Below are 43,439 nucleotides of genomic sequence, written 5' to 3' on the forward strand. Positions count from 1 at the left end.
ATTCCTGTAACTAAAAAATGGGTAGGAGATGCAGCACAAAGTGCTACTATTAGATTATTTGCCGATGGAGTTGAAGTAGATTCAATTGAATTAACAAAGGATAACAACTGGAAACACACTTTTACTGGACTAGCTAAGTATAATCAAACAACTGGACTTGAAATAAATTATTTAATAAAAGAAGATGCTGTAAATGGATATGATACTGTTATTACAGGAAATGCCGAGTCTGGGTTCACAGTTATAAATACAATTACAGGAAAAACTTCTGTAGGAGTAACAAAAGAGTGGATTGGACCAGCAGCAAAAAATGTAACAGTCAACTTATTAGCAGATGGAAAAAAAGTTGATACTCAAGTATTAAATGAAAAAAATAATTGGCAATATACTTTCACTAATTTAGAAAAGTATAAAGACGGAAAAGAAATTTCATATACTGTTGAAGAAGTTTCACTTCAAGGTTACAGTTCAGTAATTAGTGGAGATAGTCAAAATGGTTTCGTTATAACAAATACAAACACTGAAACTATGGACATTCCTGTAACTAAAAAATGGGTAGGAGATGCAGCACAAAGTGCTACTATTAGATTATTTGCCGATGGAGTTGAAGTAGATTCAATTGATTTAACAAAAGATAATAATTGGAAACACACTTTTACTGGACTAGCTAAGTATAATCAAACAACTGGACTTGAAATAAATTACTCAATAAAAGAAGATGCTGTAAATGGATATGATACTGTTATTACAGGAAATGATAAATCAGGATTTACAGTTACTAATACAAGAATAACAGGAAAGTTAGAAATAATAAAAACAGATATAGCAGATGGAAAGCTATTGCCTAATGCCGGATTTAAAATTTATGATGAGGACAAGAACGTAATAGCAGAAGGAAGAACAGATGAAAAAGGGATTGCAACATTTGAGTTAGGATACGGAAAGTATTACTATCAAGAATTTGATGCACCAGAAGGATACGTAATAGACGAAACACTATTCCCATTTGAAATTAAAACAAATGAAGAAATAGTAAAAGTTGAAATGACAAATACAAAAATAGTAGGAAAGTTAGAAATAACAAAAACAGATATAGCAGATGGAAAGCTATTGCCTAATGCCGGATTTAAAATTTATGATGAGGACAAGAACGTAATAGCAGAAGGAAGAACAGATGAGAAAGGGATTGCAACATTTGAGTTAGGATACGGAAAGTATTACTATCAAGAATTTGATGCACCAGAAGGATATGTAATAGACGAAACACTATTCCCATTTGAAATTAAAACAAATGGAGAAATTGTTAAGTCAACTATGACAAACACTAAAAAACGAATAGAAATACCTAAAGAAGATCAAAAAACTCCAACAGATAATAATAATATCAATAATAATAATAATAACACTTTACCGAAAACTGGAGATATATCCAGTGTTGTATATTTATTATTATCACTATTTATTATTTTAGCTGGGAAAATACTAATTAGTAGAAAAGAAACTTATTAATAATAGTATATAGTTTATTGGTAAGAATTAAAAAAGGGGAGAGTAGATAGAGTTTGTACAATATAAGCATAGATGAAAATCACTTTAGTGATAGACATCTATGCTTATTTTTTTTATGATAGGTTTGATTGGTCAACGAAGATAGATTTGGGATAAAACGCCCGTTACACAAAGTGTTGACCAACACATCCTATTCAATATTCGATTAAGCAAGTTGGGAGAAACACCCGTGTAAATAACAAATATGAATCAATAGGATGATGTTGGAACCAATCGTAAATAACATATGGAGATGATTAATAATGATAGGAGTTGGAATTGATATTTCTAAAAATAAAAGTACAGTGTCTGCAATAAATGATACTGGAGAAATCATTATGAAACCACAAGAATTTAAACATAGTCAGAATGAACTTAATAAGCTTATTCAGTGGATTAAGGATCAAGAAGATACAGTGTTCGTAGTTATGGAATCTACAGGTCATTATCATTATCCAGTATTGAAGAAGTTATATGAAGAAGGGATATATGTTAGTGTAGTTAATGCTTATCTAATGAAAAAATATGGGGATATAGAGATTAGAAAAGCTAAAACAGATAAAAAAGATGCTATTAGAATAGCTAAATACGCTATTGAAAAAAGATTTAGTCTTAAGAAATATGAAGGTGAAGATGAAAAATATAATGATTTAAAGTTTTTATCGAGACAATATAATCAAATAGTTTCAATACGAGTAAAGGCAAAGATACAATTTAACAATCTTCTTGATGAAATTATGCCTGGAATCAATAAAATTTTAACTAGAACAACAGGAAATTCAAGCAAGATATTATATGATTTTGTTGAAAAGTATGAACACTTTGATAATATCAAACGTAAGGGTGAACAAAAGTTTATAAAAGAGTATTCAGCTTGGTCAAAAAAGAAAGGATACCGTAATGGAACAATTAAAGCACTAAAAATATATGAATTGGCCCAAAACAGTATCACAACTAGATCTGCTAATAATTCTACATATATTGCTCTTAAAAATTGTATTAAAATTTTAAGAGAAACTGAAGAATCTAGCAATTCTATTTTAACACAGATGCAAACAATTGCGTACACATTACCGGAATATAAAATTGTTAGGGAATTAAAAGGTGTTGGTGATAAGCTTGCACCAAGACTAATTGCTGAGATTGGAGATGTTAGAAAATTTACAAGTGCTAAAGCATTGAATGCTTATGCCGGAAATGATGCACCTCCACATCAATCAGGTCAATTTGAAGGAACTAAAAGACATATATCAAAACGTGGTTCTTCTAGCTTAAGAAAAGTCGGATACGAAATAATGATGGCTTTAAAAGTTACAAAACCAACTGAAGATAATGCTGTTTATGAATTTATGATAAAAAAAGAATCCGAGGGAAAAGCAAAAAACGTGGCTAAAATGGCTGCTCTTAATAAGTTCTTAAGAATTTATTATACACGCGTTATGAATTTATATAAAACATTGTAATAGCTAGTCCACTTAATAAAGCTACTATGAAGTAGCTTTATTAAGGTTACACTTTTTTAGGTATATTAAATTAAAAATAATAGTTGACAAATTATTAGCAAGTTTGTGTAAAATACAAATCTATCTACTTTTTATATTATTACTTATACTAATGACAGTTTGAAGTATTTTTATTTGGAGTAATATATTTAGTACAAAATTTTAACTGTTTACAACGAATAATTACTTTCTAGAATGAAATTGATATATAATCCATTTTATGATATTAGTTACAAATAGGAGGTTTATAAGTATGGAAGTTTTATTAGTTATGTTATTGATATTTGCTTTTGGAGCAATTATATTTTCAATAATAACATATGTTTTTATGGGGTTATCCTTATCAGGGGCAGCAGAGCTTGAGGGAATAGATAAAAAGTGGTTTGCTTGGATACCAATATTAAATATGTTTATATTATTAAAAGTAGGGAATAAAGATGTTAGATATACTTGGGTTTTTGTTGGAGTAATGCTAGCAAGTTTTTTAACGGAGTTCAATGATAATGGTTTTTTAATTCTTATAAATTTAGCATTAATTATATGGTCTATTGTTATACAAATACAGTCATACTTAGTTATATCTAATAAATATCAAGTAAAGCCAGCCTGGTTTATTGTTGGGATATTCATAACACCTATATTGCTAGTAGCGTATATACTTCTTTATAATAAAGTGAAAAGGTGTAAAGAAGTTAGAGCAAGTTTAAAATAAAAAGTTATAATATTAATAGTAAGTAAGGTTCTTTAAATATTAAGTACATAGTAAAAAAAGATGAGTCCTATATTGTGAATTATCCCTTATCAAGTAGATAGAGGGTATAAAACTATTTAGGAGTCATCTTTTTTTGTTACTAGATTATTTATTATATTTAATATACTTCGTACCTATTTCGGCCAGCCTTTTTGGCTCTATAAAGTGCCATATCAGCTTTATTTATTAAAGAATATATATTTTGACCTAAGAATTTAGTATTATATATACCCATACTTATTGTTAATAAATTACTTACTTTAGAGTATTTATGCTCTATATTCTTATTTTTAATATTATTTTGTATTTTTTGAGCAATGGCTTCAGTATCATTAGGAGATAAATCAGTGAAAATTAATACCATTTCTTCTCCACCATATCTAATTATAATATCATTTTTTCTGATACTATTTTTTAATGTAGTTGCAACTTCCTTTATTATTTTATCTCCTTCAATATGTCCATAATTATCGTTATACTTTTTAAAGTAATCAATATCAATAATAATAATAGAAATTGTTTTTGTTAGTAAGTTCTTTTTGTTTTTATTTATATAATAATCTAAATACTTTCTATTATTTAAACCTGTCATAGAATCAGTAAAGTTTGAGCTTTTTAAAATTTTTACAGATCTATGTTTACTTAATGCTATTATAGTTAATATAATTAAACTAAAAAGCATAATCAATAAATTTAACTTGTATCCTTGGGATTTTGATTTTAATAAATTACTTTCATATAGATTAGCTGAATAATCAATATGGTCTTTTTTAAAAATCTGAACACTATTATCTTTTTCTTTAATATATAAATCAGTATATTTAGCATAATTATTAAAATCTTCTTTAGCCTTATATATTTCACTAATTTGATAATAAATATTTTCTTCTAATCCTAATCCCTTATTAATAGATTCTTGTAATACGTTTTCGTATAATGGTAATGCTTGCTCGTATAATTTTTGTTCTTTATACCATTGAGCATAAGCTAAATTAATGAATACATCTTTATTTAGTGAAAATTCAACTTCATCATTAGCTAATAAATTTTGGGCTTCTATGAGCTGTGTTTCTGCGTCTTCAAAGTTATGTTGATATGTATTAGCTAAGGCAAGTATATTATTCATAAGTATTTGAATATCATCTTTAGCATAATCGTCAATATAAGGTAATAGGTCATTTAATTCACTAACACACTGACTAGCCATTTCATATTGTTTTAACTCGATATAAGCCTGACCCTTGTTAATTATAGTAAGGCTTTTACTTAATGCATCTTCATTTTTATCTGCTAAGTTAATATTTAAGGATTGATCATAATAATTTATTGCATTTTCATATTCACTTAAAATGAAGTTAATATCTCCAATACTTGTTAATAACTTAGCTTTATAATAATCTCCATTAGGGATAGAAGGATTTGAAGAAATAATATGGATAGCATCTAAGTAATTATACATGGCATCTGAATATTTATATACTAATGTATATAATTGACCTATATTAGCTGTTAATTTAACTATACTTTCATTGGTTAATCCTTTAGTATCATTTAAATAAGAGTTTAAAAGCAAAATGCCTTCTTGTATTTGGTCTGTATTATCTAGTAATACACTGATTGTACGCCATATTAAATTTGTATCATTTTTGTAATCATTTTTTTCAGAGATATATTTTAAAGCAATTTTACAATTTTCTATTAAAGAATCATATTGATTTTCTATTTGTAGTGATTCATTTAATAGGATATAAGTATAAATTTTTATAAAGGGTAAGTCTGAATATATAATATTTTCTGAAGCTAAATTAAAATTTTCAATAGCTTTAACATAATCATTATTTATGTAATTTAAATATCCTTTTATAAAATAATACTCACTATCAGGTTTTTTCTCTAATAAATATTGCTCAATTTTTTCAATATCATTTGTAATGGTAGTTTGATTTTGAATTGAATCTTCAATATATGTAATTATGCTTTCAGTATTAAGAGTATTATTTTCTTCAGATAATTTATTATTGAATTTTACTATAGGAAATAAAATAATCACAATAGAAGCAAGTATTATGCTACTTATTATAATTGGTTTTTTATATTCATTTTCCAAATTAATGCTCCCTTCAAATTACTAAGAATATAAAATTAAGAATATTTTGTAAAAACAAAATTAAATAAAATAGCATATAAGCTTATTTTTATACAAATTTATATACTATATAGAAATTTTTATTAGCTATACTTTTAATTGATTCTTGTATTTTAGTGATAATAAATATTACTTATTATATTTTGAAGTTCTTTCATTTAATAATATATAAGTTAAATTTAAGAAAATTTATTTTAATAGTATAATTATAAAAAGTATAAAAAAATATGTCAATTTTTTTTGTTTGTGTATTTATCTTAAAAATTTAATAAATATTTAATACAAAAATAATCTCTTTATAGCATTTATTTTCTATTATTAATGAATATATAATACAATGAATTTAAATAAAAGGGGAGTAATGATTTACATTAATAGTATAAAGGAACTTTAAGATTATGGGTAAAGTAAATTATTATAGTATTGATAATGGAATGCTTGAAAAATATTATGATATTAATTAGGTTATAGAAAGTTTTTATGATTATGATGAAGTTATAAATAAAAGGGTAACTTTAATTAAAATATTAACTTTATGGTTAGCAATATTCGATATATTATTATATGAAAGAATTTGTAATAAAGGGCTAATTGAAAGAGTAAAAGAAGATGATGATGGATTAATAAAAGGTCAAGCTTTTAAGCTTGACCTTTTATATAAGGGAATTTACAGTGAATGGTATTTATAGAAATTTCAAATAGAAATTATATGAAAATTCCTTTTCATTAAATCTATATTCTTGTGGTAATTCAGGGCCGCAGCTATTTGAGCCAATACCACTTTGTTTATAATCAATAATTAAATAAGTTAAATTTTCTTTATTTAACTCAAAATTATGGTCAGTATTAGTTAACTTATTAACAGAAAAATGTGAAACATTAAAGGCAAAATCATTTTCAGATACAACATAGATTGTCTTCTTACTATTACTAATAGAAACTTCTCTACAGAAATGATGGCTTCCATTTTCCTGAGGTTTTATATAATCTTCATGCATTTCAGAAACAGTAGAATTAAATCTGCCTAAATAACATGATGAATTCTTATCTATATAATTTTCATATGGACCAAAGCCAAAGTAACTTACGTGTTCATATGATTTATTTAATTTTAATTGTACTCCAAAACGTGGTAAGTAAGGTGTTTTCATATTTTTATTAGCCTTAACATCACATTTAATTAAACCATGTGGGTAAATGATCCAAGTTACTGTAAGATCAAGAACCTTTTCTCTATATGGAGGAATTAAGCATAAGGAACTAATTATTTCAACTTTATTTGAATATGTCTTAATTTCATTATTATATACATGTGTTGTAATTTGATCAAAACCAGCTTCAATCCAATCATTTTTTATTTTTCTATCATTATCTGTAGGCGCCCTCCAAATAATGAAATCCATAGGAGTATCTATAAATACTTCTCCTAATGATTCGATAAACTCAAAGGAAGCGGTATTTTTATTATATATAAAATTAAAATCTGAATTTGTAATTTTAATTTTGTTAATTGTTGCTTCTATATAAAACTTTTCAGAGGTATCATTAATTTTTGTTAGTTTAGTTATAGATGATATGTTTTCAGCACCATTTTTTATAATAAATTGATCATGGCCTAAAATTGTATTTTTTTCATAAAGTGAATTATTATATTTTACACTGTATTCAAATAGTATAGTAATTATTCCCTTTGGTAAATTTGATATATTTAAGTCATACCATTTTTCTTCTTTTGCTTTTAGGCTTTCTAATATTAATTTATTAGATGAAAGTAAGCAGCCGTCTAAATACACTTTATAAGTAATATCTAAGAAGTCATTAATATTTTTAAAATCAAGCATGTTTTTTAGTTTAACTTTTTTATTAGTTTGATCTAATTCTAATGCCCTTATAGGTCTGTTAACATTTTTAAATTCCAATAATCCAGTATGAGGAGTTCTGTCAGGATAAACTAAACCATCAACACAGAAGTTTCCATCATGATTTACTTCTTCAAAATCTCCACCATATCCATATGCTTTTTTACCATTGTTATATTCTTTTATAAGTAGAGCATGGTCACACCATTCCCAAACATAAGCACCTGCAAATTCATCATGATTTTGAATAAGCTCATCATACTCATTTAGTCCACCAGGACCATTCCCCATTGCATGTGCATATTCACATAATATTAATGGCTTGTCTATACCTTTTTTAAAGTAATCTTCAATTTCATCTATGCTTGGATACATTCTACTAATAACATCAAGGTTAGAAAAATCATTTTTTCTCTCTTTATTAGCGTAAAATGCACCTTCATAATGTAATGGACGTGAAGAATCTAATTTTCTAGCATGTTTAGCTCCACTTTCGAAGTTGATTCCAAAGCCTGATTCATTTCCAAGTGACCACATAAAAATGCAAGATCTATTTTTAAAAGGAACTATGGAAGAGTCAATTCTATCTATAATAACATTTTCATAAGTTATATCATCGGCTATCATATTATAATTATCTAAATAGCCTGTTCCATACAATTCAACAACCCCATGAGTTTCAATATCAGCTTCACTCATAACATAAAATCCATATTCATCGCATAATTCATAAAAGATTGGAGATTTAGGATAATGAGATGTTCTTATAGAATTAATGTTACATTCTTTCATTAATTTTAAATCACAAAGCAAGTCATCATAAGTAATAACATATCCTTTAACTGGATCAGAATCATGGTGATTAACACCTTTCAATTTTATAGGAGTATCATTAATTTTTAAAATTGAATTTTCTATTTTAATTTCTCTCATCCCTATTTTTTCTTTTATAACTTCATTTTCTGTTTCTATTAATAATGTGTATAAATTAGGGGATTCAGCATCCCAAAGTTCTACATCAATAATATCTATTTGTAAGTTATTATCATTTATGTCTCCAGAAGAAATTATAGTATTATTTGGATTTAATAAAGTATATTTAATATGTGGATTACCAATAGTTGAAAGAATTTTAAGATCTAATTTTCCATTTTTAGATGATACGTTTACAGTAGGAGTAATCTTATAATCAACAATTCTTGATTTTGATCTTGTTAGTATATACACATCTCTAAAAATACCCGACATTCTAAATTTGTCTTGGTCTTCAAAATAAGTACCATCACACCATTTTAAAACTAATACTGTAATAGTATTTTTACCATTAACTAAGAAGTTTGTAATATCAAATTCAGATATGCTATGAGATATTTGACTATAGCCAACAAACATATCATTTACCCAAAAATAAAAACATGAATCTACTCCTTCAAAGTTTATATGATAATCTTGTGATTCAGAATTTATTTTAAAATCAAATTCCTTTTTATAAATTGCACATGGATTATCCTTAGGCACAAAAGGTGGATTATAAGGAATAGGATATTTAACATTTGTATATTGATTATAATCATATCCATTCATTTGCCAAACAGATGGCACATCAATTGAATCTGAAAGATTAATTTCGCTAATATTATTAAAGTTTTTAATTAATTGTAGGCTATCGAAATAATTAAATTGCCATTTTCCATTAAGTGAAAAAAAGCTAGTTTGCTTATTTCTATCTTTAACATTAATAGCTTCATCATTATCAATAAATGGAACATAGTAACTTCTTCTTTGCATCATGTTAACATGCAGTTTATAAAGATTTTCGTGATATTCATTTAATAGTGGCATGGTTCCCTCCTAATATATTTAATTTAATTTAATTATGTATAATGAAACATAATTATATATAAGTATCTTTTTTAAGTATTTCTTTCTTGTAATTTAATATTAATATGCAGATTAATATTTTGAAATAGTTATAAGGTTCTAAAATATGGTATAATGTTTCCATTATAATTTTGTGGTTAATAATAGGGGCCTTATTAAACTTTTATAAATAAGATTGAGAGAAGACTTAATATAAAATCAATTGGTTTTATAGGTTTGGAGGTATATATGCAAATACTATGGAAAAAATATACTAAAGAAAATTTTGAAATGAATGTAGATGAGTGTGGAATAGAGCAAGGTATTCCAGGCTTTGGCTATAAATATGAAGTGTTAAAAAATGCAGTTATACATTATATAACTAAGGGGCATGGTACATTTAAAATAAATGACAAGTTATACAACTTAGGACAAGGTGATGTATTTATATTATTGAAGGGAATGAAAGTTGAATATATGGCATCAATAGATGATCCGTGGGAATATTACTGGATAGGTTTTAGTGGTTCAAATGCTAATGAGTATTTAAATAGGACATCTATAATTGATTCTTATGCTGCTAAGTGTAAAGAAGATTCAAAAATTCCAGATATAATATCAAATATGTGTGAAATATCAAAAGCTTATAATCCTTCAGGTTCTGATGATATATTATTATTAAAGGAACTTTATTCAGTATTATATGCATTTATAGAGGAGTTTCCAAAGGTTTTTGAGTATAAGGATAAAGAGTTACATACATATATTCAAGAAGCAATTGATTTTATTAATTCTAATTATATGAATAGTATAACTGTTAATGATATTGCTGAGCATGTAAATTTAAGTAGAAGTTATTTATATAAAATGTTTATAAAAAATCTTAAGGTTTCTCCACAGAAATATCTTATAAATCTTAGAATGTATAAAGCAACGTTATTATTAAAAAACACTAGGATTCCTATTGGGGAAGTTGCAAGTAAGGTTGGATATAGTGATTCGTTATTATTTTCAAAAACATTTTCAAAATGTTTTTCAATGTCTCCATTAAATTATAGAAATAATCAAATTAGTGCTAATAGATAGTTATAAATGATTTGATGATTACTTTAAATCTTTAGAGGTTTATCAGTAGTTTAGAAAATAAAAAATATAAATATAAGAAGGAGTATTTATATTGAATTGATTAATTCAACCTAAATACTCCTTTTAATAATAATGCTAGAAAAAGTAAAACAGTTGTATCTATTTATTTGGTAAATGGATTTCAAATAGTCAGTATAAAAATTTATTTTAATATATTCCTTTAATTTTATTTAGTCACTTATTCTTGTAACTCCATGTTTTAAATCATCAACTATTGCATCATATTCTGCTTGTGATAAATTATATTTTCTTAATAATAAGAAGCTTGTTAATATAATTATACATGGAACTAAGGTTTGAATTATGTGTATTCCATTTAATGTGAAGGTAGATTGAGTAGAATTTGCTTCATAGCCAATATAGGCTAAAATGTATCCACATAAAGATCCTCCAACTGCATTGGAAATTTTACTTTTAAATATATTTAGAGAAAATATCATACCTTCTGATCTTTTTCCTGTTTTCCACTCACCATATTCAACACAATCAGCAACCATTGAAGTTAAGCTTATATATCCAGCTCCGTCAAAAATTCCAGATATGAAATTTATAGCTATCATTGCATATAGTGAAGAATATGATAGTAAAAATAGTACAAATAATCCACCAGCAGAAACTAATAATCCTAAAAGTGCAGTATTTCTTTTTCCAAGTTTTTTTGCTAAATATGGAGATATTAATCCTCCTAATATACTTGCAACTAAAGAAATTGAAGTTACAACAGGAATCATCATTTCTGAATTAAAGTTATATTTAATATAATATATAGATATTGTATTTTTTATTGATCCGCTTAACTCTAGTACTAACATTGATAATAATACTATTCTTAAAGGTTTATTTGACTTTAATAAATTTACAAATTGTTTAAAGCCTTGCTTTTCTTTTTTAGTAGAAGTGCTACTAATTTCTCTAATTCCAAAAGCAGTAATCCAAGTAAGTACTGTTGCAAAACAAACATAAATTATTGCAACTGTTGTCCAGCTTTTAAGAGCTGAAACAAGTGGAATAGTAAGTGTAGAAATTATAAATCCACCAACGTATGCAACTGTTCTTGCTGATGTAACAATCTTAGTTTTTCCCTCAGAAGATCTTGTAATATTTGCAGATAGTGACCAATATGGTATGTCCATAGCAGTAAAAGATATTCCCCAGAATATATATGCTACATATATCCAGATAATTTTATTGCTATAAGTTAAGTTTGGTGATGAAAAGCACATTATTGTTGCAATTCCCATAAGGATAGGAACTATAAATAAATAAGGTCTACTTTTACCTATTTTAGTATTTGTATTATCAACTATAACACCCATTATAGGATCTGTTATTCCATCTATAATTCTTGCTACTAAAAATAATGTACCTACAGCAGCTGCACCTACTCCAAAATTATCAGTTAAAAAAATTAAAAGATATGAATTTATTAATGAAAAGATTAGATTATTTCCTAAGCTTCCTGAGCTATAAGTAAGTAAGGTCTTTATAGAAACATTATCATTTTTATCAATTTTTTTATCTATTTCTTTATCTATTTTTTTATTTATTGTTGTATTCACACTCTCACCCCTATATTTCTTAGTAATATCCTTATACCTGTTTAATTAAACATTTAATAGAAATCGATTTCTCAGTTTACATATATATTATTACAAAATTTTTAGTTTAATAATATAGCATTAAGTTTCTAAAATATTGATTTATATTTCCTAATTAGATTATTATTTTAGAAGGTTTGAGGGAGAATAGTATTGAATATATATAAAGAAGAGTTTCAATTTAGATTTAATGGTTGAAAATTATCATGAAGATAGATGTGATATATTAATATGTAACCATGGATATTTGGGAGAATTCTTCATTAATAGTATCTCTTACTCTTGAGGTTGATATGTTATATGATAAAAAGACTGAGGAGTTTATTGAAGTTAATAATATAAATTTATTAATTTATGATGAATTATAGGAAGAATGTTTAAATGGTAATAAATTACAAAGTGTAATAAATGCGTAGATATGATAATCTATGCATTTTTGTTTATAAATAGATATTTGGGTTATATAATATATGTAGAGAAATAAACATGGAGATGTGAATTATGAGTAATGATAAGAAGCAAAGAGAGCTTTATGATATGAGAGCTAATTCTTTAAGAGATAAAATAAGTGAATTAAATGCAGCAGAAAAGAAAGGAAGAGAAGAAGGAAGAGAAGAAGGAAGAGAAGAAGGTGCAAAAAATAAAGCTATAGAAATAGCTAGAAATATGAAATTAAATGGACTAGATACTGAAACTATTTCAAAAATTACAGGTTTATCATTACTTGAAATAGAAGAATTATAGAAAGTATGTTTAATGATCAATAAAGTAACAAATATAAATACTATTCAGATGTAGAATGTAAGCATTTTTATTTAAAAAGAAGTATATAAAATACCGATAACAGTTCCAATTTATCGACTATAACAGTCTGTAAATTGGAACTTATTTTTTTATTACCAATTATATATTGACATAACAATACAGGTGTATATACAATTGAAACTGAGAAATGTTACACAATTGGATATAAATTCAATAAAAATTACAGATACAGGAGTGATAATAGTGAGAAATAAAATTGCAGGAGCTATATATGGAATGGCACTAGGGGATGCCATGGGAATGCCTTCAGAATTATGGGGAAGAGAAAAAGTAAGAAAATATTTTGGAAAGATTGAAGGCTTGTTAGATGGGCCTAAAGAAAATAGTGTAGCTTGCAATTATAAAAGAGGACAATTTACAGATGATACTGGACAAGCGTTTGTTTTAGTAGAGTCATTAAATAGTACAAACTTTAAACCTAATTCTAAAGATATTGCAGAAAGGCTTTTAAAATGGGCAGAAAAAGAAAAAGCATTTGAAAATAATATTTTAGGTCCTACTTCAAAGGTTGCATTAGCTAACTTTAGAGATGGAATAGATTCAAAAGCAGTTACGGATAAGGCTTTATCAAATGGATCAGCTATGAGAATTGCACCGATAGGATGTCTTTTTAATGCTAATGATAAAGAAAGATTAGCTAACTTTGTTTATGGAGTTTCAGAAGTAACTCATACTAGTGATATATCAATTGCAGGGGCAGCTATGATAGCAGTAGCTGTTAGTTCAGCTATTGAAAATAGTGACTTTGAAGCTGTTATAAAAGATGTCTTTGAAATAGAGCCTATTGCTAGAAAGTTAGGTGCAGAAACATTTAGTCCATCATTAACTGAAAGAATAAAATTAGGTATTTATTTAGCTAATAAATATAAGGATGATGAAGATTTATTTTTAGAAAAACTATATGACATAGTTGGAGCTGGTGTAAATATTAGCGAGTCTGTTCCATCTGCAATTTCTATAGCTTATTATGCACAAGACCCTAATAAGTGTGCGGTGCTTTGTGCAAATTTAGCTGGAGATACTGATACTATTGGAGCAATGGCAACTGCAATTTGTGGAGCTTTTAAGGGAATAGATTCTATAAAGAAAGAGTATATTGAAGCCTTAAACGAAGCAAATGATGTTGATTTTAATAGATATATTTCTATCTTAATGGAAGGAAGGAGTTGCATTTAGTGAAGACTTTAGTACTTGGAGCTGCCATAGTAGATATTATTATGAAAATACCTAAGCTACCTAAAAGTGGTGAGGATGTTTTATGTACTGAAAGAAAAGTAACTGTAGGTGGATGTGCTTATAATGTTGCAAATATCTTGAGAGGATTTAATGTGGAACATGATTTATTTGTACCAATAGGATCTGGAATGTATGCAGATATAATAAGAAAAACATTAAGTGAAGATGGGTATGATGTTTTAATAAGTGATTTAGAAATGGACAATGGATATTGTTTATGTTTAGTAGAAGATGATGGTGAAAGAACATTTATTACTGTTAAGGGTATTGAAGGGCTTCATAAAAAGGAATGGTTTAATAGCTTAAATATGAGTGAATATGAAAATATATATGTAGCTGGCTATCAGCTTTGTGAAGATAAGGATGACATAATAGCAAATTGGTTAATAGGGCAAAAGAACAAGAATATATTTTTTGCACCAGGTCCAGTTATTAATGATATAGATAAAAATACAATGAAAAAGATATTTTCAACTAACCCAATATTACATCTTAATGAAAAGGAAGCTTTGGATTTTACTAAAAAGGATAATGTGAATAAGAGCATTTTATCTTTATATAAATTAACTAAAAATACTGTATTCATAACAGTTGGTGAAAGAGGAACAGTACTTTATGATGGGCAAGAAATTGTTCATATAAATGGTGAAACTGTGAATGTTGTAGATACAATAGGGGCTGGTGATAGTCATATTGGTGCAATTATTTCAGCATATTCTTTAGGGGTATCTAAGGAGGTTTCTTTAGTGGATTCAAATAAGCTTTATTCCAAGGATTCAAGGAAGCTTCATTCCAAGGATTCAATGGGTATTTCTTTAAATGACTCACAGGTAGATTGTTTAGAAAATAATGTTGGATATGATTTTGTGTCTGGATGCAAATTAGCAAATAAGGTAGCTGCAGAAGTAGTGCAAATAAAAGGGGCCAAGCTTAGTAAAGAATGCTTTGATAAATTTAATATTTGATATAGGTAAGTTAAATTTATTAGATATTATTATTAGTTTTAAATTATAAGTAAGAGTAATTTTTTTAGATGCTAAAAGTATAAAAAATAGCAGTGCAAATAAGATAAGTAAGATTTGAAATACAGATAGCAATGATTGTAATTAAGCGTAAAGGTATAAAGAGGGGGAATATTATTATGGATAAAATTAAAAATTATTTCGCAGATTGGACAATGTTTGAAAAATTATGGCTAATAACAGTATGTACAATTATGACGATTATTTGGTACTTAAATGGGGATGCACCATTTTTATTGGCACTAACTTTAACTGGTAGCCTTAATTTAGTTTTAGGTGCAAAAGGAAAGATAGCAGGATTATATTTTGCAATTATTAATTGTTTATTATATTCATATCAATGTATGGGAGTAAAGCTTTATGGAGAAGTAATGTATAATATGTTATTTAGTATTCCTGTTAGTGCTATAGCCATATATTTATGGAATAAAAATAAGGATGATGATGGGAAAATACGCTTTAAGGTTATGTCTGGTAAGTTAATAGTATTAACTTTTGCTGGTACATTAGTCTGTGTATTCTTATATGCTAGGGTATTAAATTTATTAGGTGGGAATTTAGCATTTATGGATTCTTTAACAACTGTAGTTTCTGTTGTGGCTAGTATTCTTTATTTAATGAGATTTTCTGAGCAATGGTTAATGTGGGTTGGGGTAAATGCTTTATCAATAGTAATGTGGATAATGGTATATGCATCTGGTGATAAGAGTGCACTTATTATAATAGTTATGAAGCTTACTAATTTATTGAATTCTTTATATGGTTATTATAATTGGAAGAAGATCGCAGGACAAACTAATTTAAAAGTAAAAAACTTCACAGAGGCAAGCTAATATAGTTATATCAGTAGTATTAGGAGCTTTAGCTTCTATTGCTGGAGGATTTATGTCTAAGAAGAAATAAGGTTACATTTAGGGTATAATGTTTTCAAAGTACAAGAAATGCGTAGATTTAATAATCTACGCATTTTTTATAGTTAATACAAATAACATTATTGATAGAATTTAATATAGAATAATATGATATAATTATTTTATATAAAGTATGTGCGAGTAAGCTTGAGGTGATTATAGATGAAAAAGCTTATGCTCAAAGACTGTCAAATAGATTATATTAACTTGAAAAATATTATAGCGATATGTGTTTTTTGAAGTTATCACGAGGAAGTATTCAATAAAGATAGAAGTGATATAGATATAATGATTCTTTCTAAGAATCAATTGGAATTTGATGATGAGATGGAGATTGAAGATTATCTCCAAAAAGTATTATCAGAATATTTTTCTCATGATAATATTCATTTTACCTTTATTAATGAGTTTAATTACCCTTTTAGTGAAATATTCTTAATAAATAATGATAAAATAATTTTTAAAGAAGAAGAATATTTAGATTATGTTTTAGGATATTCAGCATTTAAGAGAGATAGGGAAGCTTTAGAAGTTATCAGAGAGGAAAATCTAAAGGATTTGTGTTTATATAGGAATGGTTTATTATCAATATAAAAAAGAAAAGATAGAAGCAAAATTTTTGGAAAGTAAAATATTTTTAGTTAAAATAAGAGAATGTATAACTCGTAATGTAGATGGTGATGATGATATAATTAATGAAGCTATGATTTCATATTTTAATTCTTTTTGTGAATTTATAATAGATATGTGTGAAACTTATTTGGTATCAACAGATAATTATATACCTAACAAATCAGGTAGTGAAATAATAGAAACAGCAAGTAATTTTGGATTTATTTCTTCTAAAGATTCTAAAAAGCTACAATCTATAATAAGGCTAAGAAATAGATATACTCATGATTACTATCAACGTAAACTTTCAAGAGAAAAGATAATTAAAATGTGTAGAGGAGATTTATCTACATTAGATTTATTTTTAGAAGTATCACAAGAAAAAATTAGATTAGTAATAAATAGTTAGTGATGGCGCTGAATTAGTAATAGATTAAGAAGTGTAAACAATGCGTAGATGCTGTTATCTACGCATTGTTTATTTAAGGTTTTCTTTCATATGGTATATAAGTATTATGTAAAAATTACAAAAGAAATTCTGAAAATAACTTGAAGTAAGTAATATAGTAGTATAATTTTAAATGGTATACCAAAAAAAGTTTATCAAGGGTGATGAAAGTGGATATAAGGATTGAAGAGATAGAAAAAGATAAGCTAAGGGTAAAATCTATGGTTGAGGTTCATGGTGGTAGTATTTCTGTAAATAGTATATTAAATCAAGGTAGTGTTTTTGAAGTTAAATTACCCCATGTATTAGTAGATAATGCACCAATGAATGTATATAAATTTAATGAAAATAATACAGAACTAGAATTGTCAGATATATATAGTTAATGTTACTACCATGAAGGACTAATAATTTTTAAGGAGAATTGTTATTAGTAATTAGAGTCTTTATTAATTAGATATTTATCTATATTTAAGCAAGGATCTTCTGATTTAGTAGCAGCTTCAATTTTATATCTAAGAAATAAAAAGAGTATAGAAGGTAGTGCTGATAAAGCAAATATAAAATAAACTAAAATTGATATTTTTTCTTTGGGATTTAAATAAAGTGACATATATATTGTAAAGAATATCATAAACAGCATAAATAATGTCCAAAGCCAACTTATAAATTTTAAAGTTATTAAAATAAAATTCTTCATAAAATACATCTCCTTTACTTACCAAATAAATTCATCATAAAAAATTATATAACAAAAAAAGGGAATTTGCTATATTTAACAATTAATAAAATTAGATATATTACCTATAAATATTATAAAATTTTACTATATAGTATAATAATGATAATTATAGTATTATTATAATTATTTTATAAAAAATAGTTAAAATATATTGCAAATGTTGAAATAGGTCGCAAATATAGTTAACATAAGCAATTATTAAAATGATATAATAATATATGTTTTTAAAGAGAAAATAATATATTAAAAAAGGGAAAATAGTGATGGAAAAGAGAATAAGAAAAGCAATAATACCAGCAGCAGGTCTGGGAACTAGATTTTTACCTGCAACAAAGGCTCAACCGAAGGAAATGCTTCCAATAGTTGATAAGCCAACATTACAATACATTATAGAAGAATGTGTTGCATCAGGAATAGAAGAAATTCTTATAATAACAGGAAGAAACAAAAAATCTATAGAAGATCATTTTGATAGAAGTGTTGAATTAGAAATGGAGCTTGAAAAAGCAGGAAAACAAGAAATGCTTGAAATGGTTAGAGAAATATCAGATATGGTAAATATCCATTTCATAAGACAAAAGCAACCAAGAGGATTAGGACATGCTATACTTTGTGCAAAGACTTTCGTAGGAGATGAGCCATTTGCAGTACTTCTTGGAGATGACGTAGTTTATAATGATAATAAGCCATGCTTAAAGCAACTTGTTGATTGTTATGCAGAATACAAAACTTCAGTTTTAGGAGTTCAAACAGTAGCTCCTCAAGATGTAAACAAATATGGAATAGTTGGTGGAATACACATTGAAGACAGAGTATACAAAGTAAAAGACTTAGTAGAAAAGCCAGCTATAGAAGAAGCACCTTCTAATGTGGCTATCTTAGGTAGATATATAATTACACCAAAGATATTTGAAATATTAGAAAATACTAAACCAGGTAAGGGAAATGAAATTCAACTTACTGATGCATTGCTTGAACTTATTAAACATGAAGCAATGTATGCATATGATTTTGAAGGAAGAAGATATGATGTTGGGGACAAATTAGGATTCCTTCAAGCAACTGTAGAATATGCACTTAGAAAAGAAGAATTAAGAGATGGGTTTATAGAATATTTAAAAACTATAATATAACTTTTTTTACTTCCTCAGAGGAATTATTTTCCTCTGGGGAAATTTAATTATGGGGTGAAGATATGAAGGACACAAATATAGAAAAATTAATACTGAATTATGTAGAAAGTAATATAACAGAAGAAGTAAAAGAAGATTTTATTAATGCAGTAGTTCATTTCATTATTAATGAAGAAAACTTTAACAAATACGATAGTATGAGAATTAAATATAGATTTAAAAAGATAAAATCTAACGATGTTCTTGATTACATCAAATTATGCTCAATTTATGGATATATTATTTATAGATCAGTAGTGTTTGGATTAGTTGAAGATAGTGAAAAATCTAAATGTTGTGAAGTTATTATAGAACTAAGTAATGAAATAACTAAGTACTTAACTATGGAAAGTGATGAATCAGACTTACATAAGAATATGGAGCTAGCAATTTCAAAATTATATATAAGTGATGAATGTAATAACATTGTTTTAGATAAGTTTAAAGATTGTAAATTTGATTTCGTACAATAATATAAATAAGTATTAATATATTATTAGTTATGTGAGGAGTAATAGTAATGAAAAAGAATAAGGGTAAAAAGATTGCATTATGGATTTTAGCAATTGTTTTAGTTATAGTTTTAGGTGCAGTTGGTGGAGCGTTTATTTATGCAAATTCTTTATTTAATAAGATGGAAAAGGTTGAAATAGATAAAGATAATGTTGGAATTACAGAAGAGGTCCAAGAAAAATTATCTGAATATGATGACAAGGTAACAAACATAGCTTTATTTGGTATAGATGCTGGAGAAGATGGTATTGGAAGATCGGATTCTATAATGATAGCAACTATAGATACACATAATAAGAAGTTAAAGTTAACATCAATAATGAGAGATTCTTATGTAAGTATTGATGGTCATGGATTAGATAAGATAAATCATGCTTATGCCTTTGGTAAATCACAATTAGCTATTAAAACCTTAAATGAAAATTTTGATTTAAACATAGAGGATTTTGTTGCAGTTAACTTTTCATCATTACCTAAAATAATAGATAAAATAGGTGGAATAGAATTAGACATAGATTCAGAAGAATTAAAATATATTAATGGATATATAAGTGATATAAATTCAGTTAATGGAACAAATTCTCCAGCAATATCAACTACTGGACTTCAACATGTAGATGGTACGCAAGCTATGGGATACTGTAGAATAAGATATACTTCTGGTGGGGATTATAAGAGAACTGAAAGACATAGGGAAGTTTTAACTAAGATATTTGAAAAGATATTATCTATGTCACCAACATCTTACCCATCATTATTAAGTGATTTATTACCAATGGTTAGCACAAGTCTTGATGCAAGTGAAATAATGGATTTAGGTAATAAATTATTAAGTATAGGAAATTCAAGCTTAGAACAAGAAAGGTTCCCGAGAGATGGGTACTGTGAAGGGCAAATGATAAATGGAGTATATTATTTAACATTTGATAAAGAAACAACTGTAAATCAGTTACATGATTATATTTTTGAAGATAAGAAAACTTGGGAATAATAAATAGTGCCTCCGTTGCCAATTCAATATTTGGATTGACAACGGAGGCAAAAACATATATTTCTATCATAAGGGAATAAATAGATATATTAGTATGGGGATATTATTTAGTTTTATAATTAATATTATTTAGTTTTATAATTAATATTATTTAGTTTTATAATTAATATTATTTCACAAGCAGCAATTGATTTTGTAGTTTTATAATTAATATTATTTATATAATATGATTCTATCTAAATTGATATGTATAGCAATAAGTAAGAGAATTGCTTATTATTAGTCTAGATAGATGAAATATTTTAACTTTTATAGTTTATGAATAAATAAAATGGTAAGAATAGTGGTTATATAACTTAATAGGTTTATTTTAATTAAGGGGGGACAGGTATGAAGAAAAAATTAAGTATAGTATTGTGTATATTATGGATGGGATTTATATTTTATAATTCCAGTCAACCAGGAAATCAATCTAATGAAAAAAGTACTAAGGTACTTAATATGATAAAAGAATTTAAAGATGATACACTTGATATGATTAGAAAAATAATGAATGGTAATAATAGTTCAAGCTTAAATGGATATATAGTTTATAATGAAAGTACAAGGAAAATAGTTAATCCTAATAGTACTATTAATTGGGGAAAGTGTAATGAAGAAGAGATAAGTAATATATTTATTACATATGATAATAGTGAAAGTTATGATAGTATTGAGCTTTGTGGGATTAATTCAGAAAAGGTGGCTTATAATAAAATAGCTTCAAATGGGATAAAAATTAATAAAGTAAGCCTAGAATCAAATGATATTTTAAAAAATAGAAGAATTAGTATTAATAAAAGTGATATTAAGAATTTGCTTATTAAAGTAAGTGATAAGATAAAAGCATTTGTATATGAGCATTTTAATAATTTTAATGTTTTTGTTAGAAAATGTGCTCATGCCTTTGAGTTTTCAGTTCTTGCTATACTTTTATTATGGGCAATGTCATGTCATGGCATTAAGGGAATGAAATCTGTTATTTTTGCATTATTAATAGTTTTCTTTTATGCAATGACAGATGAATTTCATCAGTTATTTGTACCAGGAAGAGGAGCTAATATTAATGATGTTATGATTGATTTTATTGGTGGAATAATAGGAAGTGTTTTATATACTTGCATTAGCTGGCTTTGTAATTTTAAAGTAAGTGCTTTTGAAAGAGTGTAATTAAAAAGTTCATAGTTATAAATAGGACTGAATATTAGTGCTTTATACAGTTCAATTTAAGAACCAGGTAAGAATTAATGAGTTTGAGTAGAATTGAATATTAGTTCTTTATGCAGGAAGGTGAGTTTACTATGATGCTATCTTTAGAAGATAAGAAATTGAATATTAGTGCTTTATACAGGAAGGCTTTTTTATCTACATGAAAGTATAATTAAAAAGATGTAATAGTGATTGAGTTAAATAATAAAAGATACCTAATTGGAGGCTGCTGAAAATATGTGATTTTTCAGTATATATCCAAGTGGTATCTTTTATTTTAGTGTAAATATTAATTTTTATATTACACAAAGAATGTTAATTTTATTTAGATGATATTTCATTTTTTATATGTAAATCCATTTGTGGGTATGGAATACTAATATCTTCATTATCAAAGGCAACTTTTACAGATTCAAGTAAGTCAAAATGTACCTTCCAATAATCACTATTATTAACCCAAGCTCTTACTACAAAATTAATAGCACTATCGCCATGATTAGAAAGAGCAATAAATGGTTCTGGTGTTTTTAAAATTAAGTCATGAGCTTCTACTATATTAGATAAAACTCTTTTAACCTTCAATATGTCTTGTTCATATCCTACACCAAAAGTTAAGTCAACTCTTCTTAATTCTTTAGCAGAGTAGTTTACTATACTTCCATTAGCTAAAGTTCCGTTTGGGACAAGTATTAATTTATTATCAACACTTACTATATGTGTGTAAAACATACCTATTTTTTCAATAGTACCATTGTGCCCAGCCCCTTCAACATAATCACCAACATTGAAAGGTCTTATTAATAAAATTACTAAACCACCAGCAAAGTTAGATAAACTTCCTTGAAGAGCAAGTCCAATTGCAACCCCAGCTGAAGCAAATACTGCTGCTATTCCAGTAGTTTTAATTCCTACATATTCTAAGAATACATAAAGAACTATACCTTTTAATATTACTTCTATAAAGGTATCTAAAAAAGAACAAACAGTTAGATCTATATTTCTTCTCTCTAAAGCTTTATTTAATATGTTAACTATTTTCTTAGAAAGTTTCCAACCAATCCATAATATAAGCAATCCGATGATTAGCCTTATACCATCTGTAGCTGCCCAGTTAAACATTTTTTCTAAAAATTTTTCTAAATTCATAGTTATGAAGAATCCTCCTTTTTATATCATAATGTTTTATATTATATAGTATTTTTGGGCATTGTTCCAATACAAATATTGCCTCTTGCTAGAAAGGTTACTCAATTAAGGGTGAGTAGTTAGGTAAAAAAGGAATGATAAAGGACAAACTTTAATCTTAAGCTAATTACAATAACTAGTCATGAGTAGATAAATTAATTTATGCACTTTTGTGTTATAAAAAAGTTTTAAAAATTAAGTTTTTTGTAAAAATGTTTATATCCCGTATATGTATTAAGTGTAACCACAAAAAATCAAATAAAAGGGAGGAATTTATTATGGCAAATAAAGCTCTTGAAAGTACGGTATTATCAATTGAGGTTGAAACTGCAATTGATAAGGATGGAAATCCAACATTCTCAAAAAAGAAAATAGGAAATTTAGTTGCAAATGCAGAAGCAGGCAAAATTCAATCAGTAGCTGATTTAGTAGCAGGAATACTTGAAAAAAATACTGGTTATTACTATGTAACTGAAGTATCTCAAATTGAAAGTAATTAATAAGGGAAAGGATGTGTAAATTATGGAGTATACATTAACTATGACTTTTATAACTGAATCTGGAGAAAAGGCTAATTTTATAATTTCTGATGTAAAGGAAAATATAAGTGAAGCAGAAGTTAAAGCTCTTATGGATGAAATTATAGCAAATGCTATTTTTTCTAATAAGAAAGGTTCTTATGTAACTAAGTCAGCTGCTTCAGTAACACAAAAACAAGTAACTAAATTTACTATTTAGTAATAAAATTTATAAATACCAGTTATTAGATCTTTAAGAACTAATAGCTGGTATTTTTGTTGTGTGATAGTTATATCACTATAAGTAAAGCAATAAAGGTTAATAAAAGGAAGAAGTTGATTTATCATATTTTAAGATTCACCATCAATTAGAGTAATTTTTATGGATAATGGATAGATATTGGAGGCTAGTGCTCCAGATGAAGTATTTATTAATGCTAAAAGTGATAGATGTATTGAGTTTTTAGATAAAGTAATTGCTCATTAATTAATAATTAATGGACCCTGAGGGTGTAGTAGGAAGCTACATCTTCAGGGTTTATTTTTGTTAAAAAATTAATATAATTGAATAAAGTCGATAAATGTAATATCATATAGATGTAAATTGTATTTTAAAAATAGAAAAAAATAGAAAAAAATAGAAAAATAGAAAGTAGAATAGTGAAGTAGTAGGAGAAGAAGATGAAGAAAATTTATAAAAATAGTATTTTTTGCGTTACTATTATCTTAGAAATAATTTATTTAATATGGCGTGTATTTTTTACAATTCCTCTATCTAATGGATTATTCCCTGCTATATTTGGAATTATATTAGTATACTCTGAAATAGTAACTGCTCTAGGAACTTTTGATTTAATGTATAAATCATTTACCTATAAAGATGAATTAGAGTTAGTTCCTATTGAAAAAGATGAATTTCCACATATAGATGTATTAATAGCAACTCATAATGAAGATGCCGACTTATTATATAAAACAATTAATGCATGCACATTTATGGATTATCCAGATAAGAGTAAAGTACATATTTATATTTGTGATGACACTAATAGAAGTGAAATTAAAGATTTAGCAGACCATTTTGGAGTAGGATATATTGGACTTGAAGATAACAAACATGCAAAGTCAGGAAATTATAATAATGCTTTAATGAATACAACATCGCCACTTATTGCAACATTTGATGCTGACATGATTCCTCAAAGATCATTTTTACTTAAAACTGTTCCATATTTCTTTTTACCTTATTATAAAAAGGAAGATGATAAGTGGATTAAATTAAGTGAAGAAGAAGCAGAAAAAAACAAGAAGATCGGATTTATACAAACTCCACAAGGTTTTTATAATGCTGACTTATTTCAATATAACTTATATTCAGAAGAAAATATTCCAAATGAGCAAGACTTCTTTTCAAAGGAGATAAATATATTACGTAATGGTTCAAACTCAACTGTTTATACAGGGAGTAACACGGTTATTTCTAGAGAGGCATTAGAAAGTATTGGGTTGTTTCCAGTAAACACTATTACTGAAGATTATGAAACGGGATTACGTATACAAGCTAAGGGATATAAAACTTTTTCAACTAGTGAAGTATTAGCTTGTGGAATTACCCCTAATACAATTAAAGGGATGATTTCTCAAAGAAGAAGATGGGCACGAGGTGTTATTCAAAGTAGTAGAAATTGTTTAATTCCTTTTAATAAAGGTTTATCAATTGCAGGAAATTTAAGCTATCTTTTTGGATTTTCATATTGGTGGTCATTTTTTAGAAGAATCATATTTATATTAGCCCCAATTATGTTTGCTTTATTTGATGTACAAGTTGTCAATTGTAGTTTTAGGGATATTTTATTATTTTGGGCACCAGCATATTTTTTCAATACACTTTCAATGAGATTATTATCTAACAAAATAAGAAATGAAAGATGGAATCAAATTATAGATACCATTTTGGCACCATTTTTAGTTATTCCTGTATTTTTAGAAACAATTTGTATTAGTCAAAAGAAATTTAAAGTTACAGATAAGAGTAAGGTAATTAAGAAGGATTATAAGGCTGTAATTTATGCAATTCCTAATTTAATATTATTAGTTTTATCAATACTAGCTATAATTAAATATACTAAAGGGAAGTATTCTATGGCACTTGTATATAGTATGTTTATTATATTTTGGTTGAGTTACAATATCATTAACTTAATATATGCTATGTACTTTTCATTAGGTAGAAAAATATATAGAACTTCAGATCGTATTGTAGTTAAAGAAAATATTGTAAGCATGGATCCTCAAGTTGATTTAAGTGGAATAACTTGTGATTTATCTGATACTGGGCTTTCTTTTAAAGTACCTAATTATACTTATTTTCCAGTAGATAGAGATGTAAAGTTAGAAATTGTTACTGATTTATATAAAGCTGAGTTCAAAGCAGAGATTATTATTTGTACAAAATTAGAAGAGTCTGGAGAATATATTTATAGATGCAAAATTACAGATATTGATGATAAAAATAAGCGTCAATATTTACAAATAATACATGACCGTAATATAGAATCAACAAATGAATTAAATTTGTGGATGACTACTATTGATGGAATTATATTAAATGCTCATAAGAGAATTGAAATTAATGAAAAAGAAAAGAGAAAAATGCCAAGGGTTAAAATTAACGAAGATATTCTTTTGGATAATAATATAAGAGCAACATTAGTAGATTTTAATTATAATTATATACTTTTAAATAATATATCAGAGGAAATTAAAAGACATAAAATTTATTCTTTTATATTAAAGGACAAGCATGAATTAAAAGTCAAATTATATGAAAAATCAGGAACAAGTTCTAAAAATTTATTTAAAATTATAAACCATGAAGAATTAATATATGATAAACAATTTGTTAGTTTAATAAATGAATATGCAAGAAAGGAGAGTATATAATAATGATTGTTTTTACGTGTATTAGATTTATATTTATGATTTTATCCTTATTTGGATATTCATTATTTTTTGAAGAAAAACTAAAAATTAATAGGTTTATTTCACCATTATTTTCTTTAAGCATAATAACTTTAATATCTTACTTTAGTGGGTTATTAAAATTATTGCAATATAGTTCATATATTATTTTTATTGTTGGATTATTATTATTTATTAGAAAGATTTTAGGCTTAAGGAAAGAGGATTTTTATAATATTGAAGTTATTAATATATTAAATTTTATGCTTTTAAGTTGTTTTATAATAATTTCAATTATTCTTTTATCTTCTAAACTTATTCATTACGATAACTTTTCACATTGGGCAATTGTTGTAAAACAAATGCTAATTGAAAATGCATTTCCAAATGCAAATTCAGTTTTAATTGATTTTAAAAACTATCCATTAGGTACATCATCTTGGATTTATTATGTATGTAAAATAGTTGGTAGTAATGAAGGAGTTATGTTAGCAGCTCAAGGAACAATTATTTATGCTAGTATTTATGCCTTCTTTTCTATTATTAAAGATAGGAAAAGACTATTATTTAGTTCTTTAATTTTAATATCTATAGGTGTAATGAATATTTTTAATGTTGCTATTCGAATGGATAATTTATTAGTTGATTTTGTTTTACCGTTAGTGTCCTTAGCAATTATAGCAACAATTTATTTTTATAAAAATAATATAAAGAAATGTGTTTATACTATATTGCCAATGATGTCCATGCTTTTAATAGTAAAGAATAATGCAATTTTCTTTTGGGCTATTGCAACTATTTATTTATTATACATATTTTTGAAATCTAAAAATAAGAAGAAAAATTTTCTTAAAGTTTTAATATGCATTACTGTTAGCTTACTTGTATATGGAAGTTGGAGTTATCATGTAAAAAATGAATTTAAGGATGTTAATTTTAAATTTGATATATCATTAAAGGAAAGTGAAGAAGATACTCTAGGTAAAGGTGCTGAAGGTCTTGAAGAACATGAAGATACTGAAAGTCAAGAAGTTTTAAATAACGAAAAAATTGATAAAGATCAAGAGAATGTTGTTAGTAGTAATGGAGGGTCTAAGACTCCAGAAGAAATTGAAATTGTATTAAATGAATTTAAAAGTCAGGTATTTAGCACAAAAAACAATATATCAATGGGATTTGTTTATTGTAACATTGCTGCATTAATAGGTTGTATTATTTTAAAAAGGATTAATGATAAAAAGCATCATTCATTTAAAATATTACTTATTTCAGATATTACTTTCATTTTATATTACATAGGAATATTAGCCATGTATATCTTTATGATGCCTATGGATGAAGCAGAGTATTTAGCAGGCTTTGATAGATATTCATCAAGTATTATGATTTTTTTAGTGGGTATTATGACATTTTCATTTGTTATAGATATTGAAAATTCATTTTATATTACGCAGGGAAGATATCGTGATATTTATGCTTTTAAATCATTGCAAAGTAAAAAGATATATATGAATTCTACACTTGCAGTTAGCGCAGTTGGTATTATGCTATTTTTATCAGAGATTAACGGAATGACATATTTGAATAAACAATATTACGAAACATTGCCAGGTAAGGTTGAAGCCATTGTTGGAAATAATTTTTCAATGGATGATAATCATTATGCTTTATATGCAACTGATACTGACTCACAAGTTTCTAATTATTATCTTGGATATATTGCAAGATATATGTTAATGGATCCTAATGTATATGTGTTTAGTAGTTTTGATGATGAATATATAAGAGAAAATATTGAGAATTTTGATTACCTAGTTTTAGTTGAAAGTGATGATGAAGCTAAAGCATATATGCAAAAGCACGCTAATAGTGAGGGAGAAGTTGGGTTATATGAGATATCGGAATTATTTCATAAATAAGGAGAAGTATATATGGATAATTTAGTTTTAATAATACCTACATTGGAACCTAATACAACATTTATTAAAATTGTTTGTAATTATAAAAAGCATTTTAATAAAATAATTGTAGTTGATGATGGAAGTGGAGAGGAATATAGGGATATATTCAAAGAAATTAGAGATATGGGAATAGTAGTTTTAACTCATGCTTTAAATTATGGAAAAGGAAGAGCATTAAAAACGGCTTTTAATTATGTATTAAATAATTACAAAGATGTAATTGGAGTTATAACTGTTGATAGTGATGGACAACACTTAGTAAAGGATGCATTAAAATGTAGTCAGGAACTTATTAATTCAGAAAATAAGCTAGTATTAGGAAGCCGTAATTTTGATGAAGATAATGTACCTTTAAAAAGTAGGGTTGGAAATAAGTTAACAAGGAGCTTATTTAAAATATTATGTGGTATTTCAATTAGTGATACACAAACAGGATTACGTGCAATTGCTATTAATGATATTAAGAGATTTTTATATACAAAAGGTGAAAGATTTGAATATGAAACTAATATGCTATTAGATGCTAAAAAGTATAATATTAAATTTGAAGAGGTACCTATAGAAACAGTATATTTAAATGAAAATAAAGGCACACATTTTAATCCACTTCGTGATTCAGTTGAAATTTATAAGGTATTTATAAAGTATTTATTTGTTTCATTAAGTTCATTTTTAGTAGATATATTATTTTTTATGTTATTTTTAAATATTTTAAGCTTGTTTAGTGATTTTTCATTTATCATGTACAAGATTATAGTATCTACAGTGTGTGCAAGAATAATATCATCACTTTATAACTATTTATTAAATAGAAAATTTGTTTTTGAACAGCATGATTCTAAAAGTTTTATTATCAAATATTATATATTGGTAATTATTCAAATGGGAATTTCTAGCTTGAGTGTTGCTTCATTATCACAAATTTTCAGCAGTAAGATAATAGTTTTATTAAAGATAATAGTAGATATATTAATTTTTATTGCTAATTATTACATACAAAGAGAATGGGTATTTAATGATAAAAAATAATAAGTTAGATTAAAGTAATTGTTAGATTTAAAGTTAGTTAGTGAAATAAATGGAATAGTTATATATAACGTTAATGTTTAAATTAATAATGTATTATAATAGAAACTTATACAATTATACAGTTATAGGAGGCATTATTTTATTGATTCAAGTAATTTTATTAGAAGAATTATATTGCTTGAAAACAATAAGGAAGTATAACATGATGCTAAAATTAAATTAAGTACTTCAGATAAGTCTTTAAATGGTAAGTATACAACTATTTTTAAAATTATTATTAATTAATTATGTCTCGGAAACATACTCATGTATATGAGTTTGCTTCCGAGATAATTTATTTTAGGGATTAGGCAGATTTTAAGTATTAAATTACATATAAAAGCGAACAATCCTTATAAAATCTGTTTAGAAATATAGATATAAGTTAATAATCATAACTGGTGATGAATTATGATTAATTTCTATAAAACTTTAGTTAATAGTATATTAAAAGATGAGAAAAAGAATAACAATAAAATAAGTATTAATGGTAAGACGGATAAAAGTAATAAAACTAAATGTCCTAAATGTAACTGTGAAAAGGTTATTAAATTTGGATTTTTTAAAGGAGCTCAAAGATATAAATGTAATAACGAAGGTTGTGGAAAAACATTTATTGAAGATAAAGATAATCCTTTTAGATGTTCAAAGAAGTTTAAGGAAAATTATCAAGATTACTTTAAACTTTTTATACAAGGAAAGTCCATTAGAGAATGTGCTTCTAAAATGAATATTACCATAACAACATCATTTTTTTGGAGACATAGATTTTTAGCAGATTTTTGTAATGAAAACTATATTGAAAAAATAGATTCTTATGTTGAATTAAGTAAAATGATTATATTAGAAAATTTTAAAGGTGATAAAAAATATCATGGGGAAGAAAGAGATAAAATTGTAGTTGTTACTGCAATAAATGATCGTATAGATGTACTACCAATAATTGCTGGGAGAAGATTCCTAGATTTTTATGAAATAAGAAATAATCTTATTCCAAGAATAGATAACAAAGCATATATAGTAGGTTTTCAAGATAGTAGATTAAAAACTTTTGCTAAAGCTTTAAATGAGATACGAAAAGTTAAGTTAAAATATAATTGTGATTTTAAAATAGATTTAGCTTATTCTATAAAAGTGAAAGCATGGCTTAAAAAATTTAATGGAGTAGCAAGCAAATATTTAGATCACTATTTAAATTGGAGAGCTTTTGAATATAAAAATAATATAATACATGAAGAAAGAAATAATTTTTCATTGAGAAAAATTAACTCTCAACTTAATATAACTGCAGAAATTAATACATACATATCATGGAGTAACGTAAAGAAAAAAGTTATTTCTGTATAAATTATAAAATAAATTAATATTAATATAGGATTTCGATAATTTATATGTAGAGAAGTTTTATGGTTAGATTCATAATTTTAAATTTTTCATAAGAAGTTCATGCAGTCTATTTTCTGTTTGGGGAATAGTCTATTTTTAATGCCTAGAATTAAAAAACTAGTTTATGTAGATATAAATAAATTAATAAATAAATTAATTAATTTATTTATTAGGGAATTAGTTGATGCAAAGATAATATTATGTGTCAAAGTGTATAGTATTATGTTATATCAAAATGTTGTTAACAACATTTTGATATAACATAGTCCTATATAGAAAAAGATATAATAGTAAAGGAAAGCCTCAAGTGGATTAACTATAGAAAATTTCCAAGAAATATTAATAGTTTATTCCTATTCAATTAATAAATAAAAGACTAATTTTTTAGAGCAATATTAAATAAGGTTATAAGAAGTCCTAATTAGTATTATTATTTAAGCGCAACGGATTAATTTAATAATTTATAGTTTTAGGATCAAAAAAATTATAGTAACAAGATAAGCTTATTGTTGTTTTTTCAATTAACCTTTTAATTAGATGTGAATAATAATATGATTTAGTGGCTAGACTTTCAATAAATAGATCAAATAAATAATTTAGTTAGAGGTGAATTAGATGATTAATTTTTTGATAGGTTTAGGAGCAAGTATAGGAGTTATTATTGTTTATTCATTATTAAAGATTGCAAGCGATTTTGACGATGAAGTTGAAGAAATGTATAAAGATTATGATTACTATGATAATTGTGATTTAAATAAAGAATATAATTATTATGAGGATACATATAGAAAAAATACTAATAAGGATTAGTATGAAAATCAATAATCGAAAGTATATAAATTTGTGGAAGTTAAAATTCATATAAGTAAATATTAATTTGTAATAACTATATTTATTGAATTCTTGTTATTTAAGTTATATAAACCTACAGCTTGGTGTTCTAGAAAGTAATATTTTAGTTGAATATAGAATATATAATTCATCACTAGTATATTGTATAATTTTCACAACATTATTAGTGTTTATAGCTATTTGGAGTTTAGTTATGAAAAAAATTAATGTTGAGTTTGATACAAATGCGGAAAAATTATGTGAAGAAGCCAGTATGATGAAAGCTGCAGAGTAATAATTGTATTAGAAGGAATAGAAAATCAAAAAAATATTTTGGAACATATTCACAAAATGATTTGAAAAGTATATATATATAAGTAGAAGCAAGGGTGGTTCTATAGTAGAAATACTAGAATCAACTTGCTTTTTATTTTTTTTTACAAGTATAATGGCGATAAAGTTATAGGTGATTTTATGGAGTACAAAACACATAGTCTATATAGTAAATTTTATAGGGGTTTGTAAGATAATAAATTTAAGTATGGATTATAAAAGGAGTAGGGGTAAAGGTATGGAGAGTGTAATTATGAATTATATTGAAGAAAAATTAACTAATAACTTGAAGAGGGATTTTATAGTTGCAGCAATACACTTTATAGTTGATGAAGAACTTTGTAGTCAAGGGGATATTAAAAAGATAGAAGATAGAAAGAAAGGTAAAAGGGATGAAGTAGTTGATGATTGCTTAAAGCTTTCAGCCATTTATGGATATATTGTTTATAGAACAGTTGCATCAGGAGCGTTAGATGAAGAAACTGAGATGAAGAACTGTAAGCTGTTAATGGAATTAAGTAGAACTGTAAGTAATTATATAACTGCAGAGATAGAAGGGGAAGAATTAGTGTCTTATTTTAAGGAGTTTACCTTAAAATTAAGAATAAGTAATGAGTGTAATAAATTTGTTTTAAGTAAAATTAATGATATAAAAGAATATGATATTCAGTGGGAAGCTGCTCACGAGATATAAAGGCTAAAATATAAAAAAGCCCGAAGACATAAATAAATAAGATATCCGGGCTTTATTTCATATTTAAAATTAACTATTTACCTTCAAAAGATGATTCATCAAATTTAATGAAAAAGCCTTGTGGATGAGCGCATACAGGACATTTAGCAGGAGCTACTTGGCCTTCATAAATAAATCCGCAATTTGTACACATCCAAGCTGTTGTTGCAGTATTTTTAAATAATGAGCCGTTTTCAAGTCTATCAGCATATTTTTTAAATCTCTTGCTGTGAACATTTTCTACAGAAGCAACATTAGTAAATAATATTGCTATATCAGGAAATCCTTCATCTTTAGCTATTCTAGAAAATTCAGGATAAACATTTACGCCTTCGTTATTTTCATCACGTTCTGCTAATCTTAATAATTTTAAAGTACTAGTTTCAACTTCTACAGGATAAGAAGCTGTAATTTCTATTTCTTCTCCAGAGAATTCTTTTAATTTATCCATAAATTGTTTAGCATGAGCAATTTCTTGATTAGCGGTATATAGGAATAAGTCTTGTAATATAGAATAGCCTTCTTTTTTAGCAGCAGAAGCAGCAAAGGTATATCTGTTTCTTGCTTGACTTTCACCAGCAAAAGCTTTAAGTAAATTTTCTTTTGTCTTACTTGAATTAAAATCAGTCATTATGAATTACCATCCTTTCATTTCATTTATTTTATAGTCTATGTAATTTACCAAATTTTATTCGATGGAACAAGGTTCATTAAGATTTTAAAAAAATTTCATGAAACAATCTCGTTTGCTCGGCCAATAATTTCCATATATATATTGAAAGCTATAAGGGAAGAGTGATAAAATATGTAGATAGAGATAGGGGTTGATAAAAATGAATTGTTCAAAGCACCATGAAAGAGAAGCAAAAGGAATGTGTGTTAGATGTAATAGGCTTATTTGTGAGGAATGCGCAGTAAAAATAAATAATAAGTATTATTGCAAAGAGTGTGTTTCTGAAATGTATTCAACGGATAATAAAGATGAAAATACTCATAATAATAATCGAAATAATATTGATAGCACTAATGATATCAATTTTAATAATAGCAGTAACGATGTGAATTATACTAATGAGAGTAATTTAAATAATAAGAGTAGCGATATAAATGAAATAAATAATGGTAGTACAAATAAAGAACAATTAGATTTAGAAAAAATAAATTCATATACAAATGTAAGTGATAATTTAAATAACAATTCAAATAACAATTTAAATAACAAATTAAATAGTAATTCAAATGAAAATCTATATATAAATTATCAAACACAGGAGTATAAAGACTCATCAGTTAGAACAGATAGGAGATATAAAGAGGTAAATTATGTTTTAGCAATAATAGCAATTGCACTTTTAATTCCTAAAGTAGTTTTAGCTATTGGTGGTTTTCCAGATTGCTTTGAGAATATGTATCTTTCAATAAGGTATGATGATGGGGTTAGAGCATTATTTTTCTTTATAAATTCTTTATTAATATTACTTGAGCCATTAATAATTATTGCATTAGCAGCATTATCATTTAAGAATTTCATGAAATTGAAAAAGATAATTAGAATTATAGCACCGATAGTTGTTGTTGCTGTATTTACATTATTAATATTTATTACAGGAAATATTGCATTAAGATTTATATATATTAGCCCATTTATAAGTATGTTATCTTATATTATTCCTGTTGCTTTAATTGTAATAGGAATTTGTTTAGAGAAAGAGTAAATTTTAATTATTAAGTAGATATAAGATTATCTAGTAAGTTAATGTTAAGGTTAAAATCCTTTTTTTAAAAGTGGATTTTAACTTTAACATTTCTTGTTTTTATAGAATTATTAATAAAGATAAATTTATAGATAACTTATAATAATAGTTATAGTAAAATTTATAGATAACTTATAATATAGTAAAGTTTATAGATAACTTATAATATAGTAGAATTTATAGTTAGTTAAGTATTTTTTCATTAAAAAGTAATGTGCCAAAAATATCTTTTATTATATCTTCTAAGTTTACTTAATTTAAACTGAAATATTAATGAATTGAGGACATCATATTTTCAGATAATTATTTTTAAGAAAAACAATGTTTTTCACAAGGTATTTTTAAAGTTTTACTTTTCATTTATTAACTATAAAAAGGTTTTATTACTACACTTAATAATGTAAAATAGGATTAATGAATTAAATTTAAGAAATTAATTTAAAAGATCAATTTAAAAAATAAATGAAATTATTACTTATCATATAGTTATATAAAAGATATATGTTCAACATAGGAGGTAAGGATATTGAGTAAGATAAAGGTTTTAAGTGTATTTGGAACAAGACCTGAAGCAATAAAGATGTGTCCACTAGTTAAAGCGTTAGAAAAGGATGATAGAATAGAATCAATAGTGTGTGCAACGGCTCAGCATAGAGAAATGTTAGATGCAGTTTTAGAAATATTTGACGTAAAACCACAATATGATTTAAATGTAATGTCACACGGACAAACAATTGTAGATGTTTCAAATAAGGTTTTAACTGGTGTAGATAAAGTAATTAAGGAGTGTAATCCAGATATAGTATTAGTTCATGGAGATACTTCAACTACATTAAATGGAGCATTAGCAGCTTTTTATAATCAAAAGCCAATTGGTCATGTAGAAGCAGGTCTTAGAACTGGAGATATATATTCACCATTCCCAGAAGAAGCAAATAGAAAGCTTACTGGAGCAATTACAACCTTACATTTTGCTGCTACAAAGAGTAACAAGGAAAATTTAGAAAGAGAAAATATACATAATAATATATATATTACAGGTAACACTGTAATTGATGCACTTTTAAGTGTAATAGATGAAAATCATAAGTTTGAAGATGAAAATTTAAATAATATAGATTTTGAAAATAAGAAATTAATTTTATTAACTGCTCATAGAAGAGAAAATTGGGGAGAGCCAATGAAGGGGATTTTTGCAGCAGTTAGAAAAATTGTTACTAAAAATGAAGATGTTAATGTTATATTCCCTATGCATAAAAATCCACTTATAAGAGAACTTGCAGCTGAAGGGTTTAAGGGGATTGAGGATAAGGTACATTTAATTGAACCTTTAGAGTATGTTGATTTTGCTAATTTAATGGCTAAGTGTTATCTTATAATGACTGATTCAGGAGGAATTCAAGAGGAAGCTCCTGCACTTGGAAAACCAGTTATGGTTTTAAGAACTGAAACTGAAAGACCAGAAGCTATTGAAGCTGGGACAGTTAAGTTAGCTGGTATAAATAAGGAAGATATTTTTAATATAGCAAATGAGCTTATTAATGATAAAAAAGCTTATGAAAAAATGGCGCATGCATCTAATCCATATGGAGATGGAAAAGCGTGTGAGAGAATAGTAAATCATATAATTGAATATTTTAATTAAGAAAAAGACCCTAGTTAAAGTAGTAAAATACTAAAAACTAGGGATTTTTTATAATATAATTCAGTAATTTTATAATGTGTTATACTTGAACATAAAAAGAAAATAATGTAAAGTTAAATAGCAAGAAAAAAATTATTTAAGAATTAGAACTAGGGGATAAGAGTGTGCTTAATTTAGTGAAGAAGGAAGAGGGAACAAGGAATAGTCAAATAACAGTACTAGTTATATTAGTAATATTATTGATTATTTGTTTTTTAATTTACTTATTTATGTATAGTGGAGTTGGATATAAATATATAGTAGAAAGTGGTATTATAGTATCTACAGAAGAGGGGCTTATAGCATCTACAGAAGATGTTATTGCCTGCATATTTTTAAATATGCTAGCTTATTTAGGGTGTCTAATTTATTATATGGAAAATGAAAAAGATGAGTATTTTATTATTTCATTAATATATTTAAATTTATTGACAGGAATAATATTTGAAAGAATATTTGCAATTGAGACTTGGGGAATAACTAACTCAATTTTAAGATCACTAATATTAATATCAATTTTAAATATCAATCGGATGAAAAGCTACATTACAGTTAGGAGAAAAATAATTATAACAAATATAGTTATAGTATTTAGTATTATTAATACTTTTATAGAAAGATATCTAATAAAGAGATATGTTGAATATATGAATTTAATAGTAATTATAATTATTTTATCAATTATTATTAATTTTATATCAATTGTATTTTTGACTAAAAAGGCCATTAAGAATTTAGATGTACTATATTCTTATGTATTTATAAGTATTTCATTATTAGCAATTAGAAAATTTATTATTATATATGAAATATTCAATTTTCCAACCAAAAATGATTTTCAAATATTTAAGCTATACATGGCTTTAACTAAGTTTTCATTTGTATTTATAGTATGCGGGGTATTCATGCAAGTCCTTATGAAAACTAAGGAAAATGTAAAATTAAGTTCTGAGTTAAAAATATTTTATAGATTAGCTGAGTTTAATTGTAGTGAAGAAATAGCGCTATTTGATAGTAATGGAGAATTATGCTATGCAAATAAAAAGTTTAGAGAAGCAAGAAGTAAATCTAAAGATGAATCAAAGCAGTATCAAGATATTAGAAGGATTTTAAATGAAGGTGGATATAACACTTTAAGATTGATTGAACTTTTAAAGGAAAATACTGATGTAAAGAAAATTATGGAAGCAAAAAATATTGATAGGATTTTTGAAGTTTATGGTCAGAAAATAATCACACATAATAACGATATTTATTATGCATTTAAATTTAATGATATAACTGAAGAGTATCGTAAAAATGAAGAAACTAAAAATAATGAAAAGATATTATCAGACATAATAGATGATATACAAGAGATGATAATAGCTCTTGATAAGGATGGAAATATTATATTTTCAAATTTAACGGCTAAGAAATACCTTGGAGATATTGATTTTAAGCAAAATAAAATAAGGTATTCTAGTTTAATAAATGACCAAAATGAGAGAAAAAACTTTGAAACAAAAATAAATGAAAAAATAAGATATTCTATAAATATAGAAGAGGGAAAAGTCTTAGAAATTGAGTCTATAACTTTAAAAATAAAAGATAAAGAAATATCTAAAGTGGACAAGGTAATTTTAGCTAGAAATCCTAGTGAAAGTAGTAAATATAATAATCTACTATTAGAGTATGATAAATTTAAGGAGCAGGAAAGAATAAAAAATAATTTTATTATAAATTTATCTCATGAATTTATAACACCTATAAATGTTATTTTTTCAGTAATTCAATTATTAGAAAATATTGATATATCTGATCACGAACAATTAATTAGTATGTATAATAAGTATAGGAGACCTGTAAAGGTAAATTGTTTGAGGATATATAGAACTATTAATAATATAATTGATACATTAACATTAGATTATGAAAATAGTGATGTACAATTTAAAAATATAAATATAGTTGAACTAGTAGAGGATATTGTAAGTTATATTACTAAATATTTTAATAATATTAATATAATATTTGATACAGAGTTTGAAGAAAAAATAGTAAGTTGTGATCCAAGTAAAATAGTTAGGGCAGTTACTAATATACTAGCTAATGCTATTAAGTTCAGTGATAATAGTAGTGAAATACATGTTAATATTAAGTATGAAGAGCCTATGATAATTATTGAATGTATTGATAAGGGGATAGGTATTAGGGAAGAGATGCTTGAAAATATATTTGAACCATTTTTACAAGTTGATGACTCTTTAAGGAGAGAAAATGAAGGTAGTGGAATGGGATTAAATATTGCTAAAAGGCTAATAGAGCTACACAATGGAAATATTTCTGTTGAAAGTAAACTAGGTGAAGGAAGTACTTTTAGAATAATGTTACCAGATAATTGCTTGAAAGATTATGATGATAATATAGATAAAATTTACAAAGTAGATAGTAAAGAAATAGATTCAGAGTTATCTGATATATATAATTTATATTAATTTAAACACCAGCTTAAAAGGTTATTTATTTTAAGCTGGTGTTATTTTATTAAATATTATAGGGACTTAAGGGAGAATTAAAAGAAGAGGTAAATTGATAAAGTTACTGTAAAAGGTAAAGTTGATACTAATAAGGTTGGTACATATAGTATTAAATATTCAGTTAGTGATAGTGAAGGTGATGAGACAACTTTAGAACAAACTGTTATTGTTTGAAGAGGTTAATGATAACAAGGTTGCTGCTCCAACAATGACTATTAACAATAATGGACAAGAAGATGGAAAATTAGTTATTACTGGAGGTGAGTTAGAAATCTTACTTGATTTAATATCTGCAGTTGACTATTAAAGAATAATAAATTAAATTCTTAGATTAATATATAGTTTCAACTATACATTAAGATATAAATTAGTTATACCACAAGGATAACAGGTTTAGGGTGATGCTTATGGTTATTATATAAAAATAGATAGGAGATTATTTAAGGATTTAACTATAGGTAAAAATATAATTAAATATAATTAACTGGAAATTAACCTCATGTTAACCAATTTAATCAAAATAATGGTTATTATATTTTAAGTAGGGAAAAACTAAAATCATTAAATTATTAAAAGTATGAGGGAGGAAATTAACAATGCATAGGTTTAAAAAAATAGGGGTAATAGCATCATTAGTGGCAACTATGACTTTTAGTATGATAGCCTGTTCTAGCAATAATTCAGAAGGTGGAAACGCGGAAATAGACACAGTAGTAGCTAGTAATGAAGTATCACAAAAAACATCTACGGCGAAGTATATATTTATGTTTATTGGGGATGGAATGTCTTATCCACAAGTAAATGGTGCACAAATATATAACGGAACAGTTGATAATAAGGATTCAGTTGAATTAACAAGATTAGGATTTACTGAATTCCCAGTTACAGGCTCAGCATCAACTCAAGACTCAACATCTTTTGCACCAGATTCAGCTTCAACAGCTACATCAATAGCTTCAGGAGTTAAAACTCATAGTGGAGTTATAGGATTAGAAGCTGATAAAACTACAGAAGTAACAACAATAGCTGAACAATTAAAAGAAAAGGGATATAAGGTTGGGATAGTTTCAACAGTTACATTAAACCATGCTACTCCAGCAGCATTTTATGCTAATGTAGAATCCAGAAATAATTATTATGACATAGCACTTCAAATGGCAGATAGTGATTTTGATTACTTTGCAGGTGGAGAATTGGGGCAACCTACAGGTAAAGATAAAGATCAAAGAGATATTTATGAAATATTAGAGGAAAAGGGATATACAGTAACTAGAGATAAAGATGAAATATTGTCTCTTAACAACGAAAGTGGAAAGGTGTATGCAATTAATCCGGAGTTAGTTGGGGGCGCTATGGAATATAGCATTGATATGGATGAAAATTCGTTAAAATTAAGTGATTTAGTTAGCACTGGAATAAATGTTTTAGATAATGAAGAAGGATTCTTTATGATGGTTGAATCAGGTAAGGTTGACTGGGCTGGGCATGCTAATGATGCTATGAGTAATATTCAAGATGTAGTAGCACTTGATGAAGCAATTTCAGAAGCAGTTAAGTTTTATAATGAGCATCCAGATGAAACTTTAATTATAGTTACAGGTGACCATGAAACAGGTGGTATGACTTTAGGCCAAGCAACAACTGGTTATGATACTGCTTTTGATTTACTTTCAAATCAAAAAATGTCTTATGAAGCTTTTGATGAAATATTAAAAACTCACTTGGAAGCTAACCCAAATGCATCTTTTGATGATATTTTTTCTTTAGTTACAGAAAACTTTGGATTACTTAAAGAAGGAGAAGATGATAATCTTTTAGTTTTAACTGAATATGAGCTTAATAAAGTAAAAGCTGCTTACGAAGAAACATTAAAATCAGCAGAGGAAAGAGCTACTGGTGAAGAAGCTACTATATTATATGGAGGATATGAGCCATTAACAGTAACTTTAACTCACATATTAAATAATAAGGCTGGTATTGGATGGACATCTTATTCACACACAGGATTACCAGTTCCAGTTTATGCAATAGGTATAGGTTCTGAAGAATTTAATGGATTCTATGATAATACTGATATTTATAATAAAACTGCTAAAATTGCAGGGATAAAATAATAACTTAACTTAAATTATATATTATAAATTTTTCAAATTAGTCAAAATAAAAAAATAAAACATATATCTTATACAATTAAAAGCTTATACAAAAATTTTTTAATATATATTACAAAATAATAATTTATCTAAAAGTATTATAGCTTCTTATATTTCGGTTAATGTAGCAGAAATATAAGGGGCTATTATATTAAAAAAATTTGAATTTAGAGGTAATTAAAGTGAAGTTTAATATAAACAATTTTTTAAAAAGAAAATTTAAAGATAAAAACGTAATATTTTCATTGATATGTTTAGTAGCAATTATAGTTTTATTATTAATTCCAACAGGATTCCAAAAGGCGATTTACACAAATGCAGAAGGTGTAAAAGTTAAAATATTAGAAGTAAATAATGATAGTATAATAAGTTCAGGACTTATACAATCAGGAGAACAATCTGCAACAATAAAAGTATTAAGTGGAAGTTTTAAGGGTGAAATTCATGAAGGTGTAAATTTATTAAGTGGTTCATTAGAAACTGACAAGATATTTAAGGCTGGAGATTATGCATTTGCATTAATAGAAAGGACTAGTAATGATGAATTTCTTTTTGCAAACTTAGTAGATCATTACAGGTTACATTTAGAAGTTTTATTAATAGGATTTTTTGTTGTATTACTTATTATATTTTCAGGTAGTACAGGGGTTAGAACTATAATATCATTTGTATTTACATTGATATGCATATTAAAAGTATTTGTTCCAATGCTTCTTAAAGGATATCATCCCATATATTTAGCATTGATTATAGGTATTGTGATATCTACAGTAACTCTTATATTAGTAGGGGGATTTACCAAAAAAGCTTATAGTGCAATCTTTGGGTCAATAGCAGCATCACTTATAACTTGTGTACTTGCTATTTTCTTTGGTAATTTATTCAACATTCATGGATCAATATTGCAGTGGTCAGAATCTCTTATTTATTCTGGATATCAAAACTTAAATTTAACTTTAATATATCAAGCAGGTATTTATTTATCATGCTCAGGAGCTATACTTGATTTAGCAATTGATATATCAGCTGCCGTAGAAGAGGTAGTTGATAAAAAACCGGATATATCTAGGAAGGAAATATTATTATCAGGTCTTAATGTGGGTAGGTCAGTTGTTGGATCTCAAACTACAACATTACTTTTAGCTTATATGGGAAGCTTTATTGGAGTAATGATGGTTTATATGGCACAAGGGACACCACTTATGAGCATATTAAATACAAAATTTATTTCATCTGAAATAGTACAAACATTTGTAGGCTGTATAGGTCTTGTTATAGTATCACCTTTAACATCTGTAATCTGTAGCATAATTTATACGCCAAAACATAAACTTTAAAATTTAGACCCAAATGGTCAGGAAATTGCACTATTGGGGTTTAAATTTTTTTTATAATATATAGTATTTAATATTGACTTAACAATAATTACATAAATATAAGAATAAATTGTACTGTTTACATTATTGTTTATTGTTACAATTTAAATTTTATTTATTTTATAAAAAATTGCAAAAGTAAATAAAATATGTCAAAAAATAAAGAAAAATATGATATAATTATTATAAGTTTATAAAGACAGTTAAGTTGAGGTATTTACATGGTAAAGAGAATAGTAAACGTAATTATAAATGATTTATCAAGAAGTGTAAGTTATAGTCAAGAGCAAAGGGAGCATATTGAATATACTTTGACTGTAATAACTTATGAATTAATAAAGCTTATTTTGATAGTTTTAATTTTATATATGTTAGGACTTTTAAAAGAAGGACTAGCTGTATTATTAACAATAATAATAACTAAACCATTTATTGGTGGATATCATGAAGATAGCCAGATAAAATGTTTTTTTGCAACAATGACAATAGTATGTGGCGTGCTTATATTAGGAAGAAATATTGAATTAAATATGGTATCTATTATTATATTGAATATATTTAGTATATTTTGTATATATCATAGAGCTCCAGTAATCAATGAAAAAATGCCATTAACAAAAGAAGAGCTTATAAGAAGAAATCGAAAAATAGGTTTAGTTAATGTATCTTTATTAGCAATGCTATCAATCATTAGTTATAAAAGTACAGTATATGGTGAGCTTATATGTCTTACTAATGTTGTACAAACTATGCTAATGTTTAATAAATATAAAAGAAAGGAGTGATTATAATTAAAATGGACCCTATATAGTAGACACTCAAAAAAAGAGTATCTATCTATATAGAG

At 25.9% G+C, this 43,439-nt stretch carries 36 protein-coding genes; 30 read left to right on the plus strand and 6 right to left on the minus strand.

The genetic code is table 11. From position 1 onward, the window contains the following. The 3 genes from I4V63_RS12680 to I4V63_RS12690 all read left to right on the plus strand — a co-directional run. Window positions 1-1,509: Cna B-type domain-containing protein (locus tag I4V63_RS12680; protein ID WP_196001617.1), on the plus strand; the 1,509-nt coding region annotated here is incomplete at its 5' end. Between the two features lie 302 nt (window positions 1,510-1,811). Beyond that, window positions 1,812-3,011, plus strand: a complete 1,200-nt coding sequence (locus I4V63_RS12685; protein WP_196001618.1) for an IS110 family transposase — start codon at window positions 1,812-1,814, stop codon at window positions 3,009-3,011. A 292-nt stretch (window positions 3,012-3,303) separates the two neighbouring features. Continuing rightward, window positions 3,304-3,762, plus strand: a complete 459-nt coding sequence (locus I4V63_RS12690; RefSeq protein ID WP_196001619.1) for a hypothetical protein — start codon at window positions 3,304-3,306, stop codon at window positions 3,760-3,762. A 157-nt stretch (window positions 3,763-3,919) separates the two neighbouring features. Here I4V63_RS12690 and I4V63_RS12695 read toward each other — a convergent pair whose 3' ends face one another. Both I4V63_RS12695 and I4V63_RS12700 read right to left on the minus strand, forming a co-directional pair. After that, entirely contained in the window at window positions 3,920-5,908 is a 1,989-nt protein-coding gene (locus tag I4V63_RS12695) for a tetratricopeptide repeat-containing diguanylate cyclase (RefSeq protein ID WP_196001620.1), read from the minus strand. 722 nt (window positions 5,909-6,630) lie between these two features. Further along, the gene (locus I4V63_RS12700) at window positions 6,631-9,648 is read right to left on the minus strand and encodes a glycoside hydrolase family 2 TIM barrel-domain containing protein (RefSeq protein WP_196001621.1); all 3,018 of its coding nucleotides are present in this window, start codon (window positions 9,646-9,648) and stop codon (window positions 6,631-6,633) included. A 267-nt stretch (window positions 9,649-9,915) separates the two neighbouring features. Between I4V63_RS12700 and I4V63_RS12705 the strand changes: the two genes are divergently transcribed. Beyond that, entirely contained in the window at window positions 9,916-10,752 is an 837-nt protein-coding gene (locus I4V63_RS12705) for an AraC family transcriptional regulator (RefSeq protein ID WP_196001622.1), read from the plus strand. A 230-nt stretch (window positions 10,753-10,982) separates the two neighbouring features. Here I4V63_RS12705 and I4V63_RS12715 read toward each other — a convergent pair whose 3' ends face one another. Then, the gene (locus I4V63_RS12715) at window positions 10,983-12,371 is read right to left on the minus strand and encodes a glycoside-pentoside-hexuronide (GPH):cation symporter (RefSeq protein ID WP_347707733.1); all 1,389 of its coding nucleotides are present in this window, start codon (window positions 12,369-12,371) and stop codon (window positions 10,983-10,985) included. A gap of 540 nt (window positions 12,372-12,911) precedes the next feature. Here I4V63_RS12715 and I4V63_RS12720 point away from each other — a divergent pair. The 7 genes from I4V63_RS12720 to I4V63_RS12750 all read left to right on the plus strand — a co-directional run bounded on the left by I4V63_RS12720 (window position 12,912) and on the right by I4V63_RS12750 (window position 17,850). Further along, complete coding sequence (locus I4V63_RS12720; protein WP_196001623.1) at window positions 12,912-13,154, plus strand: hypothetical protein; 243 nt, start codon at window positions 12,912-12,914, stop codon at window positions 13,152-13,154. A 264-nt stretch (window positions 13,155-13,418) separates the two neighbouring features. Further along, window positions 13,419-14,411 (plus strand): ADP-ribosylglycohydrolase family protein, encoded by a 993-nt coding sequence (locus tag I4V63_RS12725; RefSeq protein ID WP_196001624.1) that lies wholly within the window; start codon window positions 13,419-13,421, stop codon window positions 14,409-14,411. Continuing rightward, on the plus strand, window positions 14,411-15,436 hold the full coding sequence (locus I4V63_RS12730) for a PfkB family carbohydrate kinase (RefSeq protein ID WP_196001625.1): 1,026 nt from the start codon (window positions 14,411-14,413) through the stop codon (window positions 15,434-15,436). Before I4V63_RS12725 ends, I4V63_RS12730 begins: the two co-directional genes overlap by 1 nt. A gap of 176 nt (window positions 15,437-15,612) precedes the next feature. Beyond that, window positions 15,613-16,326 carry a nicotinamide riboside transporter PnuC gene (gene pnuC / locus I4V63_RS12735; protein WP_196001626.1) on the plus strand — a complete coding sequence of 238 codons (714 nt, stop codon included), beginning with the start codon at window positions 15,613-15,615 and terminating at the stop codon, window positions 16,324-16,326. 366 nt (window positions 16,327-16,692) lie between these two features. Further along, window positions 16,693-16,998, plus strand: a complete 306-nt coding sequence (locus tag I4V63_RS12740; protein ID WP_243280508.1) for a nucleotidyltransferase domain-containing protein — start codon at window positions 16,693-16,695, stop codon at window positions 16,996-16,998. A 25-nt stretch (window positions 16,999-17,023) separates the two neighbouring features. Further along, window positions 17,024-17,425 carry a HepT-like ribonuclease domain-containing protein gene (locus I4V63_RS12745; protein ID WP_243280509.1) on the plus strand — a complete coding sequence of 134 codons (402 nt, stop codon included), beginning with the start codon at window positions 17,024-17,026 and terminating at the stop codon, window positions 17,423-17,425. A gap of 209 nt (window positions 17,426-17,634) precedes the next feature. Next, window positions 17,635-17,850 carry a hypothetical protein gene (locus tag I4V63_RS12750; RefSeq protein ID WP_196001628.1) on the plus strand — a complete coding sequence of 72 codons (216 nt, stop codon included), beginning with the start codon at window positions 17,635-17,637 and terminating at the stop codon, window positions 17,848-17,850. Between the two features lie 44 nt (window positions 17,851-17,894). Here the strand turns inward: I4V63_RS12750 and I4V63_RS12755 are convergent, their stop codons facing one another. After that, entirely contained in the window at window positions 17,895-18,164 is a 270-nt protein-coding gene (locus I4V63_RS12755; protein ID WP_196001629.1) for a hypothetical protein, read from the minus strand. Window positions 18,165-18,469: 305 nt separating this feature from the next. On the opposite strand from I4V63_RS12755, the gene galU reads away from it, so the two are divergent. The 4 genes from galU to I4V63_RS12775 all read left to right on the plus strand — a co-directional run bounded on the left by galU (window position 18,470) and on the right by I4V63_RS12775 (window position 22,091). After that, on the plus strand, window positions 18,470-19,339 hold the full coding sequence (gene galU, locus I4V63_RS12760; RefSeq protein WP_196001630.1) for a UTP--glucose-1-phosphate uridylyltransferase GalU: 870 nt from the start codon (window positions 18,470-18,472) through the stop codon (window positions 19,337-19,339). Between the two features lie 62 nt (window positions 19,340-19,401). Then, a complete protein-coding gene (locus I4V63_RS12765) occupies window positions 19,402-19,851 on the plus strand; it encodes a hypothetical protein (protein ID WP_196001631.1) in 450 nt (149 codons plus the stop codon). Window positions 19,852-19,898: 47 nt separating this feature from the next. Next, window positions 19,899-20,882 carry an LCP family protein gene (locus I4V63_RS12770; RefSeq protein WP_196001632.1) on the plus strand — a complete coding sequence of 328 codons (984 nt, stop codon included), beginning with the start codon at window positions 19,899-19,901 and terminating at the stop codon, window positions 20,880-20,882. A gap of 390 nt (window positions 20,883-21,272) precedes the next feature. Beyond that, a complete protein-coding gene (locus I4V63_RS12775; protein WP_196001633.1) occupies window positions 21,273-22,091 on the plus strand; it encodes a VanZ family protein in 819 nt (272 codons plus the stop codon). Window positions 22,092-22,451: 360 nt separating this feature from the next. Here I4V63_RS12775 and I4V63_RS12780 read toward each other — a convergent pair whose 3' ends face one another. Next, on the minus strand, window positions 22,452-23,276 hold the full coding sequence (locus tag I4V63_RS12780; protein WP_196001634.1) for a mechanosensitive ion channel domain-containing protein: 825 nt from the start codon (window positions 23,274-23,276) through the stop codon (window positions 22,452-22,454). Window positions 23,277-23,593: 317 nt separating this feature from the next. Here I4V63_RS12780 and I4V63_RS12785 point away from each other — a divergent pair, with 317 nt between their 5' ends. The 8 genes from I4V63_RS12785 to I4V63_RS12820 all read left to right on the plus strand — a co-directional run bounded on the left by I4V63_RS12785 (window position 23,594) and on the right by I4V63_RS12820 (window position 33,067). Next, complete coding sequence (locus I4V63_RS12785) at window positions 23,594-23,815, plus strand: DUF1659 domain-containing protein (RefSeq protein ID WP_196001635.1); 222 nt, start codon at window positions 23,594-23,596, stop codon at window positions 23,813-23,815. 22 nt (window positions 23,816-23,837) lie between these two features. Further along, window positions 23,838-24,053: a DUF2922 domain-containing protein gene (locus tag I4V63_RS12790; protein ID WP_196001636.1), complete on the plus strand. Its 216-nt coding sequence runs from the start codon at window positions 23,838-23,840 to the stop codon at window positions 24,051-24,053. A gap of 461 nt (window positions 24,054-24,514) precedes the next feature. Next, the gene (locus I4V63_RS12795) at window positions 24,515-26,776 is read left to right on the plus strand and encodes a glycosyltransferase (protein WP_196001637.1); all 2,262 of its coding nucleotides are present in this window, start codon (window positions 24,515-24,517) and stop codon (window positions 26,774-26,776) included. Between the two features lie 2 nt (window positions 26,777-26,778). Beyond that, window positions 26,779-28,713, plus strand: coding sequence for a hypothetical protein (locus tag I4V63_RS12800; protein WP_196001638.1), 1,935 nt, complete (start codon window positions 26,779-26,781; stop codon window positions 28,711-28,713). A gap of 12 nt (window positions 28,714-28,725) precedes the next feature. After that, window positions 28,726-29,784 (plus strand): bifunctional glycosyltransferase family 2/GtrA family protein, encoded by a 1,059-nt coding sequence (locus I4V63_RS12805; RefSeq protein ID WP_196001639.1) that lies wholly within the window; start codon window positions 28,726-28,728, stop codon window positions 29,782-29,784. A gap of 450 nt (window positions 29,785-30,234) precedes the next feature. Then, window positions 30,235-31,170, plus strand: a complete 936-nt coding sequence (locus I4V63_RS12810) for an IS1 family transposase (RefSeq protein ID WP_196001640.1) — start codon at window positions 30,235-30,237, stop codon at window positions 31,168-31,170. 654 nt (window positions 31,171-31,824) lie between these two features. Beyond that, window positions 31,825-32,019: a hypothetical protein gene (locus I4V63_RS12815; protein WP_196001641.1), complete on the plus strand. Its 195-nt coding sequence runs from the start codon at window positions 31,825-31,827 to the stop codon at window positions 32,017-32,019. Window positions 32,020-32,626: 607 nt separating this feature from the next. Beyond that, entirely contained in the window at window positions 32,627-33,067 is a 441-nt protein-coding gene (locus I4V63_RS12820) for a hypothetical protein (RefSeq protein WP_196001642.1), read from the plus strand. A 73-nt stretch (window positions 33,068-33,140) separates the two neighbouring features. On the opposite strand, the gene rbr is transcribed toward I4V63_RS12820, so the two are convergent. Then, window positions 33,141-33,737: a rubrerythrin gene (gene rbr, locus I4V63_RS12825; protein ID WP_196001643.1), complete on the minus strand. Its 597-nt coding sequence runs from the start codon at window positions 33,735-33,737 to the stop codon at window positions 33,141-33,143. Between the two features lie 202 nt (window positions 33,738-33,939). Between rbr and I4V63_RS12830 the strand changes: the two genes are divergently transcribed. The 7 genes from I4V63_RS12830 to I4V63_RS12865 all read left to right on the plus strand — a co-directional run bounded on the left by I4V63_RS12830 (window position 33,940) and on the right by I4V63_RS12865 (window position 43,377). Beyond that, entirely contained in the window at window positions 33,940-34,821 is an 882-nt protein-coding gene (locus tag I4V63_RS12830; RefSeq protein ID WP_196001644.1) for a B-box zinc finger protein, read from the plus strand. Window positions 34,822-35,386: 565 nt separating this feature from the next. Continuing rightward, window positions 35,387-36,505 (plus strand): UDP-N-acetylglucosamine 2-epimerase (non-hydrolyzing), encoded by a 1,119-nt coding sequence (gene wecB, locus I4V63_RS12835; protein ID WP_196001645.1) that lies wholly within the window; start codon window positions 35,387-35,389, stop codon window positions 36,503-36,505. A gap of 164 nt (window positions 36,506-36,669) precedes the next feature. After that, entirely contained in the window at window positions 36,670-39,021 is a 2,352-nt protein-coding gene (locus I4V63_RS15945) for a PAS domain-containing sensor histidine kinase (protein ID WP_196001646.1), read from the plus strand. Between the two features lie 208 nt (window positions 39,022-39,229). Then, window positions 39,230-39,370, plus strand: coding sequence for a hypothetical protein (locus I4V63_RS12850; RefSeq protein WP_196001647.1), 141 nt, complete (start codon window positions 39,230-39,232; stop codon window positions 39,368-39,370). Between the two features lie 289 nt (window positions 39,371-39,659). Further along, window positions 39,660-41,177: an alkaline phosphatase gene (locus I4V63_RS12855; protein WP_196001648.1), complete on the plus strand. Its 1,518-nt coding sequence runs from the start codon at window positions 39,660-39,662 to the stop codon at window positions 41,175-41,177. 221 nt (window positions 41,178-41,398) lie between these two features. Further along, window positions 41,399-42,553: a YibE/F family protein gene (locus tag I4V63_RS12860; RefSeq protein ID WP_347707734.1), complete on the plus strand. Its 1,155-nt coding sequence runs from the start codon at window positions 41,399-41,401 to the stop codon at window positions 42,551-42,553. A 260-nt stretch (window positions 42,554-42,813) separates the two neighbouring features. Further along, the gene (locus tag I4V63_RS12865; RefSeq protein ID WP_196001649.1) at window positions 42,814-43,377 is read left to right on the plus strand and encodes an accessory gene regulator B family protein; all 564 of its coding nucleotides are present in this window, start codon (window positions 42,814-42,816) and stop codon (window positions 43,375-43,377) included. Window positions 43,378-43,439 lie beyond the last annotated feature (62 nt).

The sequence above is a fragment of the Clostridium sp. 1001271B_151109_B4 genome (genome assembly GCF_015670405.1).
In the GTDB taxonomy this organism is placed as follows: Bacteria; Bacillota; Clostridia; order Clostridiales; family Clostridiaceae; genus Clostridium.

What these genes read in the sequence shown, in the direction of transcription:
- I4V63_RS12810 (WP_196001640.1), top strand. Translation starts at nt 30,235, where the DNA reads ATGATTAATTTCTATAAAACTTTAGTTAATAGTATATTAAAAGATGAG.
- I4V63_RS12855 (WP_196001648.1), top strand. Translation starts at nt 39,660, where the DNA reads ATGCATAGGTTTAAAAAAATAGGGGTAATAGCATCATTAGTGGCAACT.
- I4V63_RS12765 (WP_196001631.1), top strand. Translation starts at nt 19,402, where the DNA reads ATGAAGGACACAAATATAGAAAAATTAATACTGAATTATGTAGAAAGT.
- I4V63_RS12770 (WP_196001632.1), top strand. Translation starts at nt 19,899, where the DNA reads ATGAAAAAGAATAAGGGTAAAAAGATTGCATTATGGATTTTAGCAATT.
- I4V63_RS12830 (WP_196001644.1), top strand. Translation starts at nt 33,940, where the DNA reads ATGAATTGTTCAAAGCACCATGAAAGAGAAGCAAAAGGAATGTGTGTT.
- I4V63_RS12800 (WP_196001638.1), top strand. Translation starts at nt 26,779, where the DNA reads ATGATTGTTTTTACGTGTATTAGATTTATATTTATGATTTTATCCTTA.
- I4V63_RS12740 (WP_243280508.1), top strand. Translation starts at nt 16,693, where the DNA reads ATGATTCTTTCTAAGAATCAATTGGAATTTGATGATGAGATGGAGATT.
- I4V63_RS12815 (WP_196001641.1), top strand. Translation starts at nt 31,825, where the DNA reads ATGATTAATTTTTTGATAGGTTTAGGAGCAAGTATAGGAGTTATTATT.
- I4V63_RS12780 (WP_196001634.1), bottom strand. Translation starts at nt 23,276, where the DNA reads ATGAATTTAGAAAAATTTTTAGAAAAAATGTTTAACTGGGCAGCTACA.
- I4V63_RS12705 (WP_196001622.1), top strand. Translation starts at nt 9,916, where the DNA reads ATGCAAATACTATGGAAAAAATATACTAAAGAAAATTTTGAAATGAAT.
- I4V63_RS12720 (WP_196001623.1), top strand. Translation starts at nt 12,912, where the DNA reads ATGAGTAATGATAAGAAGCAAAGAGAGCTTTATGATATGAGAGCTAAT.
- I4V63_RS12775 (WP_196001633.1), top strand. Translation starts at nt 21,273, where the DNA reads ATGAAGAAAAAATTAAGTATAGTATTGTGTATATTATGGATGGGATTT.
- I4V63_RS12795 (WP_196001637.1), top strand. Translation starts at nt 24,515, where the DNA reads ATGAAGAAAATTTATAAAAATAGTATTTTTTGCGTTACTATTATCTTA.
- I4V63_RS12805 (WP_196001639.1), top strand. Translation starts at nt 28,726, where the DNA reads ATGGATAATTTAGTTTTAATAATACCTACATTGGAACCTAATACAACA.
- I4V63_RS12755 (WP_196001629.1), bottom strand. Translation starts at nt 18,164, where the DNA reads ATGAAGAATTTTATTTTAATAACTTTAAAATTTATAAGTTGGCTTTGG.
- I4V63_RS12820 (WP_196001642.1), top strand. Translation starts at nt 32,627, where the DNA reads ATGAATTATATTGAAGAAAAATTAACTAATAACTTGAAGAGGGATTTT.
- galU (WP_196001630.1), top strand. Translation starts at nt 18,470, where the DNA reads ATGGAAAAGAGAATAAGAAAAGCAATAATACCAGCAGCAGGTCTGGGA.
- I4V63_RS12785 (WP_196001635.1), top strand. Translation starts at nt 23,594, where the DNA reads ATGGCAAATAAAGCTCTTGAAAGTACGGTATTATCAATTGAGGTTGAA.
- I4V63_RS12700 (WP_196001621.1), bottom strand. Translation starts at nt 9,648, where the DNA reads ATGCCACTATTAAATGAATATCACGAAAATCTTTATAAACTGCATGTT.
- rbr (WP_196001643.1), bottom strand. Translation starts at nt 33,737, where the DNA reads ATGACTGATTTTAATTCAAGTAAGACAAAAGAAAATTTACTTAAAGCT.
- I4V63_RS12685 (WP_196001618.1), top strand. Translation starts at nt 1,812, where the DNA reads ATGATAGGAGTTGGAATTGATATTTCTAAAAATAAAAGTACAGTGTCT.
- pnuC (WP_196001626.1), top strand. Translation starts at nt 15,613, where the DNA reads ATGGATAAAATTAAAAATTATTTCGCAGATTGGACAATGTTTGAAAAA.
- I4V63_RS12690 (WP_196001619.1), top strand. Translation starts at nt 3,304, where the DNA reads ATGGAAGTTTTATTAGTTATGTTATTGATATTTGCTTTTGGAGCAATT.
- I4V63_RS12865 (WP_196001649.1), top strand. Translation starts at nt 42,814, where the DNA reads ATGGTAAAGAGAATAGTAAACGTAATTATAAATGATTTATCAAGAAGT.
- I4V63_RS12790 (WP_196001636.1), top strand. Translation starts at nt 23,838, where the DNA reads ATGGAGTATACATTAACTATGACTTTTATAACTGAATCTGGAGAAAAG.